The sequence below is a fragment of the Georgenia sp. AZ-5 genome (assembly GCF_043952095.1).
GTDB lineage: Bacteria > Actinomycetota > Actinomycetes > Actinomycetales > Actinomycetaceae > Georgenia.
In genome coordinates, this window is the sequence record NZ_JBINOU010000001.1 from 2,657,443 (window position 1) to 2,712,246 (window position 54,804).

57 protein-coding genes, 1 tRNA gene, 1 other RNA gene and 2 pseudogenes (2 of these 61 cut by a window edge) are annotated in these 54,804 nt (G+C 73.2%); 28 read left to right on the forward strand and 33 right to left on the reverse strand.

The features are described from left to right. Positions 1 to 834: the beginning of a bifunctional [glutamine synthetase] adenylyltransferase/[glutamine synthetase]-adenylyl-L-tyrosine phosphorylase gene (locus ACF0H8_RS12400; RefSeq protein ID WP_395289214.1), read on the reverse strand. It extends 2,223 nt beyond the left edge of the window; 834 of the gene's 3,057 nt are visible here — the first part of the coding sequence; its start codon is at positions 832 to 834; its stop codon lies beyond the left edge, outside the window. A 31-nt stretch (positions 835 to 865) separates the two neighbouring features. After that, a complete protein-coding gene (locus ACF0H8_RS12405; RefSeq protein WP_395289215.1) occupies positions 866 to 2,203 on the reverse strand; it encodes a glutamine synthetase family protein in 1,338 nt (445 codons plus the stop codon). A gap of 195 nt (positions 2,204 to 2,398) precedes the next feature. Here ACF0H8_RS12405 and ACF0H8_RS12410 point away from each other — a divergent pair, with 195 nt between their 5' ends. Next, positions 2,399 to 4,144, forward strand: coding sequence for an NAD+ synthase (locus tag ACF0H8_RS12410; RefSeq protein WP_395289216.1), 1,746 nt, complete (start codon positions 2,399 to 2,401; stop codon positions 4,142 to 4,144). 68 nt (positions 4,145 to 4,212) lie between these two features. Beyond that, positions 4,213 to 5,103 carry a 3-methyl-2-oxobutanoate hydroxymethyltransferase gene (panB, locus tag ACF0H8_RS12415; RefSeq protein WP_395289217.1) on the forward strand — a complete coding sequence of 297 codons (891 nt, stop codon included), beginning with the start codon at positions 4,213 to 4,215 and terminating at the stop codon, positions 5,101 to 5,103. A 61-nt stretch (positions 5,104 to 5,164) separates the two neighbouring features. Here panB and ACF0H8_RS12420 read toward each other — a convergent pair whose 3' ends face one another. Together ACF0H8_RS12420 and ACF0H8_RS12425 are read right to left on the reverse strand one after the other, a co-directional pair. After that, a complete protein-coding gene (locus ACF0H8_RS12420) occupies positions 5,165 to 5,764 on the reverse strand; it encodes a hemerythrin domain-containing protein (protein WP_395289218.1) in 600 nt (199 codons plus the stop codon). Between the two features lie 137 nt (positions 5,765 to 5,901). Next, positions 5,902 to 6,096 (reverse strand): SPOR domain-containing protein, encoded by a 195-nt coding sequence (locus tag ACF0H8_RS12425; protein WP_395289219.1) that lies wholly within the window; start codon positions 6,094 to 6,096, stop codon positions 5,902 to 5,904. Positions 6,097 to 6,169: 73 nt separating this feature from the next. Between ACF0H8_RS12425 and map the strand changes: the two genes are divergently transcribed. The 5 genes from map (at position 6,170) to ACF0H8_RS12450 (ending at position 9,681) form a co-directional block, all read left to right on the forward strand. After that, positions 6,170 to 7,054 carry a type I methionyl aminopeptidase gene (map, locus tag ACF0H8_RS12430; protein ID WP_395289220.1) on the forward strand — a complete coding sequence of 295 codons (885 nt, stop codon included), beginning with the start codon at positions 6,170 to 6,172 and terminating at the stop codon, positions 7,052 to 7,054. A 77-nt stretch (positions 7,055 to 7,131) separates the two neighbouring features. Next, a complete protein-coding gene (gene ppgK / locus ACF0H8_RS12435) occupies positions 7,132 to 7,902 on the forward strand; it encodes a polyphosphate--glucose phosphotransferase (protein WP_395290883.1) in 771 nt (256 codons plus the stop codon). 1 nt (position 7,903) lies between these two features. Continuing rightward, the gene (locus ACF0H8_RS12440) at positions 7,904 to 8,734 is read left to right on the forward strand and encodes an MBL fold metallo-hydrolase (protein WP_395289221.1); all 831 of its coding nucleotides are present in this window, start codon (positions 7,904 to 7,906) and stop codon (positions 8,732 to 8,734) included. Between the two features lie 58 nt (positions 8,735 to 8,792). Next, on the forward strand, positions 8,793 to 9,005 hold the full coding sequence (locus tag ACF0H8_RS12445) for a PspC domain-containing protein (protein WP_395289222.1): 213 nt from the start codon (positions 8,793 to 8,795) through the stop codon (positions 9,003 to 9,005). A 136-nt stretch (positions 9,006 to 9,141) separates the two neighbouring features. After that, on the forward strand, positions 9,142 to 9,681 hold the full coding sequence (locus tag ACF0H8_RS12450) for a hypothetical protein (RefSeq protein ID WP_395289223.1): 540 nt from the start codon (positions 9,142 to 9,144) through the stop codon (positions 9,679 to 9,681). A gap of 84 nt (positions 9,682 to 9,765) precedes the next feature. Here the strand turns inward: ACF0H8_RS12450 and rnpB are convergent. Beyond that, an RNA gene (rnpB, locus tag ACF0H8_RS12455) (RNase P RNA component class A) lies at positions 9,766 to 10,150 on the reverse strand. 171 nt (positions 10,151 to 10,321) lie between these two features. Here rnpB and ACF0H8_RS12460 point away from each other — a divergent pair. Next, positions 10,322 to 11,110 carry a YaaA family protein gene (locus tag ACF0H8_RS12460; protein WP_395289224.1) on the forward strand — a complete coding sequence of 263 codons (789 nt, stop codon included), beginning with the start codon at positions 10,322 to 10,324 and terminating at the stop codon, positions 11,108 to 11,110. Between the two features lie 100 nt (positions 11,111 to 11,210). Here ACF0H8_RS12460 and ACF0H8_RS12465 read toward each other — a convergent pair whose 3' ends face one another. From ACF0H8_RS12465 to ACF0H8_RS12495, 7 genes and pseudogenes are all read right to left on the reverse strand, one after another. Beyond that, the gene (locus tag ACF0H8_RS12465; RefSeq protein WP_395289225.1) at positions 11,211 to 11,351 is read right to left on the reverse strand and encodes a hypothetical protein; all 141 of its coding nucleotides are present in this window, start codon (positions 11,349 to 11,351) and stop codon (positions 11,211 to 11,213) included. 110 nt (positions 11,352 to 11,461) lie between these two features. Continuing rightward, a pseudogene (locus ACF0H8_RS12470) lies at positions 11,462 to 12,625 on the reverse strand (histidine phosphatase family protein); the annotation flags it as partial. Further along, on the reverse strand, positions 12,622 to 13,362 hold the full coding sequence (locus tag ACF0H8_RS12475; RefSeq protein ID WP_395289226.1) for a zinc ribbon domain-containing protein: 741 nt from the start codon (positions 13,360 to 13,362) through the stop codon (positions 12,622 to 12,624). The pseudogene ACF0H8_RS12470 and the gene ACF0H8_RS12475, both read right to left, overlap by 4 nt. After that, positions 13,359 to 14,528 (reverse strand): Nif3-like dinuclear metal center hexameric protein, encoded by a 1,170-nt coding sequence (locus tag ACF0H8_RS12480; RefSeq protein WP_395289227.1) that lies wholly within the window; start codon positions 14,526 to 14,528, stop codon positions 13,359 to 13,361. Before ACF0H8_RS12480 ends, ACF0H8_RS12475 begins: the two co-directional genes overlap by 4 nt. Positions 14,529 to 14,572: 44 nt before the next feature. After that, a tRNA-Val gene (locus tag ACF0H8_RS12485) sits at positions 14,573 to 14,649 on the reverse strand. 87 nt (positions 14,650 to 14,736) lie between these two features. Further along, on the reverse strand, positions 14,737 to 15,231 hold the full coding sequence (locus ACF0H8_RS12490) for a peroxiredoxin (RefSeq protein WP_395289228.1): 495 nt from the start codon (positions 15,229 to 15,231) through the stop codon (positions 14,737 to 14,739). Then, positions 15,228 to 15,647, reverse strand: a complete 420-nt coding sequence (locus tag ACF0H8_RS12495) for a DUF3052 domain-containing protein (protein ID WP_395289229.1) — start codon at positions 15,645 to 15,647, stop codon at positions 15,228 to 15,230. Before ACF0H8_RS12495 ends, ACF0H8_RS12490 begins: the two co-directional genes overlap by 4 nt. A gap of 290 nt (positions 15,648 to 15,937) precedes the next feature. Between ACF0H8_RS12495 and aceE the strand changes: the two genes are divergently transcribed. After that, positions 15,938 to 18,682 carry a pyruvate dehydrogenase (acetyl-transferring), homodimeric type gene (aceE, locus tag ACF0H8_RS12500; protein ID WP_395289230.1) on the forward strand — a complete coding sequence of 915 codons (2,745 nt, stop codon included), beginning with the start codon at positions 15,938 to 15,940 and terminating at the stop codon, positions 18,680 to 18,682. A 91-nt stretch (positions 18,683 to 18,773) separates the two neighbouring features. Here aceE and aspA read toward each other — a convergent pair whose 3' ends face one another. Next, on the reverse strand, positions 18,774 to 20,231 hold the full coding sequence (gene aspA, locus ACF0H8_RS12505; RefSeq protein ID WP_395289231.1) for an aspartate ammonia-lyase: 1,458 nt from the start codon (positions 20,229 to 20,231) through the stop codon (positions 18,774 to 18,776). A 126-nt stretch (positions 20,232 to 20,357) separates the two neighbouring features. Then, complete coding sequence (locus ACF0H8_RS12510) at positions 20,358 to 21,038, reverse strand: hypothetical protein (RefSeq protein ID WP_395289232.1); 681 nt, start codon at positions 21,036 to 21,038, stop codon at positions 20,358 to 20,360. Between the two features lie 129 nt (positions 21,039 to 21,167). Between ACF0H8_RS12510 and ACF0H8_RS12515 the strand changes: the two genes are divergently transcribed. From ACF0H8_RS12515 to ACF0H8_RS12535, 5 genes are all read left to right on the forward strand, one after another. Beyond that, positions 21,168 to 22,364, forward strand: coding sequence for a PucR family transcriptional regulator (locus ACF0H8_RS12515; protein WP_395289233.1), 1,197 nt, complete (start codon positions 21,168 to 21,170; stop codon positions 22,362 to 22,364). A gap of 147 nt (positions 22,365 to 22,511) precedes the next feature. After that, on the forward strand, positions 22,512 to 23,438 hold the full coding sequence (locus ACF0H8_RS12520; protein WP_395289234.1) for an ACP S-malonyltransferase: 927 nt from the start codon (positions 22,512 to 22,514) through the stop codon (positions 23,436 to 23,438). After that, positions 23,435 to 24,460 carry a beta-ketoacyl-ACP synthase III gene (locus tag ACF0H8_RS12525; protein WP_395289235.1) on the forward strand — a complete coding sequence of 342 codons (1,026 nt, stop codon included), beginning with the start codon at positions 23,435 to 23,437 and terminating at the stop codon, positions 24,458 to 24,460. Before ACF0H8_RS12520 ends, ACF0H8_RS12525 begins: the two co-directional genes overlap by 4 nt. 90 nt (positions 24,461 to 24,550) lie before the next feature. Next, complete coding sequence (locus tag ACF0H8_RS12530) at positions 24,551 to 24,802, forward strand: acyl carrier protein (RefSeq protein WP_395289236.1); 252 nt, start codon at positions 24,551 to 24,553, stop codon at positions 24,800 to 24,802. Positions 24,803 to 24,950: 148 nt separating this feature from the next. After that, positions 24,951 to 26,192 (forward strand): beta-ketoacyl-[acyl-carrier-protein] synthase family protein, encoded by a 1,242-nt coding sequence (locus tag ACF0H8_RS12535; protein ID WP_395289237.1) that lies wholly within the window; start codon positions 24,951 to 24,953, stop codon positions 26,190 to 26,192. Between the two features lie 126 nt (positions 26,193 to 26,318). Here ACF0H8_RS12535 and ACF0H8_RS12540 read toward each other — a convergent pair whose 3' ends face one another. The 3 genes from ACF0H8_RS12540 to ACF0H8_RS12550 form a co-directional block, all read right to left on the reverse strand. Next, a complete protein-coding gene (locus ACF0H8_RS12540; protein ID WP_395289238.1) occupies positions 26,319 to 26,819 on the reverse strand; it encodes a DUF3145 domain-containing protein in 501 nt (166 codons plus the stop codon). A 140-nt stretch (positions 26,820 to 26,959) separates the two neighbouring features. After that, entirely contained in the window at positions 26,960 to 27,448 is a 489-nt protein-coding gene (gene def, locus ACF0H8_RS12545; RefSeq protein ID WP_395289239.1) for a peptide deformylase, read from the reverse strand. A gap of 29 nt (positions 27,449 to 27,477) precedes the next feature. Further along, the gene (locus tag ACF0H8_RS12550; RefSeq protein WP_395289240.1) at positions 27,478 to 28,140 is read right to left on the reverse strand and encodes an SGNH/GDSL hydrolase family protein; all 663 of its coding nucleotides are present in this window, start codon (positions 28,138 to 28,140) and stop codon (positions 27,478 to 27,480) included. Positions 28,141 to 28,215: 75 nt separating this feature from the next. On the opposite strand from ACF0H8_RS12550, the gene ACF0H8_RS12555 reads away from it, so the two are divergent. From ACF0H8_RS12555 to ACF0H8_RS12570, 4 genes and pseudogenes are all read left to right on the forward strand, one after another. Continuing rightward, entirely contained in the window at positions 28,216 to 28,620 is a 405-nt protein-coding gene (locus tag ACF0H8_RS12555; protein WP_395289241.1) for a YchJ family protein, read from the forward strand. 47 nt (positions 28,621 to 28,667) lie between these two features. After that, positions 28,668 to 29,450 carry a hypothetical protein gene (locus ACF0H8_RS12560; RefSeq protein ID WP_395289242.1) on the forward strand — a complete coding sequence of 261 codons (783 nt, stop codon included), beginning with the start codon at positions 28,668 to 28,670 and terminating at the stop codon, positions 29,448 to 29,450. 207 nt (positions 29,451 to 29,657) lie between these two features. Continuing rightward, a pseudogene (locus ACF0H8_RS12565) lies at positions 29,658 to 29,801 on the forward strand (Na+/H+ antiporter NhaA); the annotation flags it as partial. 136 nt (positions 29,802 to 29,937) lie between these two features. Then, positions 29,938 to 30,108 carry a Na+/H+ antiporter NhaA gene (locus ACF0H8_RS12570; RefSeq protein ID WP_395289243.1) on the forward strand — a complete coding sequence of 57 codons (171 nt, stop codon included), beginning with the start codon at positions 29,938 to 29,940 and terminating at the stop codon, positions 30,106 to 30,108. A gap of 95 nt (positions 30,109 to 30,203) precedes the next feature. Here ACF0H8_RS12570 and ACF0H8_RS12575 read toward each other — a convergent pair whose 3' ends face one another. From ACF0H8_RS12575 to ACF0H8_RS12585, 3 genes are all read right to left on the reverse strand, one after another. Further along, entirely contained in the window at positions 30,204 to 30,422 is a 219-nt protein-coding gene (locus ACF0H8_RS12575; protein ID WP_395289244.1) for a hypothetical protein, read from the reverse strand. Positions 30,423 to 30,599: 177 nt separating this feature from the next. Further along, positions 30,600 to 31,031, reverse strand: coding sequence for a hypothetical protein (locus ACF0H8_RS12580; RefSeq protein WP_395289245.1), 432 nt, complete (start codon positions 31,029 to 31,031; stop codon positions 30,600 to 30,602). An 804-nt stretch (positions 31,032 to 31,835) separates the two neighbouring features. Then, positions 31,836 to 32,135, reverse strand: coding sequence for a YciI family protein (locus ACF0H8_RS12585; protein ID WP_395289246.1), 300 nt, complete (start codon positions 32,133 to 32,135; stop codon positions 31,836 to 31,838). A gap of 291 nt (positions 32,136 to 32,426) precedes the next feature. Between ACF0H8_RS12585 and ACF0H8_RS12590 the strand changes: the two genes are divergently transcribed. Continuing rightward, positions 32,427 to 32,570, forward strand: a complete 144-nt coding sequence (locus tag ACF0H8_RS12590) for a hypothetical protein (RefSeq protein ID WP_395289247.1) — start codon at positions 32,427 to 32,429, stop codon at positions 32,568 to 32,570. 148 nt (positions 32,571 to 32,718) lie between these two features. Here ACF0H8_RS12590 and ACF0H8_RS12595 read toward each other — a convergent pair whose 3' ends face one another. The 9 genes from ACF0H8_RS12595 to ACF0H8_RS12635 all read right to left on the reverse strand — a co-directional run bounded on the left by ACF0H8_RS12595 (position 32,719) and on the right by ACF0H8_RS12635 (position 43,578). Next, entirely contained in the window at positions 32,719 to 33,657 is a 939-nt protein-coding gene (locus ACF0H8_RS12595; RefSeq protein WP_395289248.1) for a hypothetical protein, read from the reverse strand. Positions 33,658 to 34,063: 406 nt separating this feature from the next. Then, a complete protein-coding gene (locus ACF0H8_RS12600) occupies positions 34,064 to 35,278 on the reverse strand; it encodes an AI-2E family transporter (RefSeq protein ID WP_395289249.1) in 1,215 nt (404 codons plus the stop codon). Between the two features lie 61 nt (positions 35,279 to 35,339). Then, positions 35,340 to 36,338, reverse strand: coding sequence for an NAD(P)-dependent alcohol dehydrogenase (locus ACF0H8_RS12605; RefSeq protein WP_395289250.1), 999 nt, complete (start codon positions 36,336 to 36,338; stop codon positions 35,340 to 35,342). 8 nt (positions 36,339 to 36,346) lie between these two features. After that, on the reverse strand, positions 36,347 to 37,072 hold the full coding sequence (locus ACF0H8_RS12610) for a DUF4386 domain-containing protein (RefSeq protein ID WP_395289251.1): 726 nt from the start codon (positions 37,070 to 37,072) through the stop codon (positions 36,347 to 36,349). A 24-nt stretch (positions 37,073 to 37,096) separates the two neighbouring features. Next, a protein-coding gene (locus tag ACF0H8_RS12615; RefSeq protein ID WP_395290874.1) for an IS5 family transposase occupies positions 37,097 to 37,994 on the reverse strand; the annotation gives its coding sequence in 2 pieces (ribosomal slippage) (positions 37,097 to 37,657 and positions 37,659 to 37,994; 897 coding nt in all). Between the two features lie 46 nt (positions 37,995 to 38,040). Next, positions 38,041 to 38,310, reverse strand: coding sequence for a hypothetical protein (locus ACF0H8_RS12620; RefSeq protein WP_395289252.1), 270 nt, complete (start codon positions 38,308 to 38,310; stop codon positions 38,041 to 38,043). 227 nt (positions 38,311 to 38,537) lie between these two features. Continuing rightward, positions 38,538 to 38,807 carry a response regulator transcription factor gene (locus ACF0H8_RS12625; RefSeq protein ID WP_395289253.1) on the reverse strand — a complete coding sequence of 90 codons (270 nt, stop codon included), beginning with the start codon at positions 38,805 to 38,807 and terminating at the stop codon, positions 38,538 to 38,540. 42 nt (positions 38,808 to 38,849) lie between these two features. Then, positions 38,850 to 41,195 (reverse strand): helix-turn-helix transcriptional regulator, encoded by a 2,346-nt coding sequence (locus ACF0H8_RS12630; RefSeq protein WP_395289254.1) that lies wholly within the window; start codon positions 41,193 to 41,195, stop codon positions 38,850 to 38,852. Between the two features lie 88 nt (positions 41,196 to 41,283). Continuing rightward, entirely contained in the window at positions 41,284 to 43,578 is a 2,295-nt protein-coding gene (locus ACF0H8_RS12635; RefSeq protein ID WP_395289255.1) for a LuxR C-terminal-related transcriptional regulator, read from the reverse strand. Positions 43,579 to 43,685: 107 nt separating this feature from the next. Between ACF0H8_RS12635 and ACF0H8_RS12640 the strand changes: the two genes are divergently transcribed. After that, a complete protein-coding gene (locus ACF0H8_RS12640) occupies positions 43,686 to 43,925 on the forward strand; it encodes a hypothetical protein (RefSeq protein ID WP_395289256.1) in 240 nt (79 codons plus the stop codon). Beyond that, complete coding sequence (locus ACF0H8_RS12645; protein ID WP_395289257.1) at positions 43,925 to 44,452, forward strand: hypothetical protein; 528 nt, start codon at positions 43,925 to 43,927, stop codon at positions 44,450 to 44,452. The genes ACF0H8_RS12640 and ACF0H8_RS12645 overlap by 1 nt, the downstream gene beginning before the upstream one ends. A gap of 64 nt (positions 44,453 to 44,516) precedes the next feature. On the opposite strand, the gene ACF0H8_RS12650 is transcribed toward ACF0H8_RS12645, so the two are convergent. Continuing rightward, positions 44,517 to 45,443 (reverse strand): LysR family transcriptional regulator, encoded by a 927-nt coding sequence (locus tag ACF0H8_RS12650; protein WP_395289258.1) that lies wholly within the window; start codon positions 45,441 to 45,443, stop codon positions 44,517 to 44,519. Then, positions 45,436 to 45,921, reverse strand: coding sequence for an HtaA domain-containing protein (locus ACF0H8_RS12655; RefSeq protein ID WP_395289259.1), 486 nt, complete (start codon positions 45,919 to 45,921; stop codon positions 45,436 to 45,438). Before ACF0H8_RS12655 ends, ACF0H8_RS12650 begins: the two co-directional genes overlap by 8 nt. 130 nt (positions 45,922 to 46,051) lie before the next feature. On the opposite strand from ACF0H8_RS12655, the gene ACF0H8_RS12660 reads away from it, so the two are divergent. From ACF0H8_RS12660 to ACF0H8_RS12675, 4 genes are all read left to right on the forward strand, one after another. Then, entirely contained in the window at positions 46,052 to 46,237 is a 186-nt protein-coding gene (locus ACF0H8_RS12660) for a ferredoxin (protein ID WP_395289260.1), read from the forward strand. Continuing rightward, positions 46,234 to 47,403 (forward strand): NAD(P)/FAD-dependent oxidoreductase, encoded by a 1,170-nt coding sequence (locus ACF0H8_RS12665; RefSeq protein WP_395289261.1) that lies wholly within the window; start codon positions 46,234 to 46,236, stop codon positions 47,401 to 47,403. The genes ACF0H8_RS12660 and ACF0H8_RS12665 overlap by 4 nt, the downstream gene beginning before the upstream one ends. A 60-nt stretch (positions 47,404 to 47,463) precedes the next feature. Further along, positions 47,464 to 48,642, forward strand: a complete 1,179-nt coding sequence (locus ACF0H8_RS12670) for a cytochrome P450 (RefSeq protein WP_395289262.1) — start codon at positions 47,464 to 47,466, stop codon at positions 48,640 to 48,642. 247 nt (positions 48,643 to 48,889) lie between these two features. Then, entirely contained in the window at positions 48,890 to 49,612 is a 723-nt protein-coding gene (locus tag ACF0H8_RS12675) for an SGNH/GDSL hydrolase family protein (protein WP_395289263.1), read from the forward strand. Positions 49,613 to 49,800: 188 nt separating this feature from the next. Here the strand turns inward: ACF0H8_RS12675 and ACF0H8_RS12680 are convergent, their stop codons facing one another. Then, the gene (locus tag ACF0H8_RS12680; RefSeq protein WP_395289264.1) at positions 49,801 to 50,055 is read right to left on the reverse strand and encodes a PspC domain-containing protein; all 255 of its coding nucleotides are present in this window, start codon (positions 50,053 to 50,055) and stop codon (positions 49,801 to 49,803) included. Positions 50,056 to 50,305: 250 nt separating this feature from the next. Continuing rightward, positions 50,306 to 50,929 carry a hypothetical protein gene (locus tag ACF0H8_RS12685; RefSeq protein ID WP_395289265.1) on the reverse strand — a complete coding sequence of 208 codons (624 nt, stop codon included), beginning with the start codon at positions 50,927 to 50,929 and terminating at the stop codon, positions 50,306 to 50,308. 259 nt (positions 50,930 to 51,188) lie between these two features. Here ACF0H8_RS12685 and ACF0H8_RS12690 point away from each other — a divergent pair, with 259 nt between their 5' ends. The 3 genes from ACF0H8_RS12690 to uidA form a co-directional block, all read left to right on the forward strand. After that, positions 51,189 to 51,839 (forward strand): AAA family ATPase, encoded by a 651-nt coding sequence (locus ACF0H8_RS12690; RefSeq protein ID WP_395289266.1) that lies wholly within the window; start codon positions 51,189 to 51,191, stop codon positions 51,837 to 51,839. Between the two features lie 51 nt (positions 51,840 to 51,890). Continuing rightward, positions 51,891 to 53,315 carry a glycoside-pentoside-hexuronide (GPH):cation symporter gene (locus tag ACF0H8_RS12695; RefSeq protein WP_395289267.1) on the forward strand — a complete coding sequence of 475 codons (1,425 nt, stop codon included), beginning with the start codon at positions 51,891 to 51,893 and terminating at the stop codon, positions 53,313 to 53,315. 81 nt (positions 53,316 to 53,396) lie between these two features. Then, positions 53,397 to 54,804, forward strand: partial view of a beta-glucuronidase gene (uidA, locus tag ACF0H8_RS12700; RefSeq protein ID WP_395289268.1) — the 5' portion only. 362 nt of this gene lie beyond the right edge of the window; the window shows 1,408 of its 1,770 coding nt (coding positions 1-1,408); its start codon is at positions 53,397 to 53,399; the stop codon falls past the right edge of the window.

Sequence of the window (54,804 nt, forward strand, 5' to 3'; positions counted from 1 at the left end):
GGCGGAGCAGCAGCGGGCGAGCTGGGTGGCCAGGCGGGTGCCGACGGCGAGGGCCTCGTGCTCGCTCACCGCCGCCCCGGCGGCCGGCTCGCACACGTAGACGACGTCGACGTCGGAGATGTAGTTCAGCTCGCGGCCGCCCGTCTTGCCCATCCCGATCACCGCCAGGCGCACCTCCCGGGCGCCGCCCGGCAGCTGGGCGCGGACCACCGCCAGCGCCGCCTCGAGCGCGCCGCCGACGATGTCCGCGATCGCCGCGGCGACCTTGGGGAAGTCCGCCAGCGGGTCGGGGCTGGTCAGGTCCGCCGCGGCGATCTCGAGCAGCCGGCGCCGGTAGGTGCGCCGCAGGGCATCCACCCCCGCGTCCCCGGTGACCGTGGCGACCGGCACGGGGTCGGCCGGGTCGGCGCCCACCGCCCGCAGGGCCCGCTCCCGCTCGTCCTGCGGCGCCAGGTCGAGGACCGGCTCCTCCCCCGCCCGGTCCCGCAGCAGCGCGACGTCGCCGGGGCGCGCGACGAGCATGTCCCCCAGCGCGGAGGACGCGCCGAGCACCGCGAGCAGGCGGCGGCGCTGGGCGCCGTCGTCGGCGAGCACCGCCCGCAGCTCCTCCTCCAGCCCGTGGGCCTGGGCCTGCTCGGCGAGCCGCACCAGGGCGAGCAGCGCGAGGTCGGGGTCCGCGGCGGCGCCGAGCGCCTCGGGCAGCGGCGCGCCCGCCGCCTCGGCGCGCGCCACGGCCGGGGCGAGCGCGGGGGCGTCGAGCAGCTCGTCGGCCCGCGGCGCGTCGGTGAACCCCAGGCGGCGCAGCACGCTCGTCCTGGTGACCGTTCGAGCCATCAGCCCTCCAGCGTGGGCGGGGAGCCCGCCGTCACAGCGACGGGATGAACCGGTGCAGCTCGTAGGAGGTGACCTGGCTGCGGTACTCCTCCCACTCCGTGCGCTTGTTGCGCACGAAGAACTCGAAGGTGTCCTCGCCGAGGGTCTCGGCGACCAGCTCGGAGCTCTCCATGATCGAGATGGCCTCGTGCAGGGAGTTCGGCAGCTCCTGGATGCCCAGCGCCTTGCGCTCCGCGCGGGTCATGGCGAACACGTCGTCGTCGGCGCCCTCGGGCAGCTCGTAGCCCTCCTCGATGCCCTTGAGGCCGGCGGCCAGGATCACGGCGAACGCGAGGTAGGGGTTGGCGGCTGAGTCCAGGCCCCGGTACTCGATGCGGGCCGAGCCGCCCTTCTCCGGCTTGTACATCGGCACGCGGACGAGCGCCGAGCGGTTGTTGTGGCCCCAGCACACGTAGCTCGGGGCCTCGCCGCCGCCCCAGAGACGCTTGTAGGAGTTGACGTACTGGTTGGTCACCGCCGTGATCTCGGCGGCGTGGCGCAGCAGGCCGGCGATGAAGGCGCGTGCGGTGCCGGACAGCTGGAACTCGCCGGCGGGGTCGTAGAACGCGTTGCGGTCCCCCTCGAACAGGGACATGTGGGTGTGCATGCCCGAGCCGGGCGCCTCCGCCAGCGGCTTGGGCATGAACGTGGCCAGCACGTCCTGCCTGAGGGCCACCTCCTTGACCACGGTGCGGAAGGTCTGGATGTTGTCGGCCATGCTCAGGGCGTCGGCGTAGCGCAGGTCGATCTCGTTCTGTCCCGGGCCCGCCTCGTGGTGGGAGAACTCCACGGAGATGCCCATGGACTCCAGCGTGGTGATCGCGTCGCGGCGGAAGTCGTGCGCGGTGCCGCGGGCCACGTGGTCGAAGTACCCGGCCGTGTCGATCGGGACGAGCGGGGCGTCGAGGCTCGCGGGCTTCTCGAAGAGATAGAACTCGATCTCGGGGTGGGTGTAGAAGGTGAAGCCCGCGTCGGCGGCCTTGGCCAGGGCGCGCTTGAGGACGTTGCGCGGGTCCGAGCGCGCCGGCTCGCCCAGCGGGGTGAGCACGTCGCAGAACATGCGGGCGACGGAGTTGGCCTCGCCGCGCCAGGGCAGCACCTGGAAGGTGGACGGATCCGGCTTGACCAGCATGTCCGCCTCGTACACGCGGGTCAGGCCCTCGATCGAGGAGCCGTCGAAGCCGATGCCCTCGGCGAACGCGCCCTCGAGCTCGGCGGGGGCGATGGCGACGGACTTCAGCACGCCGAGCACGTCGGTGAACCACAGCCGGATGAACCGGACGTCGCGCTCCTCGATCGTCCTGAGTACGAACTCCTGCTGCCTGTCCATCAACCACTCCTGACTTCCGCGTGCGGGCCGGCGAGGGCGTGCCTCCCGGCGGGCCATGGGTGCGGCGGGAGGCGCCGCACCGTCCCATCATGGCCCACCTGGGGCGACGGCGGTGACACGGGCCACCGCTGGAGACGCCGGTCCGCCCGCCCGTGCCGCGACGCACGGGCGTCACCTCCGCAATAGGGTGGCGCCATGGCACCGCTCCGTATCGCTCTCGCCCAGCTCGACGCCACGGTGGGGGACCTCGAGGGCAACGCCGACCTGGTCCGCGGCGCCGCCGCCCGGGCCGCCGAGGCGGGGGCCGCGGTGGTCGTCATGCCCGAGATGGTGCTCACCGGCTACCCCATCGAGGACCTGGCCCTGCGTGGCTCCTTCCAGCGCGCGGCCACCGCCCGGCTGGAGCGGCTCGCCGCCGAGCTGGCCGAGGACGGCCACGCCGGGCTGCACGTCGTCGTCGGCTCGCTCGGCACGGCCGCCGACGGGCGGCCCACGAACGTCGCCGCGCACCTGCACGCCGGGCGGGTGGAGCAGGTCTACACCAAGCACCACCTGCCCAACTACGGCGTGTTCGACGAGTACCGCATCTTCGCCGCCGGCGACGAGCCCGTCGTGCTCGAGGTGGACGGGTTCCGCCTCGGGCTCGCGATCTGCGAGGACATCTGGCAGGAGGGCGGGCCGGTGGCCGAGCTGGCCGGCGCCCGGCTGGACGCGCTGCTGGTGCCCAACGGCTCGCCCTACGAGTACGGCAAGGGCGCCGCGCGTCGGCGCCTCGCCCGGGACCGGGCCGCGCAGCTGGGCTGCCCCGTGTTCTACGTCAACCTCGTCGGCGGCCAGGACGACCTCGTCTTCGACGGCCACTCCTTCGTCGTCGACACCGCCGGCGAGCTCGTCGCCGCCTCCCCGGGCTTCACCGAGGACCTGCTGCTGGTCGAGCTGCCCGGCGCCGGCGCCGCGCCCGTCACGCCGCCCGGGTACGCGCTGCCGCCCGAGCGCGACGACACCGCGCAGATGTACGAGGCGGTCGTCCTCGGCCTGCGGGACTACGTGCGCAAGAACGGCTTCACCAAGGTGGTGCTCGGCCTCTCCGGGGGCATCGACTCCGCGCTGGTGGCCGCCGTCGCGGCGGACGCCGTCGGCGGGCAGAACGTCATCGGCGTGTCCATGCCGTCGCGGTACTCCTCCGACGGCTCGAAGGACGACGCCGCCGACCTCGCCGAGCGCATCGGCCTGGACTACCGCGTGCAGCCGATCGCCCCCACGGTAGGAGCGTTCGAGGACGCGATGGACCTGGCCGGCCTGGCCGCGGAGAACCTCCAGGCCCGCATGCGCGGCGTCATCCTCATGGCCGTCTCCAACTCCGAGGGCCCGCTCGTGCTCGCCACCGGCAACAAGAGCGAGCTGGCGGTGGGGTACTCGACCATCTACGGCGACGCCGTCGGCGGCTTCGCCCCCATCAAGGACGTGCTCAAGACGCGCGTGTGGGAGCTGGCGCGGTGGCGCAACCAGGCCGCGCAGGCGGCCGGGGAGACGGTCCCGATCCCCTGGTCGTCCATCGAGAAGGCGCCCTCCGCCGAGCTGCGCCCGGGTCAGCGCGACTCCGACTCGCTGCCCGAGTACGAGCTGCTCGACGACGTGCTGGAGGGCTACGTCGAGCGCAGCCTGGGCCGCGGCGAGCTGCTGGCCTCCGGCTTCGACCCCGACACGGTCGAGCTCGTCCTCACGCTCGTCGACCGGGCCGAGTGGAAGCGCCGGCAGTACCCGCTGGGCCCGAAGGTGACCGCGATGGCCTTCGGCCGCGACCGCCGCCTGCCGGTGACCAGCCGGTGGCGCGAGCAGCTCGCCCTGGTGGCCGCCGGGCCCGTCGACGCGGCCACCCCCGACGGCGTCCAGCCGGTCGACCCCGCCCGCCCGGACGCCGCCCAGCCGCGCAAGGCATGACCCACGCCCCGCACGGCCGGGCCGTTGCCGCTCGGGCCGCTCCCCGACCCCGACCTGGAGATCCCCGCATGAGCCAGTCCCCCGACGCCTCTGCCCCCGACGCCTCTGTCCCCGGCGCGCCCGCCGCCGGCCCCGCCGAGAGCGCACCCGCGCGCCCGCCGCGCCGCGTGCGGGTCCACCACCTGCGCCAGGCGAAGGAGCGCGGCGAGCCGCTGACGATGCTTACCGCCTACGACGGCGTGACGGCCGCGATCTTCGACGAGGCGGGGATCGACGTGCTGCTGGTGGGCGACTCCATCGGCAACACGATGCACGGGCACGAGACCACCATCCCGGTGACCGTCGACGACATGATCCCGGCCGTGCGGGCCGTCGCCAGGGCCGCCCGCCGCGCCCTCGTCGTCGCGGACCTGCCCTTCGGCTCCTACGAGGCCTCGCCGGCGCAGTGCCACGCCGCCGCGGTGCGGATGATGAAGGAGGGCGGGGCGCACGCGGTGAAGTTCGAGGGCGGCGCGCACCTCGCCGAGCACGTCCGGCTGCTCACCCGCTCGGGCATCCCGGTCTTCGGCCACCTCGGCTTCACGCCGCAGGCGGAGAACCTCCTCGGCGGCAAGCGGGTGCAGGGCCGCGGCCACGAGGCGGCCGAGCGGCTGGTGGGCGACGCCCTGGCGCTCGCGGACGCGGGCGCCGTCGCCGTCGTCCTCGAGATGGTGCCGGCGCCCGTCGCCGCCCGGGTCACCGAGGTCCTGCCCGTGCCGACCATCGGCATCGGCGCCGGGCCCACGTGCGACGGGCAGGTCCTGGTGTGGACGGACATCGCCGGCATGACGTCGTGGTCCCCGCGCTTCGCCCGGCGCTTCGGCGACGTGGGCGCGGAGCTCGCCCGCGCGGCCCGCGGGTACGGCGAGGCGGTGCGGGACCGGTCCTTCCCCGGCCCGGAGCACACCTTCGAGCAGTAGGCCGGGCTCGGGCGGCGACGGCGTCCCGCGCCGTGCGGCACGGCGCGGGAGCCGCCCCGGCTCATTCCGGGTCGACCGCGTCCTTGAGCTGGTCCTTCGTCATGGAGGAGCGGCCCGGGACGTCCTGCTCCTTCGCCTGCTCGTAGAGCTCGTCCCGGGTGGGCTCGGGGCCGGCCCCCGAGCCCCCGCCCTCCGAGCCCCCGGCGGCGCCCGCCGGCGTGCCCGCGGCGAGCTCCTCCATCCCGGTCTCGCGTGCGAAGCGGGCGCCCATCTCCTCGCGCTCCTCGGCGCTCAGCGACTTCTCCAGGACCGGCAGCAGGTCCTGCTCCTCCTCCTCGACGTGGTGCCGGAGCTCGCCCACCATCCCGGCGAGCTTGCCGTCGTAACCCGGACTGTCCGGGCCCTCCCGGACCAGCTCCGCAAGGAGGCCCTCGATGTGCTGGTGCTCCGCGACGCTGTCGTGAACCTCCTCCGCGTGGTCCTGCCGGCGATCCCGGATGGTGGGGTAGACGAACGACTCCTCCGCCTGCGAGTGCGGCAGCAGCAGGTCGCTCACCTGCTGCAGAAGAGCGCCGGCGTCCGGGCCGCCCTCCTGCGCCCGGTCGAGCAGCTCCTCCACCTGGCGGTGCTGGGTCTTGATGACCTCGACGATGTCCGGCATGACGGTCCCCCCATGAGTGCTGGAACCGACCATCCTCCCCCTGCCGTTCCCGGCGGCAACCGGACGTCATCGCCCGTACGCGCGGGTGCGCCGCCGACACGCCGCGAAGCGGTGACCAGGCAGCGCCCAGGGCCGCCTCAGTCCTCCTCGGGGTCCCGGGCCCACGCCGCGTCCGCGGCGTCCCAGCGCTCGTTGCGGTCCTGCGCCCGGGCGAGCGCCTGCGCGGCCGCCTCCGCCGTCGGGTAGGGGCCCATGCGGTTCGTGGCCCCATGAACCTTGCCCTCCTCCACCTGCCCGGTGGCGAGGTTGTAGTAGTACTCCGGCGCCGCCATCGCGCTCCCTCCCGTCCGTCCGGTGCCCGCCATGCCCCGGTCGGTCCCGGGGGCCGGTCCTAGACTGGTCCGCATGCCTGCCACCATGCTCGCCGACCGTGCCCCGCGCGGCACGCTGACCAAGGGGACCGTCTCCCCCATGCGCGCGGTGCCCGCGTCCATCCCCCGCCCGGAGTACGTCGGCCGCACCGGCCCCGAGCGGGTGACCGCCTCGGAGGTGAAGACCCCGGAGACGATCGAGCGCATCCGCCGCGCCTCCCGCATCGCAGCGCAGGCGCTGGAGGAGGTGGGCCGGCACGTGGCTGTGGGCGTGACCACCGACGAGCTCGACGCCATCGGCCACGAGTTCCTGGTCAGCCACGGCGCCTACCCCTCGACGCTGGGCTACATGGGCTTCACCAAGTCGCTGTGCACCTCAGTCAACGAGGTCATCTGCCACGGCATCCCGGACTCGACCGTGCTCGCCGACGGCGACATCCTCAACATCGACATCACCGCCTACGTCGACGGGGTGCACGGCGACCTCAACGCGATGTTCCTCGTCGGCGACGTGGACGAGGAGTCGCGCCTGCTGGTCGAGCGCACCAGGGAAGCCATGGAGCGGGGCATCCGCGCCGTCAAGCCCGGCCGCGAGGTCAACGTGATCGGCCGTGTCATCGAGGCCTACGCCCGGCGGTTCGACTACGGCGTGGTGCGCGACTTCACCGGGCACGGCGTGGGCGAGGCCTTCCACTCCGGCCTGATCATCCCCCACTACGACTCCGCGCCCCGCTACGACACCGTCATCGAGCCCGGCATGGTGTTCACCATCGAGCCCATGCTCACCCTCGGCGGCATCGAGTGGGAGCAGTGGGACGACGGGTGGACCGTGCTCACCAAGGACCGATCTCGCACCGCCCAGTGGGAGCACACGCTGGTCGTGACCGAGACCGGCGCCGAGATCCTCACGCTGCCGTGACCGGCACCCAGCCGTCGCCGCTGCCCGAGCCCGGGGAGGGCGCCGGGGGCCTGGCCGACGCCGGGCACGTCGTCCGGCTGCCCGGCGCCGAGGCGCAGCAGCGGATCGGTTTCGGCATCGACATCGGCGGGTCCGGGATCAAGGGCGCCCCCGTCGACCTGGAGACCGGCGAGCTGACCGCCGAGCGGCTGCGGATCCCGACCCCGAGCCCCTCCAAGCCCAAGGCCGTGGCCTCGACCGTCTCGGAGCTCGTGGCCGCGTTCGACCTCGACCCCGCCGTCCCGGTCGGGCTGACGTTCCCCGCCCCCATCAAGCACGGGGTCGTGCCCTTCATCGCCAACCTCCACAAGTCGTGGAAGGGCGTGGACGTGCCCGCGCTGATGAGCGAGGCCATCGGTCAGCCCGTGATCGCCGTCAACGACGCCGACGCGGCGGGCGTCGCCGAGGCCGTCTACGGCGCCGCCCGCGGTGTGCCGGGGGTCGTGCTGGTGACCACGCTCGGCACGGGCATCGGCTCCGCGCTCGTGGTCGACGGCACGCTCGTGCCCAACACCGAGCTGGGGCACCTCGAGATCGACGGCGCGGACGCCGAGGACCGCGCGGCGTCGTCGGCGAGGGAGAACGAGAACCTCAGCTGGGAGGAGTGGGCCGAGCGGCTGCAGCGCTTCTACTCCACGGTGGAGATGCTCTTCTCCCCCGACCTCATCGTCGTCGGCGGCGGCGTGAGCAAGAAGCACGAGAAGTTCCTGCCGCTTCTGCGCACCACCGCCCCCATGGTCCCCGCCGCCCTGCGCAACACCGCCGGCATCGTCGGCGCCGCCTACCTCGCCGCCCACGGCTACCGCTGACATGACCGCCGGCCGCGCACTGGAGCAGGTGGCCACGGGCGTTCACGTCGCCACCGCCGGGAGCTTCACCACCACCTCCCCGTTCGTCGTGGCCGACGACGGCGCCTGCCTGCTCGTGGACCCCGCCCTCACCCCGGCCGAGCTGGCCGGCCTCGCCCGGGCCGCCCACGACCGCGGGTGGCGGGTGGCCGCGGGGGTCTCCACGCACCCGCACTGGGACCACCTGCTCTGGGCGGCGGCGCTCGGACCGGCGCCCCGCTTCGCGACCCCGGCCGCGGCGCGGGAGGCGGACCGCCGCGGGCCGGAGCTCCCCGCGGAGGCGGCCCGGGACCTGCCCGGCCACGAGTGGCAGACCATCGGCGGGGTGACGCCGCTCCCCGGGCCGGCCGACCCGGCGCGACGCACGGTGCCCTGGCCCGGTCCGGAGGTCGTGGTCGTCGAGCACTCCGCGCACGCCCCCGGTCACGCCGCCCTGCTCGTGACCGGCGCGGGCGTGCTGCTGGCCGGGGACATGCTCAGCGACACCGAGGTGCCGCTCCTCGACCTGGCCGCGGCCGACCCGGTGGGCGAGTACCGGCGGGGCCTCGAGACGCTCGCCGGGCTGCTCGGCGACGCCCGCCGCGTGGTGCCCGGGCACGGGCACGTCACGGACGCCACCGGTGCGCGGGCGCGGATCGACCGCGACCGCCGCTACCTCGACTCGCTCGAGCACGGTGGCGGGGACGACGACCCGCGGCTGACGAACGACTGGATCCGCGGCGAGCACGCGCGCCAGCGCGCCCACGTCGCCCCCCGGGGTGGGAACCAGGGAACGGACCAGGGGCCTCCCTGATGCGGTGGGCACCGGCGGCGCGGCACGCTGAGTGCACACCGATCGAGAAGGGCTCGACATGACCGCCGTCCGCAACAACTTCCGCCGCCAGGGCCTCGTCCGCCCGCGCGACAGCCGCGTCATCGCGGGCGTCTGCGCCGGCCTGGGCCGACGGTTCGGGCTGGGACCGTGGGCCGCCCGCGTGCTGTTCGTGCTGGTGCTCATGGTCCTGCCCGGCAGCCAGCTGATCGTCTACCCGATCCTGTGGATCCTGATGCCGAACGAGTACTGAGTGGTTGGGGGCCGGCCGACCGGCGTCGCCGGCCACCGTGTGACGCGATGCACCGGCGGATCGGACGCTCCGCCACCGCAATCCCCTCCTGCCCGAATATCATCGGAGGGCCACCGTTGACGGGCGGGTCGGCATCGTGCGGATCGCCACCGTTGGCGAGCAGGAGGGCGTCGTGGTCTCGATGGAGGAGTCGGCCGGAGTGGTCACCCAGGAGATCACTCCTGTGGGAAGCCTCCCGCCCCACCGCTGGCGCCGCCGTGGCGTCGTGGGCGCCGCCGCCGTGCTGGCCGTCGGCGTCATCGCCTCCGTGGCGAGCATGAGCGTCGCCGGCGACGAGGTACCCCGCCCCCTCGCCGTCACTGTCAGCGACGCGGGGTCGAGCTTCTCCGACCAGTGCTCCGAGGAGGACTACACCGGGACGTTCTTCGACGGCGCCGAGGTCGCGCTGCTCGGGGCCGACGGCGCGGAGCTGGCCACAGACCGGATCGACGGCGCGCCGGAGGCTACCCAGCGGGGTTGCGTCTGGACCACCACCTTCACGGAGGTCCCCGCGTCCGGGTCCTACACGCTGCGGCTCACCGGCGCCGACGCGCCGCCCCGCCAGCACTCCTTCACGTACACGCCGGAGGAGCTGGACGAGAAGGGCTGGGAGCTCTGGGTGACGGTCGTCGCCTGACGGGGCGCATCGAGGCGCAGACGTCCCCGGACGCGGCCGGCGCGGTCGGCGCCCGACGCTCGGTCGCCCCGGACTCCGGGTGTGCGGATGAGTCGGCCGGTACGCCGGGTTCTGTCGCCGGGTCCCGTTGCCGGTCCCCGGTGGCGGCCATCCATCTACGACGTACGTTGCCGCACGCCTCCAGCGACCTACCCGCAGGCTCGGGCGGGCCGCCCTCGAACGCCTGCTGTCTGGTCTTGCTCCGGGTGGGGTTTACCTAGCCGCGACGGTCACCCGCCGCGCTGGTGGTCTCTTACACCACCGTTTCACCCTTACCGCGGTGCCGAGGCACCGCGGCGGTCTGCTTTCTGTGGCACTGTCCCGCGGGTCACCCCGGGTGGGCGTTACCCACCACCCTGCCCTGTGGAGCCCGGACGTTCCTCGTCACGACCGGCTCACGCCGGCGTGCCGCGACCGCCTGGCCGACTCATCCGCGCCGTCCAGTCTACCGGCTCCCCGCGACGTGGCGGCCGGGGCGCCGCCGCCCACGTCACGCGTCCCGGCGCGCCCACGCCACGCGCCCCACGCGCGGCGTCCGGCCGGACGGCCGGGCAGACGGACGTGCCCCGTCCGGTCAGGTGTCCGGGGGTAACATCCCCCGGTGCTCGTGCTGCTCCCGCCCTCGGAGGGCAAGACCCAGCCTCTTCAGGGCCGTCCCCTCGATCTCGCGCGGCTGTCCGGCCGGGTGCTGACCGACGCCCGCCAGGAGGTGCTCGCCGCGCTCGAGCGCGCGTCCGCGGCGCCCGACGCGGCCGCGACCCTGGGCGTGGGCGCCGCCGTCGCCGCCGAGGTCGCCCGCAACCTGACGGTGCGCACCGCGCCCGCGGCACCCGCGGCGCACGTGTACACAGGCGTGCTGTACACCGCCGCCGGGCTGGGCGGGCTACGCGGCGCGGCGGCGCGCCGGGCGGAGCGCACCGTGCGGATCTTCTCCGGGCTGTGGGGCGTGCTCACCCCCGCCGACGAGGTGCCCGCGTACCGGTTGTCGATGGGCGTGAGCCTGCCCGGCCCCGGGAAGCTCTCCACCTTCTGGCGCGGGCGCCTGGGCGGCGTGCTCGACGACGCGGCCGCCGGCGACGTCGTCGTGGACTGCCGCTCCGCCACCTACGCGGCGGCGTGGCGTCCGCCCACGGGTGCGGAGCACGTGGCGGTCCAGGTGGTGCGGGAGCGGGACGGGCGCCGCCAGGTCGTCTCGCACAACGCCAAGCACGCGCGGGGCGTCCTCACCCATCACCTCCTCACCCGGGCCGGGAACGCGCCGACGACGGCCGAGGAGCTCGCGGGCGCCGCCGAGGAGCTCTCGGACGACCCCGTCGCCGGGGTGCACGCGGTCGAGCTGTCGGCACCCACCCGGGGCCGGCGCACGCTCACCCTCGTCGAGCGCGCCTGACGCCCCGCACGGTCCGAGGTCGACCCGGTCTGCCTCCGCGCACGGCTCGGGCGATCGAGGCGGGACGCAGCACGGGCAGGTCGACCGGGGCCGACGCCCCTCAGCCGGCGAGCTCGGACGGGCACCCCACCACCGTGAGGTCGCCCACCAGCAGGCCGTCGTCGTCGATCTCCGGCCACACGCGCACGACGGTGACCGAGGCGGGCGGGATGCGCACCGCCGACCAGTGCCCCGGCGCCACGCGCCCCACCAGGCCCACCGCGGCCCGGATGACGACCGTGTGCGCGGCGAGACCACGGTGCCGCCGGCTCGCTCGTGGGCGAGGTCGCGCAGGGCGCGGGCGACCCGTGCCCCGACGTCGCGGAGCGACTCCCCACCGGGCGGCCGCACGTCGGCCGAGGTGGCCCAGCCGAGCAGCTGCCCCGGCCAGCCCTCCTCGATCTCCGCCACGGTGAGGCCGTCCCACGCGCCGAAACGGCACTCGCCGAAGCGCTCGTCCGTGCCGGTCGCCAGCCCGAGCCGCTCGCCGACGGCCGCCGCCGTCTGGCGCGTGCGGACCATGGGCGAGGCGAGGAGCGCGGACGGGCGCGGCAGGTCCGGCCACAGGTCGTCCCCGATCCGGCCCACCAGGGCGCCGGCGCGCCGGGCCTGCGTCCGGCCGGTCTCGCTGAGTGCCGGCCCGGGCGTGTCGCCACCCGAGTAACGCCCGGTCTCGGTCAGCTCGGTGACCCCGTGGCGCACGAGGACGACGGTCACGGGGTCGCCACCCACCCGTGGCAGCGGGGTGCCGCTGACGCGTGGGGCGTTGGTGCGGGCGGCGACGACCGCCTCCCGCGCGTCGGCGGCGCGCGGGGCCTCCGCCGGAGCCCCGGACGCCGGGCTCGTCCGCGCGGCGGGAACCTGCTCCGTCGGCGCGGCGGCAGCCTGGCCGTCCGCGGGCACGCCGGCCCCGCCGCCCGCGCGCCAGGCGTCCGTGCGCACCACGCCGCGGGAGTCCATCACCGCGTTGGCCAGCGCGTCGGCCGCCTTGTTCTGCGCGCGCGGCACCCACGTGTACCGCACCCGCTCGGGCGGGAACGCGCGCCGGGCCTGCTCCGCCAGGGTGCGCATCTCGTCGTGATTGATCTTCCAGCGTCCGCTCATCTGCTCGACGACGAGCTTGGAGTCCGCGCGCACCTCCACCTCGGCGCGCGGGTCGATCTGGGCGGCCGCGCGCAGCCCGTTGACCAGCCCGGAGTACTCCGCGACGTTGTTCGACACGATGCCCAGGTACTCGGCCCGCTCGGCGAGCACGCGGCCGGTCCCGGCGTCCCGCACCACCGCGCCGTAACCGGCGTGCCCGGGGTTGCCGCGGGACCCGCCGTCGGTCTCGACGACGAGCCGGCGGCCGGGCGGGGCCCCAGCGGTGTGCGCGGCCGGTGCCCCGGAGACCCGCGCGGGCGGTGCGTCCGGGGCCCGGGCGGCCTCCGGCTCGACACCCGGTAGGTCGAACAGGCCGTGCTGCTCCCCCGTCACTGCCCCTCGTCCAGCCGCACGAGGATGAAGCCGCGCTCCTCGGAGGTGATGACCTCCTCCGGTGCGGCGGCGTCGATGGCGGCGAGCTCGCTGAGCGTGAACTCCACCTGGGCCCCCTCGGTGCGGTGCCCGCGCAGGGCCACGGCACCCAGCCCACCGGTGCGACCGCGGGCGTACTCGTACAGGTCCAGCAGCTCCGCGTCGACCTGCCCGGCCAGCGCGGCGCGCTCGGCCCTGACGTTCTCGAGCTCGGCGTCGATCTCGGCGAGCTGGGCGTCCCGCTCGGCGGTGTGCCGGGCGACGTCGGCGCTGATGGCGTCCTCCTGCCTCTGCAGCTCGGCCACGCGTGCCTCGGCGTCCTCCAGCCGCTCCATGACCTCGAGCTGGATCTCCTCGAGCACCGCCTGGCGCTGGGCGAGCTGCGCGAGCTCGGTCTGCAGCGCCACGAGCTCACGGGACAGCCCGGTGCCGGCGTCGAGCTGGGCCTGGTGGCGGGCGGCGCGCGAGCGGACCTGCTCGACGTCGGCCTCCGCCTTGGCCAGCTCGCGGCGGGTGTCCGCTGCGACGGTCTTGGCCTCCACCTGCGCCCGGTGCAGGTCCTCCGCGCGGCCCTCCAGCTCGGCGAGCGTGGCCAGCACCGGCAGGGTGCGGCGCTGGTGAGCGAGCTTGGCGGCGCGGGTGTCCAGCGCCTGCAGGTCGAGCAGCCGGCGCTGGTCCTTCACGGGGGCGGTGGTCACGGGCGTGCTCCTTCGTCGTTGTGCTCGCTGTGCTGTTGTGCCAGGTGCAGGCCCCACGGGTCGGTGACCCGGGCGGACACCCGCAGGTCCAACCTAGCCCCGCGCGCCTGCGCGTCGGAACGCAGCGCCTCGGCGGCGCGCGGCAGCCACGGCCACTCCGAGGCCCAGTGCGTGGCGTCGACGAGGTACGGCCGCCCGCCGGCGAGGTGCTCCGACGCGGGGTGGTGGCGCAGGTCAGCGGTGACGTAGACGTCGGCGCCCAGCGCCCGCGCCCGCCCGAGCAGGGAGTCCCCGGCCCCGCCGCACACCGCCACGGTGCGCACCTGGGCGTCGGGGTCGCCGCCCACCCGGATCCCCTGCGGGGTGGCCGGGAGGGCGGCGGCGACCCGCTCGGCGAAGGCCCGCAGCGTCAGCGGCCCTGGCAGCGTGCCGATCCGGCCGATGCCGGTGCTCGCCTCCTGCGTGGCCTGGGCGACGAGGGTGAAGGCGGGCTCCTCGTACGGGTGCGTCCGGCGCAGCGCGGTCAGCACCGCGGCCCGCCGCTCGCGGGGGAGCACGACCTCCAGGCGGTCCTCGGCGACCTCCTCCACCGCGCCGACCTTCCCGATGGTGGGGTGGGCGCCGTCGAGGGGGCGGAACGTGCCGGTGCCGGCGGCGTAGAACGCGGCGCGTTCGTAGGCCCCGAGCCGCCCGGCCCCGGCCTCCGCCAGGGCGTCGAGCAGCCGCTGGGTGTCGTCCTGCGGGACGAAGGTGACCAGGGTGTCCAGCGCGGCGCCGGGCAGCGGCTGGAGCGGGTGGGTGTCCCGGAGCCCGAGGAGGTCGGCGAGGGCCTGGGACACGCCGTCGGCCGCGGAGTCGGCGTTGGTGTGGGCGGTGTAGAGCGCGCACCCCCCGGTGAGGAGGCGGTGCACCACCCGCCCCTTGGGGGTGGTGGCGGCCACGCTGGACGTGCCCCGCAGGTACAGGGGGTGGTGGGTCACGAGCAGGTCGGCGCCCCACGCGAGGGCCTCGGCGGCGACCTCCTCGGTGGGGTCGACGGCGAGCAGCACCTTCTCCACGGACGCCTCGGGGTCGCCGGCGACCAGCCCGACGGCGTCCCAGTCCTCCGCCGTCGACGGCGGGTAGCGCTGCTCGAGGAGTTCGACGACGTCGGCCAGGGTGAGCATGCCGGGGAGCCTACCGGCGCCGGGGGACGCCGGCGGCGGCGTGCTGGTGGGCCCGGCCGGTCTCGAACCGACGACCTCCGCGGTGTAAGCGCGGCGCTCTGACCAACTGAGCTACGGGCCCGTGCGCGGCTGCCCGCGCCCGGACAGCCTAAGGCACCGCGGCGCCCGCCCCTCGAGGGCCTGGGCGCCGGGGGCCGGCCGCCGGGCGTCAGAGCGACGCCAGCGCCCCGCGGTAGGCGTCGAGGTCGCGCGCCTGGCCCCGCGGGTTGACCACCGACCAGCGCACCACGCCGTCGGCGTCGAGCAGGAAGCTGCCCCGCAGGGCGTGCCCGTCGGACTCGTCCAGGACCCCGTACGCCCGGGCCGCCTCGCCGTGCGGCCAGAAGTCGGACAGCAGGTCGAAGCCGAACCCCTCGGCCTCGGCCCACGCGCGCTGGGCGAACATGGCGTCGGTGGAGATCGCGAGGAGGCGCACGCCGCGGGCGGCGAACTCCCCCAGGTTGTCGCGCAGCTCGCACAGCTCCGACGTGCAGATCCCGGAGAAGACGAACGGGAAGAACACCAGCGCCACCGGGGTGCCACGCAGCGCGGAGAGTCGCACCGGGGTCCCGTGGGTGTCGGGCAGCTCGAAGTCCGGCGCCGCCGCGCCCACGGCGGGGCCAGCGGCGGCAGCCCCGGCCTCCGCCGTCGTCCGCGCCGTCATCTGCGGCTGCGTGAGGCGATGCGGATGCCGGACCAGCCGGCCGCCACGGCGGCGGCGGACGTCGCGTGCATGCCCGCGGTGCGGGCCGCCTCCTCGATGTCGGCCGGGCGGACGTGCCCGTCCCGTCCCGGCTTCGGCGTGAGCACCCAGATCAGGCCGCCGTTGTCGAGGTTCGCCTGGGCGTCGACCAGGAGGTCCGTGAGGTCCTCCTGCTCGGCGTCCTCCTCGCGCCACCAGATCAGGGTGCCGTCGCACACGTCGCCGTAGTCCTCGTCCACCAGCTCGGTGCCGGTGGCCTGCTCGATGGCCTCCCGCACGGCGGCATCGACGTCGTCGTCGTAGCCGAACTCCTGGATCACTTGCCCGGTGGTGAAGCCGAACCTGCTGCCGGCTCCCGCGCCCGCGCTGACTGCCACGTGTGTCCTGCCTTTCCCGGGCCCCGGGGCCCCGCCGGGCGGCCCGGGGCGTCCCCCCGGTCCGCGTGTGTGGTCTAGCCCACCGTAGCGGGGAGCCGTCGCGCAAGCGTGCACGTCCGTACCGTGACGTGCGCCGATCCTGCGGGCGCCGCGGTGTCGGCAGGGTCACAGCCCGCGCCCGGCCCAAGGTTCGCCACCGGGCAGGTCAAGGGCGGACAATGGTCCTACCCTGAACGACGGGGGCGCGCCCGTGTCACCGTCGACAACAGAGAAGTGAGAAGAGGGAACGCGTGAGTTCACGAACCGAGTCCTCGCCCCTGATCAACGGCCTGCTCAGCCAGGTGGGGGACATCGACAGCGAGGAGACCCGCGAGTGGCTCGACTCGCTCGACGGCCTCATCGAGGAGCGTGGCGGTCCCCGGGCGCGGTACATCCTGCTGAACCTGCTCAAGCGCGCGCGTGAGCGCAGCGTCGCCATCCCGAACCCGATCACCACGCCGTACGTGAACACCATCGGCGTGCACGAGGAGCCGTACTTCCCCGGCGACGAGGCCGTCGAGCGCAAGTACCGCGGCTGGATCCGCTGGAACGCCGCGGTCATGGTCACGCGCGCTCAGCGCCCCGGCGTCGCCGTGGGCGGCCACATCTCCTCCTACGCCTCGGTGGCCACCCTGTACGAGGTGGGCTTCAACCACTTCTTCCGCGGCAAGGACCACCCGGGCGGCGGCGACCAGGTCTTCTTCCAGGGCCACGCCTCCCCGGGCAACTACGCCCGCGCCTTCCTCGAGGGCCGGCTGACCGAGAAGGACCTGGACGGCTTCCGCCAGGAGTACTCCCACGACCCGGAGGGCCGGGGGCTGCCCTCCTACCCCCACCCCCGCCGCATGCCGGACTTCTGGGAGTACCCCACCGTCTCCATGGGCCTGGGCCCGGCGGGGGCGATCTACCAGGCGTGGGTCAACCGGTACCTGCACGACCGCGGGATCAGGGACACCTCGCAGCAGCGGGTGTGGGCCTACCTCGGCGACGGCGAGATGGACGAGCCGGAGTCGCGCGGCATGCTGCAGCTGGCGTCGTGGCAGAACCTCGACAACCTGACCTTCGTCGTCAACTGCAACCTCCAGCGCCTCGACGGCCCGGTGCGCGGCAACGGCAAGATCATCCAGGAGCTCGAGGCGCAGTTCCGCGGCGCCGGTTGGAACGTCATCAAGGTGGTCTGGGGCCGTGAGTGGGACGCCCTGCTCAACGCGGACAAGGACCGCGCGCTCGTCAACCTCATGAACGAGACGAACGACGGCGACTACCAGACGTACAAGGCCAACGACGGCGCCTACGTGCGCGAGCACTTCTTCGGGCGCGACCCGCGGACCAAGGCGCTCGTGGCCAACATGAGCGACGACGAGATCTGGGCGCTCAAGCGCGGCGGGCACGACTACCGCAAGCTCTACGCCGCCTACAAGGCCGCCACGGAGCACACGGGGCAGCCGACGGTCATCCTGGCGCACACCGTCAAGGGCTACGGCCTCGGCCCGAGCTTCGCCGGGCGCAACGCCACGCACCAGATGAAGAAGATGAAGACCACGGACCTGAAGATGCTCCGTGACTCGCTCGGCATCCCGATCTCCGACGAGGAGCTCGAGGACCCGTACAACGCGCCGTACTACCGGCCGTCGGAGGACGACCCGGCGCTGCGGTACATGCTCGAGCGGCGGCGGGCGCTGGGCGGCTTCATCCCCGAGCGGCGGGACAACGGCAAGAAGCTGGAGCTGCCCGACGACAAGCCCTACCAGATCCTCGCCAAGGGCTCGGGCCACCAGGAGGTGGCCACCACGATGGCCTTCGTCCGGCTCCTCAAGGAGCTGATGAAGGACAAGGAGATCGGCAAGCGGATCGTGCCGATCATCCCCGACGAGGCGCGCACCTTCGGCCTGGACTCGATCTTCCCGACGGCGAAGATCTTCAACACCCACGGGCAGAACTACACCTCCGTGGACCACGACCTCATGCTCAGCTACAAGGAGTCCGAGCAGGGGCAGATCCTCCACACCGGCATCAACGAGGCCGGCTCGGCGGCGGCGATGCAGGCGGTCGGCACGGCGTACGCCACCCAGGGCGAGCCGATGATCCCGGTGTACATCTTCTACTCGATGTTCGGCTTCCAGCGGACCGGCGACCAGTTCTGGGCGGCCGCCGACCAGCTGGCCCGTGGCTTCATCATCGGCGCCACGGCCGGCAAGACCACGCTGGCCGGCGAGGGCACGCAGCACATGGACGGGCACTCCCCCGTCCTGGCCTCCACCAACCCCGCGGTGGTGCACTACGACCCCGCCTACGCCTACGAGATCCGCCACATCGTCAGGGACGGCCTGCAGCGGATGTACGGCGAGGACCCGCGGGACCCGGACGTCATGTACTACCTGACGGTGTACAACGAGCCGATGCACCAGCCGGCCGAGCCGGAGAACGTGGACGTCGACGGCATCCTGCGGGGCATCTACCGCATCGCCGAGCCCGAGGGCGACGGCCCGCGGGTCCAGCTGCTCGCCTCCGGAGTGGGGGTGCCGTGGGCGCTGCACGCCCGGGAGCTCCTCGCGGGCGACTGGGGCGTGCGGGCCGGTGTGTGGTCGGTGACGAGCTGGTACGAGCTGCGCCGGGACGGCGTCGAGGTGGACCAGCACAACTTCCTCCACCCCGAGGCCGAGCGCCGCGAGGCCTACGTGACCACCAAGCTCCGCGACGCCGGCGGCCCGTACGTGGCCACCAGCGACTTCGAGCACCAGGTGCAGGACAGCATCCGCCCGTGGGTGCCTGGCGAGTACTACACCCTCGGCGCGGACGGGTTCGGGTTCTCCGACACCCGGCCGGCGGCCCGCCGGTACCTGCACATCGACGCCCACTCGATGGCGGTGCGCGCCCTGCAGGCGCTGGCCGACCGCGGCGAGATCGACCGCGACGTGGTCCGGCAGGCGATCGAGCGGTACGACCTGTTCAACGTCCACGCGGGCGAGTCCGGGTCGGCGGGCGGCGACGCCTGAGCCTGCCACGCACGACGGAGCCCCGCCGGTCATCGACCGGCGGGGCTCCGTCGTAGAGCCGCGCGAGACGTCTCGCGCCACTGGTGACGTCTCACCGGGTCGGGGTGCCGGGGGTGAGGGTGGTGGGGTCCTGGCCCTCGTAGCGCTTGCCGCGGTACTGCGGGCGCATGAGGTTCGCCGGGGCGAGCAGCTGGTCCACCTGCCGCTCGGTCAGCAGGCCCATCTCGAGCACGACCTCGCGGACGCTCCTGCCCGTGCGGGCGCACTCGCGGCCCACCAGGTCGCCGTTGTGGTGACCGATGATCGGGTTGAGGAAGGTCACGATCCCGATCGAGTCGAGCACGTCCTGGCGGGTGACGTCCTCGTTGGCGGTGATGCCCACGACGCACCGCTCGCGCAGCGTCTCGCAGCCGCGGGTGAGCAGCGAGATCGACTCGAACAGCGACTGGGCGATCACCGGCTCCATGACGTTGAGCTGGAGCTGGCCGGCCTCCGCGGCCATGGTCACCGTCACGTCGTTGCCCATGACCTTGAAGCAGATCTGGTTGACGACCTCGGGGATGACCGGGTTGACCTTGGCGGGCATGATCGACGAGCCGGCCTGCCGCTCGGGCAGGTTGATCTCGTTCAGCCCGGCGCGCGGGCCGGAGGAGAGCAGGCGCAGGTCGTTGCAGATCTTCCCGAGCTTGACCGCGGTGCGCTTGATCGCGGCGTGCATCGAGACGTAGGCGCCGGTGTCGGACGTCGCCTCCACGAGGTTCTCGGCCGGCACGACCGGCAGACCGGTGACCTCCGCCAGCTTGGCGACGGCGCGGGCGGTGTAGCCCTCCGGCGCGTTGAGCCCGGTGCCGATCGCCGTCGCCCCCAGGTTCACCTCGAGCAGGAGGGTGCGGGCGTGCGAGAGCTGGCGCAGCTCCTCGGCGAGGACGACGGCGAACGCGCTGAACTCCTGGCCCATCGTCATCGGCACCGCGTCCTGCAGCTGGGTGCGGCCCATCTTCAGGATGCCCGCGAACTCCTGGCCCTTGTCGCTGAAGGCCAGGGCGAGCCGCTCGACCTCCACCACGAGGTCCTCGACGACGCGGTACAGCGCGATCCGGAACCCGGTCGGGTAGGCGTCGTTGGTGGACTGGCTCTTGTTGACGTGGTCGTTGGGATTGACGACGTCGTACCGGCCCCTGGGCAGCCCCAGGTGCTCCAGCGCGAGGTTGGCGATCACCTCGTTGGTGTTCATGTTGACCGACGTGCCCGCGCCGCCCTGGAAGACGTCGACCGGGAACTGGTCGAGGCACCGGCCGCGCACGAGGACGTCGTCGCAGGCGGCGACGATGGCGTCGGCGACCTCCCCGGGGACTGCCCCGAGGTCCCGGTTGGCCATCGCGGCCGCCTTCTTGACCTCGACCATCCCCCGGACCAGCGCGGGGATAGAGCTCACCGTCGCGCCGGAGATCCGGAAGTTCTCGACCGCGCGCAGGGTGTGGATGCCGTAGTACGCCTCGGCCGGGACCTCACGCTCACCCAGCAGGTCCTCTTCGATCCTGGTCGTCATGTCCGTCCTCCCGCCGCGTCCCGACGGCGGGAACGGCGTCATGGCCGATGGTAGGGGCCCCGGCGGCGGCACGCGACGGCGGGTGCCCGTCGGCCGCCGGCCAAGGGGGACGTCCTGCCCCGAGGGTCAGACCCCGTGCCCCACCTCGGCCTGGGCCACCAGCGGCTCGAGCTCGGTGATCGCGGCAGCGGCGCCTGCGGTGTCCTTGGACGTCGCCAGGGCCTCGAGGTGGCGGCGGGCGTCCATCGGGCGCCCGGCCTCGAGCGCGGCGAGCACCACCTGGCGGCCCGCCTCGACCACGTTGTCCTTGGGCGCCCAGTGGCCGACGCCGAGGCCCAGCGCCTCGCCCGGCAGGCCCGCCTCGCGCAGCATCTTGACGCCCTCGGCAAGCGCACGGCCGGTGGGCTCGCGCTCGCAGGCGCCGGCGAGCCGGCGCATGGCGGCCTCGTGGTCGTCGGCCAGCGACAGCCGTCCCAGCTCGATCAGCGCGTACCAGCCGCGGGGGTTGCCGGCGAGCTCCTCCGCCAGGGCCCAGACCGCGACGTCGGCGGCGCGCTTGGCGTCGGCCGGCAGCTGCTCCGCCGTCAGCGGGTCGGCCGGGCCCACACCCGCCGCCCGGCGCCGGACCAGCTCCGCGAGGGCCTTGAACGCGGCGATGTCGTTGGGGTCCTCGATGAGGCGCTCGCGCAGCGCGTCCTCGCGGGGTGCGTCCTCCGCCCGCGCTACCGCCGAGGGACGCCGGGCTCCCACCAGGTGCCCCGGCTTCTTTCTCGACAGCAGCGCGCGGAGCCGATCGAAGAGAGCCATGCCGACGACCATATCCGCTGGCCCGGCCCGATGCCGGGTAACGACCCCGCGTCGACCCCCAGACGCGCGGCGGCCGTTTGTAGGCATCCCACAACAGGCGCGCCGCCCGAACGCCTATGCTCTTCGAACATGACCACGAGCGAGCGCACCGGGCGCGAGGAGGGCAGCTCCGACGTCGTGCGGCGTCTGCGCGGCGGGACGGACATGCTCACCTCGGCGGCGCTCAAGCGCCTGGACGCCGAGCTCGACTGGTACCGCGAGCTCGCCGCCGAGGACCGGTCCTGGATCGGTCTGGTCGCCCAGGCCGGCATCGCCGCCTTCATCTCCTGGTACGAGCTGCCGTCCAACGGCTCGTACAACGCCCAGGAGATCTTCCGCGCCGCCCCGCCGGAGCTGACCCGGTCCATCTCCCTGCAGCACACCCTCCAGCTCGTGCGGATCGTCGTCGAGGTCGTCGAGGACAACGCCGTCCAGCTCGCCGAGCCCGGCCAGCAGCGGGACCTGCGCGACGCCGTCCTGCTCTACTCCCGGGAGGTCGCCTTCTCCGCGGCCGAGGTCTACGCCCGGGCGGCCGAGACCCGCGGCGCCTGGGACGCCCGCCTCGAGGCGCTCGTCGTCGACTCCCTCGTGCGCGGCGTGGCGGACGAGTCGCTGCGCTCGCGCATCGCCGCCCTGGGCTGGTCCGGCCGCGGGGCCACCCTGGTCATGGTGGGGCAGGCGCAGGGCGCGCTGGACGAGCGGCGCACGGCGGACCTGCGCCGGGCGTGCCGCCGCGCCGCGGAGGACGCCCTCGTGGGCATCCACGGCGACCGGCTCATCGTCGTCCTGGGCGGCGAGGGCGACCTGCGCGCCGCCGCCAAGTCCCTCCTCCCCCGCTTCGGGCCCGGCCCGGTCGTGCTGGGCCCGGAGGTCCGCGAGGTCGGCGACGCCGGCCGGTCCGCCCGCGCCGCGATGGCGGCCCTGCTCGCGGTCCGCGCGTGGCCCGCGGCCCCCCGGCCGGTCACGGCCGACGAGCTGCTGCCCGAGCGGATGCTCAACGGGGACCCGCTGGCCCGCCGCACCCTCGTCGAGGACCTCTACAAGCCCCTGGTCGCCGGCGGGGCCACGCTCGTGCAGACCCTCGAGGAGTACCTGGCCCAGGGCCGCTCCCTCGAGGGCGCCGCCCGCGCCCTGTACGTGCACCCCAACACGGTGCGCTACCGGCTGCGGCGCATCGGCCAGCTCGTCGGCTGGGACCCCACCGACGCCCGCGAGGGCTTCGTGCTGCAGGTGGCTCTCGCCGTCGGCCGGCTCGCCGAGGCCGCCACCCGGCACAGCGGCATCTGACGGGTACCTACCACCGATCCGGCCCGCGGCCCCGGCGGGACGCCGAGAGTTGCCTCACGGCGTTGTAGGGAAGCGACAAACCGGCCGGAACTAGTTCGTAGGCGTCGTAGGCGCGGCGCCGCGGCGACGACTTGGCAGAGTGGAAGGGTGCTTGCCCTCCTGTGCCCTGGACAGGGCGCCCAGACCCCCGGGATGCTCTCCCCCTGGCTCGACGACCCCGCGCTGCGGGCCCGCCTGGACCGCTACGCCGAGGTGACCGAGCTCGACCTCGTGGCCCTGGGCACCACCGCCGACGCGGAGACGATCAAGGACACCCGGGTCGCGCAGCCGCTTTTGACCGCCGCCTCGCTGCTGAGCTTCCACGCCCTCCTCGACGGCGGGAGCGCCCGCCCGGCCGCCACGGCCGGCCACTCGGTCGGCGAGCTCGCGGCCGCCGCGGTCGCCGGCGTGCTGACCGACGAGCAGGCGCTCCTGCTCGTCCGCGAGCGGGGCCGCGCGATGGCCGACGCCGCGGCGGCGCGTCCCACGGGCATGAGCGCCGTCGTCGGCGGCACGGCGGAGGAGGTCGCGGAGGTCATCGCCCGCCACGGCCTGTCCGCGGCCAACGTCAACGGGGGCGGGCAGGTCGTCGCCGCCGGCACCCTGGAGCAGCTCGAGGCGCTCGCCGCGGACCCGCCCGGCCGTGCCCGCGTCATCCCGCTGCAGGTTGCCGGCGCCTTCCACACCGAGCACATGGCCCCCGCGGTCGCGCGGGTGCGCGAGGTCGCCGCGTCCCTCACGCCGGCCGACCCGGCCACGACCCTGCTCTCCAACGCCGACGGTGCGCCGGTGCCCGACGGCGCCGAGGCCCTCTCCCGCATCGTCACGCAGGTCGCGAACCCCGTCAGGTGGGACCTGTGCTGCGAGCAGCTGCTGGCCCTGGGCGTCACCGGCGTCGTCGAGCTGTGCCCCGGAGGCGTCCTGACCGGCCTGGCGCGTCGTACCCTTCCTGGGGTCGAGACCGTGGCGATCAAGAGTCCCGACGACCTGCCGGCAGCCCGCGAGCTGATGACCCGCCATGGAGGCACCCGATGACCCGTCCCAACCTCACCGCCGCGCAGCCCGTCCAGCACGCCCGCATCCTCGGGGTGGGCGGCGTGCGGGGTGAGAACGTCGTCGTCAACGACGACATCGTCGGGCCGATCAACTCCTCCGACGAGTGGATCCGGCAGCGCACCGGGATGGTCTCGCGCCGCCGCGCGAACCCCGAGACGATGATCGCGGATCTTGCCGAGGGGGCCGCCAACGACGCCCTGGCGGCCGCCGGGATCGAGGGCAAGGACGTCGACGCCGTCATCGTGGGCACGGTGACCTGGTTCGAGCAGACCCCGTCCCTGGCCGTCGTCGTCGCCGACCGCATCGGCGCGAGCCCCGCCGCGGCCTACGACATCTCCGCGGCCTGCGCGGGTTACGCCTACGGGATCGCCCAGGCCGACGCCCTCGTCCGCGCCGGCACCGCCCGGCACGCGCTCGTGATCGGCGTGGAGAAGATGTCCGACTTCATCGACCCCACCGACCGCTCCATCAGCTTCCTGCTCGGCGACGGCGCGGGCGCCGCCGTCGTCGGCCCCTCCGACACCCCCGGCATCGGCCGGACGGTGTGGGGCTCGGACGGCTCGGCCGCCAAGATGATCCGCCAGACCCACTCCTGGCTCGACTACCGCAACGCCCCGGCCGGCACCCCGGTCGAGGAGATCGAGTGGCCGACCCTGCGCCAGGAGGGCCCCTCCGTCTACAAGTGGGCGGTGTTCCAGATGACGCCCGTGGCGCGGGAGGCGATCGAGGCCGCCGGCCTGACGCCGGAGGACATCGACGTGTTCCTCCCGCACCAGGCCAACATGCGGATCATCGACCACATGGTGAAGTACCTGGGGCTGCGCGAGGACGTCGTGGTCGGTCGCGACATCGTGGAGACCGGCAACACCTCCGCCGCGTCGATCCCCCTGGCCACCGAGCGCCTGCTGCGCGAGGGGAAGGCCAAGAGCGGCGACATCGCCCTGCAGATCGGGTTCGGCGCGGGCCTCGCCTACGCTGCCCAGGTCGTGGTCCTGCCCTAGCGGGCCCCGGGGCGCCTGGTACACCGGTCCTGCCCCGACCAGACTGTCAACCGACAAACCGTAAGCATGCAAACGAAACGGAGACACCCCATGGCTTTCAGCGAGCAGGAGATCCTTGCCGGCCTGGCCGAGATCGTCAACGAGGAGACCGGGCTGCCCACCGAGTCCGTCACCCCGGAGAAGTCCTTCACCGACGACCTGGACGTCGACTCGCTGTCGATGATGACGATCGCCACGCTCGCGGAGGAGAAGTTCGAGGTGCGCATCCCGGACGAGGAGGTCGGCAACCTCAAGACCGTCCAGGACGCCGTCAACTACATCAACGGCGCGCAGAGCGCCTGACGCCCCGCGCCGCCCGGCGCCGCTCCCCGCGGCCCGGGCGGCGTGACCCCCGCAGGTGGCCCACGCCGCCCGCCCGGGCGCCCGCCACCGCGACGCCCGCCCACAGCCACGCCGGGTCCGCCCGGCACCCGAGACCAGGGAGCAGCTCATGGCACGCCCGTCCGTCGTCATCACCGGCCTGGGAACCACCAACCCCCTCGGTGGGGACGTCGCATCGACGTGGGAGGCCGCACTCGCCGGCCGGTCCGGCGTGCGGACGCTGGAGAACGACTGGGCCGAGAAGTACGAGATCCCCGTCAACTTCGCCGCCGAGCTCGCCGTGAAGCCCGACACCGTCCTCACGCGCCAGGAGACCCGGCGCATGGACCCCTCGGCGCAGTACGCCATGGTCGCCGCCCGGGAGGCGTGGGCCGACGCCGGCAGCCCCGAGGTCGACGGCGAGCGCCTCGGCGTCGTCATCGGCTCCGGCATCGGCGGCATCTGGACCACCCTCACCGCCTGGGACACGGTCACCGAGAAGGGCGCCCGCCGGGTGCTGCCGCTGACCGTGCCCATGCTCATGGCCAACTCCCCCGCTGCCAACGTCTCGGTCGCGTTCGGCGCCAAGGCCGGCGCCCACGCGCCCATCTCCGCCTGCGCCTCCGGCGCCGAGGCCATCGCGTACGGCCTGGACATGATCCGCGACGGCCGCGCCGACGTCGTCATCGCGGGCGGCACCGAGGCGGCCATCCACCCCCTGCCGCTCGCCGCGTTCGCCAAGATGCAGGCGCTGTCCACCCGCAACGACGACCCGGCGGCCGCCTCGCGGCCCTACGACGTCGACCGCGACGGCTTCGTCATGGGCGAGGGCTCCGGCATCGTGGTCCTCGAGTCCGCCGAGCACGCGGCCGCCCGCGGCGCCAGGGTGCACGCGGTGCTGGCCGGCGCCGGCATGACCGCGGACGCCTTCGACATCGCCCCGCCCGACCCCACGGGCGCCGGCCAGCAGCGCGCCATGGAGATCGCGCTGGCCGACTCCGGCCTGACCACGAGCGACATCGTGCACGTCAACGCCCACGCCACCTCCACCCCGGCGGGCGACGGCGTGGAGGCCGCTGCGGTCCGCCGCTCGCTCGGCGCCGACGCCGACTCCGCCGCCGTCTCGGCGACCAAGTCGATGACCGGGCACCTGCTCGGCGGCGCCGGCGCCCTGGAGACGGTGCTGACCGTGCTGGCGGTGCGCGAGCACGTCGCGCCCCCGACGATCAACGTCGCGCAGCTGCAGGAGGGCATCGAGATCGACCTGGTCCGCGACACCCCGCGGCCGCTCCGCAGCGGCGACATCGCCGCCGTCAACAACGCCTTCGGCTTCGGCGGCCACAACGTCGCCCTCGTGGTCCGCACGGCCTGACAGCGACGACCAGGCGCCCCTCCCCCGTCCGGGGAAGGGGCGCCTCTCTCGTCCGGTGCCCGGTGGTCGGCTCGCCGGGGTCCCGGCGGCCACACGTCGGGTCCGGCGCGCGGCGCCGGCGCCTCGTCAGCCCACGCGGTGGAGCCACCGGACGGGGGCACCCGCACCCGCGTACCGGAAGGGCTCCAGCTCGTCGTCCCAGGCCTGGCCGATGGCCAGGTCCAGCTCGTGCCGCATCCGCAGCGGGTCGGTGGCGTGCTCGAGCGCTGCGCGGATGCGATCCTCCGGCACGACCACGTTGCCGTGGACGTCCGTCTGCGCATGGAAGATCCCGAGCTCGGGCGTGTGCGACCAGCGTCCGCCGTCGCAGCCCGGGCTCGCTTCCTCGGTGATCTCGTAGCGCAGGTGGGTCCACCCGCGCAGCGCCGATGCCAGACGCGCCCCGGTGCCGACCGCGCCGACCCAGGAGAACTCGGCCCGGAACAGCCCCGGAGCGGCCGGCTGCGGCGTCCACTCCATCGTCACGCGGGCATCGAGAACCGTCCCCGTGGCCCACTCGATGTGCGGGCACAGCGCCCGGGGCGCAGAGTGCACGAAAATGACGCCGCGGGTGAAGGCACCACTCATGTCATCTCCTCCTGGTCTGTTCGAGGTGCGTCTTCCCCAACGACCTCGCGCGTGACCAGGCATGACACGTATCACGACGAACTGGGCTCATCATGCCCGAGGTCGGCGCCGAAGGCGAGCGGATACCCGCGTGTCGCCTCTCAGAGCTGCTCGCGGATGGCCCGCATGGCCTTCCTGCGCACGCCCTTCTCCAGCCGGTCGATGTAGAGAATGCCGTCCAGGTGGTCGCACTCGTGCTGCAGGCAGCGGGCCATGAGCTCCTCGCCCTCGACGACGACCTTCTTGCCGTCGAGGTCGATGCCCTCCACGCGGGCGTACCAGGCCCGCTTGGTCGGGAACCACAGGCCGGGCACCGACAGGCAGCCCTCGTCGCCGTCCTGGTACTCGTCCTCGGAGAGCGCGACGAGCCGCGGGTTGAGGACGTAGCCGATCTGGTCGTCGATGTTCCAGGAGAACGCGCGCAGGCCCACGCCGATCTGGTTGGCGGCGAGGCCCGCGCGGCCCTCGTCGTCCACGGTCTCGAGGAGGTCCTCGACCAGGGACCTGACGCGAGCGTCGATCTCGGTGATCTCCTCGCACGGGGTGCGCAGGACGGGGTCGCCGACGACTCGGATGTCACGCATTGCCATGAGGTCATCGTCCCACGTCCGCGAGGTGGTCAGCGCCCGGGTCCGTCACGCGCCGGGGCGAGCACGGCCTCCCGGACGGCCTCGCCGATCACCCGGGCCCCGGCCTCCGTGGGGTGCAGCCCGTCGGACGCCATGCCGGGCGCGAACCGGTCGCCGTCGCGCAGGCCCGCCGGCGCGTCGACCCACTCCCAGCCCCGCCGGTCGGCGAGCTCCCGCAGCGCCGCGTTGAGCTCCGTGGCGCTGCGCGGGTCGGCGTCGATGGGCGGCACCGCGGAGAGCAGCACCCGGGGAGCGCCGACCGTCTCGACGATCTCGGCGAGGTTCGCGGCGGTGTCCTCGAACGGCACGCCGGTGCCGGCGTCGTTCGTCCCGGCGAGGACGACGAGGACGTCCGCCTCGACCGGCGTGACGCCGTCGGCCATCTGCGCGGTCGTGGCCCCCCACTCGGCCCACCCGCCGGCGAGGGCGAGCTCCCCGCCGGCGGCGTGGAAGACCCACGAGCCCGGCCCGGGGTCTCCCCCGGCGAGGTCCGGGCTGTCGGCGGCGGTGATGGAGTCACCCACGGCGGCCATCCGGACGGCCCCGGCGGACGTCTCCCGCGGCATCGGCGCCGACGCGTCCCCGGGCGTGCCGGGCGTGCCGCACGCCGCGAGCACCGCCACGGCGGCCAGCCATGTCGCACGCCTCCTCATGGCGCGAGGCTAGCGGGCGGCCCCGACCGGGTGCCCCGCGGAGCCGGAGGGCTCGGCCCTCGCCACAATGGACCCATGACCGCACCGGACGACTCGCGCTGCCCCTGCCTCTCCGGCGAGACCTACGGCGCGTGCTGCGGGCGCTTCCACGCCGGCCTGGCAGCCGGCGGTCCGCACGCCGCCACCGCGGAGGCGCTCATGCGCTCGCGGTACAGCGCGTTCGCGGTGGGTGACGCCGCGTACCTGCGCGGCACCTGGCACCCCAGCACCCGCCCGGACCACCTCGAGCTCGACGACGTCACCTGGCGGCGTCTCGACATCGTCCGGGTGGTCGCGGGGGGCCCGTTCGACGAGGCCGGCGTCGTCGAGTTCGTGGCCCACTACCGCTCCGACGCCGGGATGGGCCAGGTGCACGAGGTCAGCCGGTTCGTGCGCGAGGACGGCCGCTGGTTCTACGTCGACGGCGACCAGCCCGGATAGGGCGTTGCGGCGCGCCGGGCGGCGGTCCGGCTCGTACCGTCGTCTTTGTGCTCGTCCATCTCGTCGCGGACTACGGCTTCGGTGACCTGGCGGCCGCGGAGGTGCGCTCGCGCCTCGCGGTGCACCTGCCCGGCGCCGACGTCACGTACACGCCCGTCAGCCCCTTCGACACGGTGGCCGCGGGCTTCTGCGTGGGCCAGCTCGCCCTGGGCGGCGGCCCGGCCGAGTGCCTCGTCTACCACAACGTGGCCCCCCGCGAGGACCGCACCGAGCCGCGGCCGGACAACGAGGGAGAGCCGCTCCTCGCCGCGCGGCTGACGAACGGGGCGCACGTCGTAGGCGTCGCCGCCGGGTGCACCTTCGCGTTCGTGGCGGCGGAGGTCGAGCACCTGCACGAGGTCGCCGTCCCGCCCACCGGGTCGCAGTTCCGGTCGCGCGACGCCTTCCCCGAGCTCCTCCCCCGCCTCCTGGCCGGCGACCGCTCCGTCCTCGCGGCGGCTCTCGACCCCGCCCGGCTGCCCGCGGTCCCGGACCGGGCGGTCGCCTACGTGGACGGCTACGGCAACCTCAAGACGACCTGGCGGGAGGCGCCGGCCGAGCCGGGCACCTCGGTGCGGGTCCGCGTGGGAGCGATCGAGGCGGACGCGGTGGTCGGCGGCGGCACCTTCGCGGTGCCGCCCGGCGCGCTGTCGTTCGCGCCGGGAAGCTCGGGGTGGGTCACCCGCGACGGCGGCCGGGTGCGCTGGTACGAGCTCCTCATGCGCGGCGGCAACGCCGCCGCCCTGTTCGGCTTCCCCACCCCTGGCACCCCGGTCCGCGTGGTCGGGTAGCGACTTCCTCGCCACTCCGGCGGCGCCCACACCCAGGAGGAGCAGTGGCAACGAGCGGTGCCGCCCTCGCGGGCCAGACGACGCCGGCAGCTGTCGGCGCAGCTGTCCGCACCATCGCGCCGCTACCTGCGCGCCGAGTCCGGCGGCGCGGCCCTGCTGGTCGCCGCCAGGGCGGCGCGGCGGGTCAAGGCGTTCCGGCAGTCCCCGATGCCCGAGGTCGGCCGCTCCCCGCAGGAGGCTCTCACGCGGGCCGTGTCCGTCAACGAGCGGATGCAGCTGGTGCTGCACCCGTGGGCCAGCTACGTCGTCGTGCCCCTCTTCGCGCTCGCCAACGCCGGCGTCGACCTGCGCGGCGGGCAGCTCGCCGAGGCCCTGAGCTCCGCGGTCAACTGGGGCGTGGTCGCCGGCTCGTCGCGGGGAAGCTCCCGGGCATCGGCGTCGGTGCGCTCGGCGCGGCCCGGCTCCGCCTGGGCCGGCTGCGCAGGGCGTGGGGCCCGGGCAACCGCTCGGCGGCGCCGCGCTGTCGGGCATCGGCTTCACCGTGGCGCTCCTCATCATCGGGCTCGCCCTCGACTCGCCGGACCTCCAGGAGCAGGCGACGATCGGGGTCCTGATCGCGATCGGGACCACCTGCGGGGGCCGTCCACCGCACGGCTGACGCTCGGTGAAGTACGGCGACCTCGAGTGCCCCTTCTGCGGCCGGGCGACGGGCGTGGAGCGCGAGGTGCGAGGGCACTTCGGGCCGGACCTGCGTTACGTCTTCCGGCACCTGCCGCTGCCCGACGTCCACCCGCACGCCGAGCTCGCCGCCGCCGCGGCGGCGGCCGCCGGCGCCCAGGGCCGCTTCTGGGAATGCACGCCGTGCTCTTCGCGCACCAGCACCAGCTCGAGCTCGAGGACCTCGCCGGCTATGCAGCGGACCTCGGGCTCGACGTCGAGCACTTCCTCCGGGACGTGGACGAGCATCGGCACGCCGCCCGGCTCCGGGAGGACGCCGCCAGCGCCGAGCCAGCGGGGCGCGGGGCACCCCGACCTTCTTCGTCGGCGCGCGCAGGCAGGTGGGCCCGTACGACGCCGAGACGCTCATCGCCGAGCTGGAGGCCGACCGCGACGGCTCGGCAGGGTAGACGGCGCTCGGCCCGGCAGGGGTCAGCGCGTGGCGGAGCGGACGGCGGCCACGACCCCTGCGACCAGCAGGGCGAGCAGCAGGAGCACCAGCACCACCGGTGCGAGGAGCAGCAGCAGCACCAGCCCGAGGACGATCGCGACCTTGAGCTTGCCGTCCAGCCCCTGCCAGGCGCCCTTGAGGCCCGCCAGCACCGGGTTCCCGCCGCTCACCGCGGCCTCGACGCCCTGGGTCACGGCGGTACCCACTGCGCCCTGGGGCTCGGTCACCCCGTCGGCGATCTCCTCGACCTCCTCGGTCACGTCCTCGGCCACGCCCTCCAGCCGCCCGACGACCTTGCCGACCCGTCCCGACGCCCTCGTGGCGGCGTACCCGGCCGCGGCCCGGAGCAGGTTGCCGAGGCTGGCGCCCAGCGTCGGACCGGACGGCGCGGCGGGGGCGTGTGGTGCGGTCATGGGCGGACCTCCAGCTCTCACGGTACTGCGGCCACCGGGCGCGGGCATCCCGCGACGGTGACCACCGTCGCGGTGGTGCTGCCGCCCGGGCGCCGGGCTTCCCCGTCCGGGGGCTGGGCGGCCTGATCGGCAGCACCGGCTCGCCACGAGCCCCGCGCCGCGGCCGTCCCGCAAGCCGAGGAGGTACATCACCGCCGGCCGGAGGCTCCAGCTCGGCCGGCAACGGAGCCTCAGCGGTCCAGGCGCGCACGGTGGCGGTGAAGAGGTCGGGCGCCTCGACGTTCCAGGCGTGGCCCAGCCGCGGGGCGTACCGCCCCTGCGCAGTCGGCCTGACCTCCGGGATCGCGATCACCGCCTGCTTGATGACCGTGGACTCGTCGCCGCTGGCCATGACCAGCGTCGGCGTGCGGGCCCGGCGGAGCGGGGGCGGCAAGCGGAAGCGGGCCACCTCGGTGGCGATGCGCCGGTACCTCTCGGGGGACATCGCACGCAGGTTATGGGTGAACGCGGCGCGGGCGTCCGGCGGGAGCCCCGGCGACCGCGCCTGCGCGTCGACGAGCCCCCCGGCTCCGCGTGACCGCCGAGGTGAGCCAGAGCTGCGGTCGCAGCAGGTACCGACGGGGCCAGGGCTCGGCGGTGACACCGCTGATGACGACCCGATCGAGCGGGAACCTGTCTCCACCACATCCAGCCGCTCGCACCGACGCCGTGCAGGAGGACGCCGCTCGGTGCACCCGGCTGCCCCGATTCTTCCGCGTGGAGCGACACGGACGGCCCCGTCTCGAGCTGCGCGGCAAGTGATGCTCAGGGCCGGACGATTGCGTCCACCATGGGGTGGAGCTCGTAGCTGAAGCCCGCGGTGGAGCCGATCGCCGGGTCGTTCTCCGCGATGCTACGAGCGGACCCTTCGTCATCCACCTCGAGGACGGCGATCCCGTAGGTGCCGCTCGGGTCCAGGACAGGGCCGTACGCGACCGCCGTCCGGGCGTCGTTCAATCCCGCCCAGTACCTGAAGTGGGCCTCCATGATCTTGCCCTCGGCCTCGGTCATGTCCCCGGGGAAGGTCGGGCGCGGCGGGATCAGCTTGTAGAAGTAGTGGCCCATCGATCTGCCTCACTTCCTGGGGGTGGAGGTCTCCGCCGCCTCGCGCTCGGCGGGGCGGATGTGCCCTCGTTTTGGAGCGTAGGCCTGTCCGGCCGTCGTGGTGAGCACGTTCGGGGTGGGAGGTCGAGTGTTCGCCCGGGACCCCGCCCACGGTCCAGGAGCGGCGTGCCAGCATGACATGAGCACGACCAGGGTCAGCCGTCACGTGGCCGCGCCGCGAGCGAGGGTCTACCGCGCACTCGTCGACGCGGAGGCGATCGCCCGGTGGAAGGTCCCGGCGGGAGCTGCCACGTGCACGAGCTCGACGGCCGCGAGGGCCGGTTCCGGATCTCCCTCACCTACGACGCACCGGACCGAGCGGGCAAGACTACGGCGCACGCCGACACGTACCACGGCCACTTCGTGCGGCTCGTGCCGGACGAGCTGGTCGGCTGACGTGCCCTCCCCGTGAAGACGCGCAGTCCGCGATCCACGCCCGTTCAGGCTCCGGCCCACGATCTCGCGACGACGCCTTCCGGAGCTTCGCCGATTCAAGTCGGTCAAGGCGGACACCACCCGTGTCCATGACGGCGATGAGCAGCCTCTAGAGACCGGCGGGGGTCAGGACGAGACGGGCGAGGATGGCGGCTGAGGCGCTTGACGCGATGGTCACGACCCGCGCGAAGGTCGCCTCGTTGAACGGCCACTCCTGGATGCGCTCGGCGCGTTTCTCCAGCGCCTCGGCGGCGCCGAGGAGTCCGGACTGCTGCTGGAGCATCTCAAGTGTCGGCTCGTGCTGCACCCGTCGGTACGCCTCCTGGTACAGGAGCCGGGCACGATCGAGCTCGCGCCGTTTGACGAGGACCATCTGACGGTGCACGTCCCGCAGGGACAGGAAGAACAGCACGAGGCCGACGGCCAGCACGATCGTCCCCACCAGGGCGCCGGGCCGGTCGGTGTGCGCGGTGAGAACGAGCGGTCCCACGCTGCCGAAGAGCATCCAGAACGCGGTGAATGCCACCTCCCCCACCGACCGCAGGTCCAGGCTCCGATCGCCGTGGTAGCCCTGGAGCGTCAGGTGCCCGCGCCCGAGACGGACCAGTCCGGCCTGCAGGACCAGGTAGGCCCACAGGGCGGTGCCCAACGGGATCCCGATCACCAGCCAGGTGACGCCTTGCAGGATCGCGGCCGCCGGCTCGCCGCGCAGCGCCTCGTCCAGCGGCAGCACGATCCCGACCGCCAGCACCAGGCCGATCGGTCCTGCGACGCTGTCGACGCCGCGGAAGAGCCTCTCGACGTCCGGCGCGTCTTGGTCGACCACGTTCGACAGGTCCAGCTGGAGCCGCCGGAGCTCGCGAGAGATCCGCGCCGCGCCCCAGAGGGACAGCAGCACCGCGGAGGTGACCGCGACCCGGTTGAACACCTCGGCCGCCGGGACGCCGGTCGCGGCCCACGGGGCCGCGCCTGCCACCACGATGGCGGCGACGTTCAGCCACGGCACAGCGGCCCACGCGATCACCCACACCTGCCGGGGCCCGGGCATCCGCGCGAGTATCCGCTCGGTCAGCGGCCCCCCGGGCGGGCGTGCGGCGCCAGGGCTCGCCACAGCCGCCTCGTCGGACTCGGTTCCGACCCCCGTCCGGCCCGTCGGCGGCGAGCCGCGGCGGTCGATCGGCTGTATCGCATGGCGTGGCCACCCCGAGCCGCTCGGTCATCCCTGGTTGATCACGTTAGGCGCCGTGCGTCCTCCACACCATCCGCGTGAACGTCGGCCACGACGGGCTCACGGGCGCGGCCGGCTTCGCCACCACCGACGACGGCGCGACCTGCCTAGCCACCCTGCGGCTCGCCCAGCACCGGACAGCACCGACTCCTCCGCCACTCGCTCCCGCCACCGCCGGCTCGGTGCCCGGGTCCGCGGCAACGGAGCCCGCGGAGCGGCACGCGGCTCAGCCGCTGAGTTCCGCGGGTTTCGTCGCGGTGTCGGGACGGGTGGCCCACCATTCCTTCACCGCGGCCCAGGCCACTGCTGTGATCGGCACGGCGAGAAGTGCGCCGACGATGCCGGACAGGATGGTGCCGGCCGTCAGGGCGAACAGGATCACCAGCGGGTGAAGGGCGAGCGCCCTGCCGATCACGACGGGCGCCAGCAGGTCGCCCTCCAGCTGGTTCACCGCCACGACCACCGCCACGACGATGAGGGCTGCCACCGGACCGTTGGCAACAAGGGCGATGAGTGCGGCGAGCACACCAGCGAGGGTGGCTCCGACAAGTGGGATGAACGCGCCGAGGAAGACGATCGTCGCGAGGGGCAGGACGAGCGGGACGCCGATGATGAGCAGGGCCACGCCGATGACGACGGCGTCCACGAGGGCAACGATCGCCGTCCCGCGCACGTAGCCGCCGAGCACGTCGACCGAGCGGCGTCCGACGTGCCACGATCGTTCCCGGGTCCGCGCGTCCAACGGCTGGAGGAGGAAGGCGAAGATCCGTCGGCCGTCCTTGAGCAGGAAGAACAGCACGACGACGCCGAGCAGCAGCCCGGCCACGGCCTCGAAGGCGGCCGTGGCACCCGCGACCGCGCCGCCCCGGACCTGCTCGCTGGTGAGGAAGTCGGTGACGGCCTGCCGCGCTGTCCTCAGCTGCTCGTCGGTGATCGCCAGCGGTCCCTCGAGCAGATAGGACTCCAGCTCGTCGAGACCCGTCGTGGCGCCCTCGATCAGCTCGTCGGACTCGCGGTTGATCCCGCGGCCGACCAGCCACAGCACCACCGCCAGCCCGCCGACCCCTGCGATCAGTGTCGTCCAGGTGGCCACGGCGTCGGGCCAGCCCTTGCGCCGGAGGAACCGGACCACCGGGCTGAGGGCCGCGGCCAGGACGATCGCGATCAGCAGAGGGATCACCAGCACCTTGAGCTCGCGGAGAGCTATCACGGCGCAGGTGATGAGGGCGAGCACCAGCAGCATCTGCGCGCTCCGGACAGCCGCCATGCCCAGGCCGTCGCGCCACGGCCCCGGGCGCGCACGCTCGTCCCCCGACGAGGCGGTCGCGAGAGTCTGCGGGCTGCCGGGGACCGGAGCGATCACGGCGCCCGCGTCGTCCTGCCCGGCAACCAGAGGGTGAGCGGACTGCGTGCGCGAGACGCCGCTTCTGCGCCACTTCATCCGCACAAGATTCCACGGGTGCAGCGGCTCGGCACCCGGGGTCGTGCGGCCGGGCCGAGACTCATCCCGTCCGCCAAGCACGACCGGCAGAACGCCGGTCGACGAGGCCCGTCAGCACGACGTTGCCTCTCTTGCGCCCCGTGTCGACGAAGGCGTGCGCCTCGGCGATGTCGGTGAGGTCGAAGGTGCGGTCGATGACCGCGCGGTAGCGCCCGGACTCGGCCAGCTCGACCAGGTGGGCAAGGTCCGCGGCCCGGTACCTGCCGACGCTCGCGGTGACCAGCTTGCCGCTCCTTCGGCTGCGGCCCGACGCGCGCAGCACTCCTTGCAGGTCGGCGATCACCTGCAGCAGCGCCCCGCCCGGCTCGACGCAGGCCTCGAGCCGCTCGAAGGGCACGTTGCCGACGCAGTCGACGATGACGTCGTAGGTGGTGGCCTCGGCGGTGAAGTCCTCGGTGGTGTAGTCGATCACCCGGTCGGCGCCCAGGGAGGTCACCAGGTCCCCGTTGGCGCCGCTGCAGACGGCGGTGACGTGCGCGCCCGCGTGCTTGGCGAGCTGTACGGTCGCCGTCCCGACCGCGCCCGACGCCCCGTTGACGAGCACCGCGGCACCCGGCTCGAGCGCCACCTGGTTGAGGAAGCCTCGTGCCGTGATCCCTCCGAAGACGAGCGTCACGGCCTCCTCGAAGGTCATGGTGCGGGGTTTGGCGGTGATGGCGCCGTCCTGCGGCACGCGGGCGTACTCGGCGTGAGCGCCGAACCTGTCGCCGAGCATCGCGATCACCTCGTCCCCGGGTGCGAACCTCGTGACCTTCGCGCCGACCGCCTCGACCACGCCTGCGACGTCCATGCCCAGCACCCGGTGGCGTGGTCGGAACAGCCCGATCCCGACCGCGGCCAGCATCCCCAAACCCTTCGGGACGTCGCGGCTACGGGCGCGGTGGTCGGCGGCGCTGACCGTGCTCGCGTGAACCCTGACGAGGACGTCATCGGGGCCGAGGGACGGCCGGGGCACCTCCTCGACCCGCACGACCCGCGGAGCGCCGAATCGTCGGTACACCGCGGCCCTCATCGGGCGGGTCCGGCCAGGTCGGTGGCGATGGGCGAGGGCCTGAAGCCCCTGGCGACCAGGTAGACGCCAAGCGAGAGCTCCCAGAGCGCGATCGGGAGGACGGCGACCGCCGCCAGCACGGACACCGGTCCCCACAGGCCGAGCACCGTGGCGGCCTGGGAGGCGAGGAGCAGCGGTGCCCCGATCAGTCCGACCAGGGGCAGAACGCGCGGCACCAGGCCGGACCTGTACAGCAGGGAGCCGAGCAACAGGGCGTTGACGGCGGGAAGGATGCCCTGGCCGAGCCGGAACAGCCAGTCGTACTGGGCGACCAGCGCCTGGCCGGTGACCAGCGCGTCGGCTCCAGCGCCGGCCTGCCGCAGGCTCACGATCGTCAGGAGGCTCGCGACGCCGGCGAAGATCGTGGCGGCCTCCAGCACGCGCGCGCCGACGAAGGCCAGCGCGACCCCCTCGTTCTGCCTCTTGACCACCGGGTACAGCGCGACGGCAGTGCCGATGCAGGCCAGGGCCACGATCGTCTCGAGGAGGCCGCCGAGGAGGGCCGCACTGTCGGGGCCGGGGCCGGCGATGTAGCCCGGACCCTTCACCGGGCCGTAGAGAGCGAGGGTCGGGATCGAGACGAAGGTGAGCAGGTAGAGCCCGCCGGCGACGAGCGCGGTCTTCCGCGCTGCGCTCATCGGGACTCGCTCCCGTGCTGCCGGGGTGCGGGCGGTGGTGATCATGTCGGTCTCCTCGTGGATGGTGGGCTAGGGCGTGTCTCTTAATGCCTTGAGCCAGATGGTGATCGCTCGCAGGACGACGCCGCCGCGGTAGGTCAGCGCGAGCTTGTCGTAGCGGGTGGCCAGGGCGCGCCACTGCTTGAAGACGTTGAAGGAGCGTTCGACGACGTTGCGCCGCTTGTAGGCCTCTTCGTCGTAGGTGACGGGCCGGCCGCCCTTGGACCCGCGACGTTTGCGGTTGGCGATCTGGTCGGAGCGTTCGGGGATGACGGCCTGGATGCCGCGCCGGCGCAGCAGCGCCCGGTTCGCCCTGGAGGAGTAGGCCTTGTCGGCCAGGGCCCGCACCGGCGTGGTCCGGGCCCGCCCAGGACCCAGCCTGGGCACTCTCACAGAGTTCATCAGGTGCTCGAACATTGGCGAGTCCCCGCCCTGCCCTGGCCCGAGCACCATCACCAGCGGGCGCATGTTGCCGTCGCAGACGTGGTGGATCTTCGTGCTCAGTCCGCCGCGGGAGCGGCCGATGGCGTGGTCAAGCGGCTCCTCGCCGGGTTTCATGTAATTCGACAGCTCCCCCTGTGTCCCTCGGGAGGTTCGTGGCGTGCTGGTGGGCACGGTTGATCGTGGAGTCCACCGACACCTCCCAGTTGACCAGTCCCGCCGCATCCGCCTGCGCGAGCAGGGCGGTGAGGATCTTGTCCCAGGTCCCGTCGCCGCTGAAGCGGCGGTGCCGCTTCCACACCGTCTGCCACGGGCCGAAGCACTCGGGCAGGTCCCGCCAAGCGATCCCGGTGCGGTAGCGGTAGACGATGCCCTCCACCACCGCGCGGTGGTCCCGGAACCGCCGTCCCCGACGGCCCTCCGAGGACGGCATCAACGGCTCGATCAACTCCCACTGGGCATCCGTCAGCACGGCATAACGTGACACCACCGCAGCGTTTCAGTCCACCGGCCCCACTATTGGGAGACACGCCCTAGCGGGGCCCGGTGGTGGGCGCTTCGGGCTCGTCGGCGTCGACCTCGGTGACGGACAGCAGCGGCAGGCCCATGTCCCGGACCTTCTGCAGCACGCCGTGCAGGGCCGCCTGGTCCGCCAGCGGGCCGCGGATCACGGTGGTCCCGTCGTTCTCGCCGGTCAGGCGCAGACCGTCGAACCACGCGGCCCACCCCGAACCGAGGTGCCCCCTGACGCGGATCTCGTACCCGGCTGGCTGGTCGTGACTTCCGGTCGACGAGCCGCTCATGGTGCTCCCCCTGCTCTTGGCCGCCGTGTGGACGGGGGCCGACGGACCTTTCGACCGCAACGTAGGAGCGGACCTGATGAGAGCGGATCACCACATGTGGTGATGGGTGTGGTGAACCTCGGCCAGCAGATGGCGGGCGCGGCGGGACGGGTCCAGAAGCACTGGGGTCCGGAGCATCTGTTCGCCTGCCGGGACAAAGCGTCGCCAGGGGGGCGGGACGCGCCGGGTTACGACAGCTCGAGCTCCGCAGCCCGGCGGACCGCGGCCCGACGGCTGTTCACACCGAGCTTGGCGTAGATGTTCTTGGTGTGGGTCCGCACGGTGTTCAGCGACACCACGAGCTCGCGAGCGATCTCCGGGCCGTTCAGGTCCGTCCGGAGCAGCCGCAGCACCTCGAGCTCCCGCTCGCTCAGGGGGTCGACCAGCCCCTGGCCGGCTGGGGTGTCGTTCCCGGTGCTGGTGGCGACCGCCCGGAGTCGACGGACGTAGCCCGTCACGCTCCCCTGCTTCGCGAGCGCGCTCAGCAGCGAGGCCATGGGCTAGCCCTGATCGACGAACACCCGGACGTAGCCCTCAGGCTCCGCGAGCGCTGTCGCGCGTCGCAGCGAGGCGAGCGCAGCAGGGACGTCCCCCCGCGCCCGGTGGGCGAGCGCCTGCACCACCAGGATCTCGATGACGCTGCCGGTCCTCCCGCCATCTTCCGCCGCGCGCAGGAGTCGCTCCAGGAGCCGGGCCGCCTCGTGAAGGGAGCGCTCCTCGCCCTCTGCCGCGGACCGGGCCAGGAGCACCCTGGCCAGGGTGATGTGCTCGAACTCGCGAAGGTAGGACGGGTCGTCCTCCACCGAGAGGCCTCGGTCACGCGCCCAGGCGAGCGCTTCGCCGACCCTGCCCTGCGCGATCCACACCCGCGCGCGCAGTGCCGCGATAGGGCGCCCGTCGGGGAACATGTCGCTCGTGTACAGGCCCTCTGCCTCGTCGAGCAGCTCCAGTGCGCCGGCCAGGTCGCCCTGGGCCTGAAGCACCCGGGCCATCGCCACCCGCCAGCGATGCCGGTTCTGCGGTAGGCCGGCATGCTCGCCCAGCTCCCGGCTGGTGACCAGGTGCCGCAGCGCGGCATCGAGCTCGTTGCGCTCGCAGAGCGGGCCGCTCATGCCCACGTGCATGTCCGCCGCCCCCCTGAGCGCAGGCGCGCCCTGGGCGGTCGCCACCCTCAGCCCCCGCTCGTAGCAGCTCATCGCGTCGTGGAGACGTCCCTGGGCGACGCGGATGTCACCCAGGGCGATGGCGCACCCGAGCGTGTCGGAGTGGTGCCCTGCCTTCGCCAGGCTCGCCACGGCCTCGGACCACCAACGGTGCGCTGCATCGAGCTCGCCGGTCGTCCAGTACGCCAGTCCGAGCAGGCCGGCTGCCGATCCTCGCTCGACCGCGTCGTCCTCACCGACGAGCTCGAGCACACGCCGGGCATGCGTCATGGTGCCGAGCACGTCCCCGCGCACCCTCGCCTGCGCCGCGCGATAGACGGCGATCTCGAGGCTGACGGTCCGCATGACCGCGTCGTCCACGACGACGCCCGCACCGGACGAGGACGAGTCCTCCGCCTCCATCGTCGTTTCCAGCCATCGCTCGGCGTCGCGCAGGCGCGTCTCCACGCCCTCCAGCTCGCCGTACATGAGCAGGGTGCCCGCATGCGTCAGGCTCAGTACGGGCCGGATCCGGATCAACGCATCGGGAAGGGCCTCGAGCCAGCGGCGCAGCGTGGCTTCCTGCCGGTCCTGGCGCATCGCCGGGACGGCCAGCTCGACGAGGTTCGCCGCCCGCTCGAAGTCCTTGCCGGCCATCGCGTGACGGATCGCCTCGGACGGTTCGCCGTTCTGCTCGTACCACTCGCTCGCCCGCCGGTGGAGCTGAGAGACGTCGTCGGGCTGCTCGTCCAGCAGGCGCGCCTGCAGCACGTCCGCGAAGAGATGGTGATACCGATACCACCGGCGCCGATCGTCGAGCGGGACCAGGAACAGGTTCCTTCGATCGAGAGCCTCCAGCATGGCCTTGCCGCCGCCGCGGCCGGTGACGGCATCACCGAGCGAGCCGTTGAGCCGGCTCAGGATGGAGGTCTGCAGCAGGAAGCTACGCACGTCGTCGGGCTGACGCTGCAAGACCTCCTCGACCAGGTAGTCGACGATGTAGCGGTCGTCCCCGGCGAAGCCCTCGATGAAACCCGCTACGTCCTCCCGGCCCTGCAGCGACAGCGCCGCCAGCTGGAGCGCGGCGATCCACCCTTCGGTGCGCCCCTCGAGCGCCGCCACATCTGGCGCCGTCAGCACCAGCCCCATCTGCCCGGTGAGGTACTCCGCGGCCTCGTCGCGCGTGAAGCGCAGATCGGCGGCGCGGATCTCGACGAGCTCGCCGCGCCCGCGCAGCCGCGACAGAGGCAACCCGGGGTCGGCACGGCCGGCGATCACCAGGTGGATGTGCGGGGGAAGGTGCTCCAGCAAGAACCCCATCCCGTCGTGCACGTCCCGAGAGCTGATGACGTGGTAGTCGTCGAGCACGAGCACGACGTCGTGCGCGACGGCGTGGAGGTCGTTGAGCAGTGTCGCGAGGACGGCGTCGACCTGCGAGGGCGAGGACTGCAGGAGGGCGAGCGCACCTCCACCGACCCCGGGAGCCGCCGTCTCCAGCGCGGCGACCAGGTACGTCCAGAACAACGCCGGATCGTTGTCACGCTGGTCGAGCGAGAGCCACGCCACGGACCGGCCATCGGCGGGAGCGGTTGCCAGCCACTCCGTCAGCAGCGTCGTCTTGCCGAACCCGGCTGGAGCCGACACGAGCGTGAGCGCCGGCTCTCCCCCACCGCCCAGGCGCTCGATCAGCCTCGGACGTGGCACCAGGCCGCGTCGGAGCCTGGGGACGTGGAGCTTGGTCGCGAGCAGCGGGCCTGCCATGAGCGCCTTTCGTCAGAACCTATCGGTGATCTCACTGCTCGTCCGGAGCGGCCATCCACCCGGCAATCTGGGCCCGGGTGCTGAAGCCGAGCTTGTTGAGGATGTTGCGGACGTGGCTCTCGACGGTGCGTTCGGAGATGAACAGCCGCACGCCGATCTCCTTGTTGCTCAGGCCGTCGGCCACCAGCCGCGCGACATCGGTCTCGCGCTGCCCGAGAACTCCGCCGCCACGACGTGACGGCGGGGTGGCCGGAGGCGGAGCCTCACGAAGTGCGAGCCGCGATGCGGCATCTCGGCTGAGCTGCTGACCCGCCTTGAAGTCCGCCGCGAACCTCGACGCGCCGAGCACCGCCTCCACCGATGCCCTGGCGTGCGCAAGTGCGCCGGCCATGCCCGGGTTGACGCTGGCTCCCACCTCGGCGCGCAGGCGCTCCATCGCCCCGAAGAGCTGCGCGGCCAGCCGCGGCTCGCGGGGGCCTGCGCAGCAGGCGAGCCCGCCGATCAGGTAGCACTGGGCCACCCGGTCGTCGAGCTGACGGGCGATGCCGAGACCTTCGGCGAACCGCCGCTCGGACTCACGACGATCCCCGGACATCAACGCGGCGAAGCCCTGGTTCATCAGCATCATGCCCAGGCTGTACAGGTCGCCCGCCGCGCGGCTCAGGCGGGCACCGTCCGAAGCCGCGGACCTGACGGCGTCGAGATCGCCGTCGAGGAGCCCGTTGAGCGCGCGCGCCTGCTGCAGCATGAGCGTCGCCCCGACGTCGTCCAGCCCGCCGGCGGCGACGCGGGCCTCACCGAGCAGCCGTCTCGAGGACGCCCGATCACCGGACATGCTCGCGGCGATCGAGGCCATGGCGAGCGACTGCGCCAGCGCGGCCGGCTGGTGCGCTGACCGGGCCGCGGTGACGCCGCGCTCGAGCACCGGCGCCGCAGCCCCCGGGTCGCTCTGCAGCACGGCAAGGAACCCACGGGCGAAGTACGGCCATGGCTGGCCGGCAGGGGCTGGGGCTAGGGCGAGCAGCTCGTCGAGCCAGCGCACGCCCTCGGTCGTCGCGCGCGTGACCCAGTACCAGATCAGGCAGGTGGCCAGCTCGATGCCCCGTCGAGCGTCGTCCTGGTCCAGGCACCTGCGGAGGACGGCTCGTACGTTGTCGATCTCCAGCTCCATCCAAGGGAGCCACTCGAGGAGCCGGTGCCGTCCCTCCGCCGCGAAGCGCCGGCACCGCGAGAGGTAGTACTCGGCGCAGCGCTCCTCGACGACGGCGACCTCGCCCGCCTCGCGCAGCTCGAGACGCGCGTACTCCCGCATCGTCTCGTGCATCCGGTAGCAGGCGGCACCGGCCGCGTCCTCCCGGATCACCAGCGACTTGTCGAGCAGCGACGACACCAGGTCCAGCGCGCTCGCCACCGGTACGTCGTCTGAGCAGCACACCGCCTCGACGTCCTCCAGCGTGAAACGACCCGCGAACACGCACAGCCGCGACAGCAGCGTCCGCTCGGCCGGCGCCAGCAGGTCGTAGCTCCACTCGATGGTGGTGCGCAGGGTCTGGTGGCGCGAGAGCGCGGCCCGGCTGCCGCCCGTGAGCAGGACGAACCGGTCGCTCAGGCGGTCGCGGATCTGCTCGGGCGTCAGCGCCCGCGTCCTGACCGCCGCCAGCTCGATCGCCAGGGGCAGCCCGTCGAGCCGGCGGCACAGGTCGACGACCGCCGCCCGGTTGGAGGCGACCAGCTCGAAGCTCCCCGACGCTGCCTCCGCCCGGTCGGCGAAGAGCCTGACCGCCTCGTTCTCGCGGAGGCGGGCGAGCGGCTCGCCGGGGTGGGGAGAGGGGAGCTGGAGCGGCGGGACCGGGACCACGTGCTCACCGGCCACCGAGAGCGGCTCCCGGCTGGTCACCAGCACCCGCACCCCGGGCGCCGACGCGAGGAGGTCGCCGACGAGCTGTGCGGCGGCGTCGAGCAGGTGCTCGCAGTTGTCGAGGATCAGCAGCAGCTCCTTGTCCTCGAGGTAGGAACGGAGCAGGGCCACCGGCTCGACCGCGGCCTGGTCGCGGAGGTCGAGGGCGGCCAGGACGGCGTTGCCGACCAGCCCCGGGTCCCGGAGCTCGGAGAGCTCGACCAACCAGGCACCGCCGGGGAATCCGCGCCTGAGGTCGGTCGCGGCGCGCACCGCGAGGCGGGTCTTGCCCACGCCGCCCGGCCCGACGAGGCTGACCAGACGCCCGGCCGTCAGCTTCTTCCTGACGTCGGCCAGCTCGTGGCGGCGGCCGACGAAGCTCGTCGCCTCGGCGGGCAGGTTGCCCAACCGGTGGGCGGAACTGGGCACAGGACCGAAGGTACTGCGGTCCCCGGGCGCTCCACACCACTTCATTCAGTACCCGACCCGGGATTCCACTGATGGCAGCGCCCGGTGCCCTCCCTAGCGTCGTGTCCGTGAGCGCCGAACATCCCACCCAGCGGGTCGAGGTTCGATTCGTCGGCCGGCCGCCCGTCCGGCAGATCGGGTGGGCGGCCGGCGTCAGCGAGGTCGAGACCGACGGCCCGATCGTGCGCTGCCTCGTCACCGGCAGCTTCCAGCCCTTCCTGGAGGCGCTGCGCGGTCACGAGGTCATCACCCTGCGGTCGACCCCGACGGTCGCAGCGAGGTCAACACGAGTCGAAGGAGAGCTGTGATGAATTCCGTTGTGGGCGCGACGCCGCGCCGGCTGGCACGTACAGGAGGAAACCACGCGAAGGGCACCACGCCGGCGGACCGGGTGCCGCTGTGGCGCCTCTACGCGTTGAGGGTCGGGTACCTCATCATCGCGGTCGGGCTCGCCGTGACGCAGTGGCCGGTGCTCGTCAACCACGCCCAGCCGTGGCCCCTCATGGACAGCGTCGTCGTCTGCATGCTCGTCGCGATGTCGCTCCTGGCCCTCCTGGGGATCCGGTACCCGGTGCAGCTGCTGCCCCTGCTGCTGTTCGAGACGGCCTGGAAGCTGATCTGGCTCGCCGTCGTGGCGCTGCCGCTGTGGACCGCCGACCGCATGGACCCGGCCACCTGGGAGACGGCCTTCGCCTGCCTCTGGGTCGTCATCGTTCTCGCCGTCATCCCCTGGCGCCACGTGATCACGCACTACGTCACAAAGCCCGGTGACCGGTGGCGCCGCGGTCCTTCTCGCCCGGCCGACGCCGGCTCTGCCGTCGTCGGTTCCCGGTGACGTCGGCCCGGGACGGGCGACGCGGGTGCGCCACACGACGTCGTCCGTCCGCCGGCGCCGACCCCTACAGCGACTCGGCGGCCTCGAGGAAGATCCCGCGCAGCCAGCTCTTGAACTGGTCGTCGGCGAGCCACGGGTTCCAGACCATGTCCATGCCGAGGGTCGGGATCGGGAAGGGGAACTCCTCGACGCGCAGGTTCAGGTGGCTCATGGCGGTGGCAGCCCGGTACCGGTGAAGGGCCACCCCGCCGGCACCGGCGACCAGCTCCGGGATCAGCAGGTTGTCGGTGACGCGGTGGCGGACGGTGTAGGTCACTCCCTGCGCGTCGAGAACCTCGTAGGGACGGTACCGGCGCGGCGACGCGTCGAAGGCGATGTGCGGCAGCGTCGACAGCAGCTCGGTGGCGCTCGCGGCCGCCGGGGCGCCCGAGTTCGCGATGACCACCCATCGGTCGTCGTACAGGCGCTCACGGGGGTAAGGCGAGGCGGAGCCCTCGGAGAGGAGCACCAGGTCGGCCCCATCCTCGGTGAACATCTCGCTGGACGGCGTCGTCGCGATGCGCAGCCGGAGCGCCGCGTTCGGCGCACGCTCCGCCAGCAGGTTCACCACCCTGCTGCCGATGACGAGGGCCGTGCTGCTCGTCATCGCCACGGTGATCACCCGGCGGTCGACGGCCGGATCGAACGGTGCGGAGCTGACGACCTGCGCGGTCTGGTGCAGCGCGCGCCGCAACGGCCCCAGGAGGGTCACGGCCCGCGGGGTGAGCGTCATCCTGCTGCCCTGCCGCACGACGAGGTCGTCGCCCATGAGACGCCGCATCCGGCGCAGCGCGTGGCTCATCGCGGGCTGCGACATTCCGACTCGGGCCGCCGCCCGCGTCACCGACCGCTCTTCGAGGAGGGCGAGGAGCGGCACCAGCAGGTTGAGGTTGACCGACGCCAGGCGGGCGAGGTCCGCGTCCGATGCGGACGCGTCGCGGGCGCTAACCACGGCGCGGCGGCAGCGACATGCGGAGCGGGCTCAGCGGCTCCCCGACACGGTACTGACCGCCGAGCAGGAGCCGCCCGTGGCCGGTCAGCGACGCCGTTGCCTCGACGTGCGAGGAGCCGTCGTCCGCGCACTCGTGGCGGCCGACCGCGAGCTCGGCGAAGGGCACCATCTTCTGCGGGTCTCGGCTCGCGCGGTCACGGATCAGCAGCGTCCCGCGCCGGCCGTCAAGCTCCACGCGCGGATCGCGCAGCTCGACGTCCAGGGCGCCCCAGTGCCCGGTGAGGCGCACGGTCCCGAGGAGCTCCACGCTCATGCTCCCGACCTCGGAGCCGGCCGCCTCCCCGGCCAAGGGGAACCAGAAGCCGGCCGCCGAGCGGGAGGCGGGAGCGAGCGCCTCGACCATCCCGTCGTCGAGCGCCTCGACATAGGACACCAGGCTGTCCTTGATCGTCCAGCTCAGTCCCGGCGTCGTCGCCATCCCCGACCCAACTTTCACTCGGTGCATGTAGGTGATGCCAAGTATTCATTTGCCTGACACTGTGGCAAGCTACACACTTCTGTGTAAAGCAGGGTCGGCAACGCCGCGACCACGCCCAGTGGAGGGACCAATGAAGATCATCCTCGACCGACCGCGCTGCGAGGGCCACGGCCTGTGCGAGGAGGCCGCGCCGCAGCTCATGCACCTCGACGACGACGGCGAGCTCGTCCTGGACGTCGAGACCGTCGACGCCGAGCTCGACGCCGCGAAGGCCGCGGTGCGGGTCTGCCCCGTCGCCGCGCTCCGGATCGCATGAGCACCCGACCGCTGAGGCGCGTCGTCGTCGTCGGCAACGGCATCGCCGGCCTCACCGCGAGCGACTCCCTGAGGGCCGCCGGGTTCGACGGCGAGCTCACGGTGGTCGGCGACGAGCGCCACGCGCCGTACAGCCGCCCCGCCCTGTCGAAGGCCGCGCTCCTCGACGCCGACGACATGACGTCACACCACCTGCCCGCTCCGACCCACGAGGCGGTTGAGATCCTCGGCGTGCGCGCGTCGCGGCTCGACGTCGAGCGCAAGGTCGTGGTGCTCGGCGACGGCACCGGCCTCCCGTACGACGCGGTCGTCATCGCCACGGGCTCGCGGGCCCGGCGCCTGGGGCGGGGCGATCTCGCCGGCGAGCTGACGCTGCGCAACCTCGACGACGCGGTCACGCTCCGCCGCCGCCTCGCAAGCCGGCCGACGGTGGTCGTCGTCGGGGGCGGCGCGCTCGGGATGGAGATCGCCTCCGGGTGCCTCGCCGTCGGGTGCGAGGTCACGCTCGTCTCGCGCGACCGCCCGCTCGTCCACCAGCTCGGCCCGTACCTGTCCGACGTCTTCGCCGCCGCCGCCGACCGGCACGGGCTGCGCCACGCGGCCTCCCACGCGGTCGGGGTTCGTGACGCCGGCGGCCACCCGCAGGTGGTGCTGGCCGACGGGTCGGTCCTCGAGGCCGAGCTCGTGGTCAGCGCGGTCGGCGACGACCCGAACCTCGAGTGGCTGGCGACGAGCGGGCTCCTGACCGACGGCAGGCTCACGGTCGACACCCGTGGGCGGGTCCGGCCCGACGTCGTCGCGGCGGGGGACGTGGCGACGATCCTCACCAGGCGGGGCGTCGGCCGCGTCCCGCTGTGGACCAGCGCCATCGAGCAGAGCAAGATCGCGGCGACGGCACTGGTCAGAGGGGACGACGCCCCGCAGCTCGACCTCCAGCCGTACTTCTGGACCGAGCAGTTCGGCCTCAACCTCAAGGCGAGCGGCTTCCTGCCGCTGGCCGGTCCGCCCGAGGTCGTCGACGGCGACCCGCACGACGGCGCGGCGCTCCTGCGCTGGGCGCGCGACGACGGTTCGGGCACCGCCGTCGCGCTCAACTACCGGATCCCCGTGCCGCGGCTGCGCCGCCTGAGCGCCACCGCGCCCGCAGCCGTCTCGCCCGCCGCCTGACCCTGCCCACCCCCGACGACCCGCGACGGTGCGGGTTTCCTTCCAACCCCGAGGTGCCTGATGACTGTGGAAACGCTGGCTTCGTCCAATCTCGACCTCTTCGCCGACGAGGTCCTGCTCGACCCCTACCCGCACTTCGCCCAGCTCCGGGAACAAGCCGCGGTGGTCCGGCTGCCCACGAACGACGTCTGGGCCCTGACGCGCTACGAGCACATCCGCGAGGCGCTGGCCAGCTGGGCCGTCTTCTCCTCCAACGCCGTCGCGTTCAACGACCAGATGAACCAGGCGCTCGCCGGGACCAGCCTCGCCACGGATCCCCCGGACCACCAGGCGCTGCGGAGCGCGCTCACCGAGAACCTCTCACCGCGTGCGCTCCGCAAGCTCAAGGGCGACATCGACGCCAAGGCCGACGCGCTCGTGGCGCGCCTCGTCGAGCGCGGATCCTTCGACGCCATCGACGACCTCGCCCGCGAGCTGCCCCTGCAGGTCGTCGCGGACCTCATCGGTGTCCAGGGCGAGGCCCGCGCCAACATGCTGCGCTGGGCCGACGCCGCCTTCAACGTGCTCGGCCCGATGAACCAGCGCACCGTCGAGAACTTTCCGATCGCCGGCGAGCTCTTCCAGTGGTCGCTGCAGGTGCAGGCAAAGGACCTGGCCGAGGGCTCCATGGGGCGCGCCATCTTCGACGCCGGCGAGCGCGGCGACATCCCGCGCGAGAGCTGCGGCCACATCATCCACCAGTACGTCGGGGCGGGGACGGACACGACGATCGCGTCGATCGGCAACGCCCTCGCGCAGCTCGCCGCACACCCCGACCAGTACGAGCTCCTCCGCCAGGATCCGTCGCTGATCCCCTCGGCGTTCAACGAGGTCCTGCGCTACGAGGCGCCGGTCCACGCCTTCGGCCGGCTCGTCAAGGAGGACGTCGAGGTCGACGGGACGCTCATCCCCGCCGGCTCGCAGGTTGCCATCCTCTTCGGCTCCGGCAACCGCGACCCGCGCCACTACGAGAACCCGGACGCCTTCGACGTCCGCCGGAACCCGGTCGACCACCTCTCCTTCGGCTACGGCGTGCACGGCTGCGCGGGGCAGGGACTCGCCAGGCTCCAGGCTTTCGCGGTCCTCGAGGCGCTGACCCGGCGGGTCCGCCGGTTCGCCGTGGGGCAGCCGGAGCGTCACCTCAGCAACATGACCAGGAGCCTCGACAAGCTGCCGGTGGTCGAGGTCGAGCCCGTGTGAGGCAGGCTCGACCGGCGCTGGTGCGGCTCTGGGCCGGGCGCGCTCGATGCGAGCATCCTGGAAGCATGGCTGTGCGGGAGGGAGTGCTGCGCGGCGGGCTCCCGTGAGCGCCACATCGCCCGTACCTCGGCCGGGTCGGTGATCGGGGGCGGGCCGGGGCATTCCGGTGCCGGTCGAGACACGGAGGCGCACCGGCCGCTGGGCGCGGGGTGCGGCGGCGTCATCCCGCCGGCATGGAGGGATAGCGGTGCAGCCTGGTGAAGGCGTGGAGGACGCCGGCGCCTACGTCGCCCTGGGTGACTCCATCTCGATCGACACCTACGCGGGCGGGCCCGGGCGCGGCGGGGCGAGCCTGCTCGCGCGCAACCGCGACGACGATTTTCCCGCCTGGCACGGCAAGGACCTCGCCGGTATGCCCTTCCACCTCCTCGCCACCGACGGCGCCACGACGGCGACGCTCCTCGAGGTCCAGGTGCCGCGGGTGGCGGCGCTGAGACCGTCCCTCGTCACGTTGACGATCGGCGGCAACGACCTGCTCGCCGCCTACGGGCGCACCCGGGCGGCGCGGCGCGCGGTGGCGTCGGTGCGGGAGGGGCTCCGGCGCACCCTCGGCGTTCTGGGAAGCCTCTCGCCCGTCCCGCGGGTGGTCGTGGGGACCGTCTACGACCCGACCGACGGCACCGGGAACGCCGCCGCCCTCGGCCTTCCGCCGTGGCCGTCGGCTCTCAGCGTCCTGGCGGAGCTCAACGAGGCGCTCCGGGCGGGCGCCGCGGAGCACGGCGCCGCGGTGGCGGAGATCCACCGCACCTTCCGCGGGCACGGCCTGGCCAGGGGCGACCCCGCCCAGCCCGACCCACGCCCCGCCGATCCGGGGCTGTGGTACTGCCACGTCATCGAGCCGAACGCGTGGGGCGCGAGCGGTGTGCGCGCCGCCTTCTGGGAGTCGCTCCGGGGACGTCCGTGGAGATGACGCCCGGCCTGAGCGCTCCGCTGTTCGTCGACGGTGACGACATCGCCGCGGTGGCGGTCCGGGCCCTGACGACGGACGAGCACCTCGGCGAGGTGCTCAAGCCCGGACACCGCGTGACCTCGTCGGCTCGGTACCGCGCGCGACTCCGTCGACATGGACCGAACTGGGGGGTGCGGCTGACCGCGTGGTCAGCGGACCGGTCGGCCTCCGGCGAGCAGGTTCTCGAGCGGGATGGAGCCGTCCTGAGAGGGCAGGAGCAGCCACGCGAGGAGGTAGGTGCCGATCCCGATCCCGGGGATGAGGAACAGGACGAGCGTGAGGACGCGGACGGCCCAGACGTTGAGGCTCGCCGCGCGGGCGATACCCCCGCAGACGCCGCCGACGATGCGGTCCGGGCCGCGACGGAAGCCGGAGCGACGGATGGTGTCGAAGAAGGTTCCCATGACATCGACGCCAGGGGTGCGAGACGCCGCAGGGAACACGTCCGAGGGTCCTTCCAGGGCGAACCCTGACAAGAATCAGGGGCACCCCGACGCCGAGACCTCCGGCCGTCGGCGTGGCCCGATCAGCCACGCACCTGACGGACGACGGCCAGGACCTCGGCGTCGAAGGCAAGCACGGGCCGACTGCGACAGGCTTCCGTCCGGTCGAGGATCGCGCGCAATCTACTAGGATCTCGTGTTCAGCGTTTCCCTAGTTCTTGCCCCACCGCAGGACGGTGGGCCGCTCGACGTCGCTCATCTCGATGACGATGTCGGAGCGGGACAGGGGGTCCACCGCGTCGGCGTAGATCCGCAGGGCCGGCAGGTAGCGTTCGGTGTAGCGGGCCTCGATTGCTGCGTCGGGTTCCTCCAGCGTGGAGGTGAGCGCCAGGATGTGCTGGACGGTCACCTCTTCGGGCACGGTGAGGTAGACGGTCAGGTCCCACAGGTCTGCGAGCTCGGGCCGCTGGAGGGTCATGCCGTCGACGAGGAGCACGGAGTCCCGTGCGTCGAAGTCGGGTGCCCCGCCGGCGATGGCGCGGATCTGCTCCAGGTCGTAGATGTTCTCGTAGAGCCAGCGCGGGTCGGCCGCCCGCTCGGAGCGACGGAGCTGGATCGGGATGAGCAGGTGGTCGGCACTGAACCGGTGCACTTCGGCGCCGTCGCCCAGCAGCGGCCTGAGCGCGTCGTCGAGGTCGCGTGAGAACGTCGACTTGCCGGCGCCGTCCGGGCCGTCGACAGTGACCCGGACCATGCCGTCGCCGACGCGCTGCGCGAGCTGTCGGGCAAGGCGGTCAAGGATGCGACTGCGGGAAGCGGACGTCGTTGTCTCCATGCGGGTGATGCTAGGCGGATGGTCTCCCCGTCGCGACGAGAGTCCGACGTCGTCGCACAGGACCTCGACGTGGCGAGTGCGCGCGCAGCCGGCGGGCCCCGTCCCGGAGGCGGACCCCACTCCTGCCTCCCGTCGCGCGAGGGGCCGGGCCCCGTGGTGCCGGGCTCAACCAGTCCGCGGGAGTGCGACGGGCCTGCGCGAGCATGATGCACCGGGGGCCGCTACCCTGCGGGCAGCGCACGTCGACGAGGAGGTCGCCATGTCCGACCGTGCAGCCGTGGAGGATCCGACGCGCGCAGCGGGCCCGACCGCCTCCAGCAAGCCCGTCGTCACGATCTTCGAGCACTACGGCGCGGGCGCGACCTACGTCGGCCAGAGGGTGGCGGAGGCGCTGGGCCTCCCCTTCCACCGCCAGGCCTTCAGCTCCGAGGACCTGGAGGCGGGAGAAGACGCCACGTTGGAGCGCAACGCCGTTCTCGCGACCGTCTACTCGGCGATGGGCGGGGCCTACGGCGGCTTCGACACCCGGGACGTCGTCGCCACCCAGCAGCAGAAGTACGACCTCGTCATGGAGAACAACCGGGTCGTACGCACCTACGCGGACGAGGGCGGCGTCATCGTGGGCCGCAACGCCGCGGTCATCCTCGCGGACAGGCCCAACACACTGCACGTGCTGCTCACCGGCGCTCTCGAGGACCGCGTCCGGCGGGCCGCGCAGGAGGCGGGCATCCCGCTCGAGCGGGCGGCGCGGCGGCAGGAGCGCGAGGACGAGGTGCGTGCGCAGATGTCCAAGGTGCTCTACGGCTGGGATCCCCGGCTCCCTGACCGTTACGACATGGTCATCAACACGAGCAGGATCAGGCTCGACGCCGCCGCCGAGGCCATCGTCAACGCCATCAGGACCAGGTGAACCGCCCCTTCCACCCGTCACGAAGCGCCGACGGCGAGACAGGAGCTGAGCATGGACACCACCGCATCAACGGCAGCAGTCGGGATCGCCGCCCCCAGAAAGCTGACGCTCCGGAACTATCTCGCGTACGCCGCCGGCGACGCGGCGAACAACCTGTCGTTCACGATGGCGGGGATGTTCCTGATCCTGTACTACACGAACGTCGTGGGGATCGAGGGCGCGGTCATCGGGACGATGTTCCTCGCCGTCCGGTTCGCCGACGCCTTCACCGACCTCATAGCCGGGCGCGCGGTCGACGCCAAGAAGGCCGGAAAGCTCGGCAAGTTCCGGCCCTTCATCCTCTGGTTCTCCCTGCCGCTGCTGCTCACCAGCATGGCCATCTACTCGGCGCGAACCTTCTTCCCCGACATCTCACCCGGTGCCGCGGTCGCCTACATGTACGTCACCTACCTGCTCATGGGGTCGGTGTTCTACACGCTCGTGAACATCGCGTACGGCTCGATGGCGCCCGCCATCACCCAGGACCCGGTCGAGCGAGGCCGGCTCGCCGCGTTCCGCGGCTACGGCGCGGCGTTCGCGATCCTCGGCCTGGCCTTCGCCATCGCCCCGCAGATCCGGGCGAACATCGAGAACCCGCTGGCGCTCCAGCGGTCGTTGTTCCTCACCACCGCCGCGTTCGTCGTCGTCGGCATGGCGCTGTACCTCTTCCTCGTCTTCAACACCCGCGAGCAGGTCGCCCGGCCCGCGACGCCCGTGTCGATGAAGGACAGCCTCAAGACCTTCACGACGAACAAGCCGCTGATCTGGCTGTCCCTCGGCGCGGTCCTCTTCCTCACCGCTGTGACGGCGCTGAGCACCCTGAGCTCCTACATCGCCATCTACGTCCAGCAGAATCCGCAGTACATCGCGTGGAACATCCTCGCCCAGACCGCGGCCATCGCGGTCGTCGGGCCGCTGATCCCGGTGATCGTTCGCACCGTCGGCAAGCGCGCCGGCTACGTCGCCTTCGGCGTCGCCACGATCGTGGGCGCGGCGGTGCTCGCGCTGTCGCCGCTGTCGTCGGTCCCGCTGCTCGGGCCGGTGGCGTTCTTCCTCATGGGCCTCGGCATCAACGGCGTCAACACGCTCATGTGGGCGCTGGAGGCCGACACCGTCGAGTACGGCGAGTGGCGCACCGGCAACCGCACCGAGGGCACCACCTACGCGGCCTTCTCCTTCACGCGCAAGATGGGCCAGGCGCTCGGCGGTTTCGTCGGCGGCTTCGCGCTTACGTGGGCCGGATTCAGCGCCGCCCGCGCCTCCACCGGGGAGCCGCAGGAGGCCGGGGTGGCCGAGGCCGTGCAGCTGTGGACCGGCGGCATCATCGCCGGCTTCGCCCTGCTGTCCCTCGTCGTCATGGCCTTCTACCCGCTGACCGAGTCCCGATTCCGCGAGATCACCGCCGAGATCGCCGCCCGGCGCGCGGCCGCGACATAGCGATGACGCGTTCGATCCTTGCCGGCGGCAGGTGCCGGTGGGTGAATGGGCCGATCCGCACTCTGATCGAGGAGGAATTCCATGCTGCGTCCTGAGGACACCGCCACCCGGGAGAAGAAACGGCTCGACGGCCTGTGGAGCTTTGCCCTCGACCCGGACGGTGAGGGCCGCCGGGCGGGCTGGCAGCGGGGGCCGCTGCCGGGCAGGTGGTTGATGGCGGTCCCTGCCAGCTTCAACGACGTGGTCGCGGACGCGGCGGTGCGCGAGTACTTCGGCGACGTCTGGTACCAGACCGTCACGCGAGTGCCGCGCGGCTGGGCGGGCGAGCGCATCGTGCTGAACTTCGAGTCCGCCACCCACCGGGCGGTGGTGTGGGTGGGCGACAACCAGGTCGCCGAGCACGAGGGCGGCTACACCCCGTTCGAGGCGGACCTCACCGACCTGGTCACTCCGGGCGAGGAGGCGCGCATCACGGTCGTCGTGAACAACACGCTGAGCTTCCAGACCATACCCCCGGGCGTCATCGAGGAGACCTCCAGCGGCAAGAAGCAGCGGTACTGGCACGACTTCTTCAACTACGCCGGCCTGCACCGCTCGGTCTGGCTCTACAGCACCCCGCCGGCGTACGTCTCCGACATCACCGTCGTCACGGGGCTGGACGGCGCCACCGGCACGGTGCAGTACGCGGTGGAGACCGAGGGCGGGGCCGCGGACGTCGCCGTCGTGCTCCGCGACGCCGACGGCGCCGAGGTGGCGACCGGCTCGGGCGCCTCTGGCACGCTCACCGTGCCCGACGTGCACCGCTGGGCTCCCGGGGACGGCTACCTCTACGACCTGGAGGTCAAGCTCCTCGACGACGGCGCGACGGCGGACAGCTACTCCCTGAAGGTGGGCGTGCGGACCGTGGAGGTGCGCGGCACCGAGTTCCTCATCAACGGCGAGCCGTTCTACTTCAAGGGCTTCGGCATGCACGAGGACCACGCGGTGATCGGCAAGGCCCACAACGACGCCCACCTCGTCAACGACTTCGAGCTGCTGCGCTGGGTCGGGGCGAACTCCTTCCGCACCTCCCACTACCCCTACTCCGAGGATGTGCTGGAGCACGCGGACCGCCAGGGCATCGTCGTCATCGACGAGACCGCCGCCGTCGGGCTGAACATGGGCATCGGCGGCGGCATCTTCGGCGGCCAGGGCTACACCACGTTCTCCCCCGAGACCGTCAACGACGCCACCCAGGAAATCCACGCGCAGGCGATCCGCGAGCTCATCGCGCGGGACAAGAACCACCCCAGCGTCGTGCTCTGGTCGATCGCCAACGAGCCGGAGTCCGAGACCGAGGCGGCCGAGAACTACTTCCGTCCCCTCTTCGACGTCGCCCGCCAGGCCGACCCCACCCGCCCGGTCGGGTTCGTCAACGTCATGCTCGCCCCGCACGGCAAGTGCCGCGTCTCCCAGTTCGGCGACGTGCTCATGCTCAACCGCTACTACG

Coding starts and splice junctions, on each gene's coding strand:
- ACF0H8_RS12405 (WP_395289215.1), bottom strand. CDS start 2,203: ATGGACAGGCAGCAGGAGTTCGTACTCAGGACGATCGAGGAGCGCGAC.
- ACF0H8_RS12410 (WP_395289216.1), top strand. CDS start 2,399: ATGGCACCGCTCCGTATCGCTCTCGCCCAGCTCGACGCCACGGTGGGG.
- panB (WP_395289217.1), top strand. CDS start 4,213: ATGAGCCAGTCCCCCGACGCCTCTGCCCCCGACGCCTCTGTCCCCGGC.
- ACF0H8_RS12420 (WP_395289218.1), bottom strand. CDS start 5,764: ATGCCGGACATCGTCGAGGTCATCAAGACCCAGCACCGCCAGGTGGAG.
- ACF0H8_RS12425 (WP_395289219.1), bottom strand. CDS start 6,096: ATGGCGGCGCCGGAGTACTACTACAACCTCGCCACCGGGCAGGTGGAG.
- map (WP_395289220.1), top strand. CDS start 6,170: ATGCCTGCCACCATGCTCGCCGACCGTGCCCCGCGCGGCACGCTGACC.
- ACF0H8_RS12440 (WP_395289221.1), top strand. CDS start 7,904: ATGACCGCCGGCCGCGCACTGGAGCAGGTGGCCACGGGCGTTCACGTC.
- ACF0H8_RS12445 (WP_395289222.1), top strand. CDS start 8,793: ATGACCGCCGTCCGCAACAACTTCCGCCGCCAGGGCCTCGTCCGCCCG.
- ACF0H8_RS12480 (WP_395289227.1), bottom strand. CDS start 14,528: ATGCTCACCCTGGCCGACGTCGTCGAACTCCTCGAGCAGCGCTACCCG.
- ACF0H8_RS12490 (WP_395289228.1), bottom strand. CDS start 15,231: ATGACGGCGCGGACGACGGCGGAGGCCGGGGCTGCCGCCGCTGGCCCC.
- aspA (WP_395289231.1), bottom strand. CDS start 20,231: ATGACGACCAGGATCGAAGAGGACCTGCTGGGTGAGCGTGAGGTCCCG.
- ACF0H8_RS12510 (WP_395289232.1), bottom strand. CDS start 21,038: ATGGCTCTCTTCGATCGGCTCCGCGCGCTGCTGTCGAGAAAGAAGCCG.
- ACF0H8_RS12515 (WP_395289233.1), top strand. CDS start 21,168: ATGACCACGAGCGAGCGCACCGGGCGCGAGGAGGGCAGCTCCGACGTC.
- ACF0H8_RS12525 (WP_395289235.1), top strand. CDS start 23,435: ATGACCCGTCCCAACCTCACCGCCGCGCAGCCCGTCCAGCACGCCCGC.
- ACF0H8_RS12530 (WP_395289236.1), top strand. CDS start 24,551: ATGGCTTTCAGCGAGCAGGAGATCCTTGCCGGCCTGGCCGAGATCGTC.
- ACF0H8_RS12535 (WP_395289237.1), top strand. CDS start 24,951: ATGGCACGCCCGTCCGTCGTCATCACCGGCCTGGGAACCACCAACCCC.
- ACF0H8_RS12540 (WP_395289238.1), bottom strand. CDS start 26,819: ATGAGTGGTGCCTTCACCCGCGGCGTCATTTTCGTGCACTCTGCGCCC.
- def (WP_395289239.1), bottom strand. CDS start 27,448: ATGGCAATGCGTGACATCCGAGTCGTCGGCGACCCCGTCCTGCGCACC.
- ACF0H8_RS12550 (WP_395289240.1), bottom strand. CDS start 28,140: ATGAGGAGGCGTGCGACATGGCTGGCCGCCGTGGCGGTGCTCGCGGCG.
- ACF0H8_RS12555 (WP_395289241.1), top strand. CDS start 28,216: ATGACCGCACCGGACGACTCGCGCTGCCCCTGCCTCTCCGGCGAGACC.
- ACF0H8_RS12580 (WP_395289245.1), bottom strand. CDS start 31,031: ATGACCGCACCACACGCCCCCGCCGCGCCGTCCGGTCCGACGCTGGGC.
- ACF0H8_RS12585 (WP_395289246.1), bottom strand. CDS start 32,135: ATGGGCCACTACTTCTACAAGCTGATCCCGCCGCGCCCGACCTTCCCC.
- ACF0H8_RS12595 (WP_395289248.1), bottom strand. CDS start 33,657: ATGCCCGGGCCCCGGCAGGTGTGGGTGATCGCGTGGGCCGCTGTGCCG.
- ACF0H8_RS12600 (WP_395289249.1), bottom strand. CDS start 35,278: ATGAAGTGGCGCAGAAGCGGCGTCTCGCGCACGCAGTCCGCTCACCCT.
- ACF0H8_RS12610 (WP_395289251.1), bottom strand. CDS start 37,072: ATGATCACCACCGCCCGCACCCCGGCAGCACGGGAGCGAGTCCCGATG.
- ACF0H8_RS12620 (WP_395289252.1), bottom strand. CDS start 38,310: ATGAGCGGCTCGTCGACCGGAAGTCACGACCAGCCAGCCGGGTACGAG.
- ACF0H8_RS12645 (WP_395289257.1), top strand. CDS start 43,925: ATGAATTCCGTTGTGGGCGCGACGCCGCGCCGGCTGGCACGTACAGGA.
- ACF0H8_RS12655 (WP_395289259.1), bottom strand. CDS start 45,921: ATGGCGACGACGCCGGGACTGAGCTGGACGATCAAGGACAGCCTGGTG.
- ACF0H8_RS12660 (WP_395289260.1), top strand. CDS start 46,052: ATGAAGATCATCCTCGACCGACCGCGCTGCGAGGGCCACGGCCTGTGC.
- ACF0H8_RS12665 (WP_395289261.1), top strand. CDS start 46,234: ATGAGCACCCGACCGCTGAGGCGCGTCGTCGTCGTCGGCAACGGCATC.
- ACF0H8_RS12670 (WP_395289262.1), top strand. CDS start 47,464: ATGACTGTGGAAACGCTGGCTTCGTCCAATCTCGACCTCTTCGCCGAC.
- ACF0H8_RS12680 (WP_395289264.1), bottom strand. CDS start 50,055: ATGGGAACCTTCTTCGACACCATCCGTCGCTCCGGCTTCCGTCGCGGC.
- ACF0H8_RS12685 (WP_395289265.1), bottom strand. CDS start 50,929: ATGGAGACAACGACGTCCGCTTCCCGCAGTCGCATCCTTGACCGCCTT.
- ACF0H8_RS12690 (WP_395289266.1), top strand. CDS start 51,189: ATGTCCGACCGTGCAGCCGTGGAGGATCCGACGCGCGCAGCGGGCCCG.
- ACF0H8_RS12695 (WP_395289267.1), top strand. CDS start 51,891: ATGGACACCACCGCATCAACGGCAGCAGTCGGGATCGCCGCCCCCAGA.